We start from the raw sequence: 55,740 nt of genomic DNA, 5'->3' as shown, positions 1-55,740 counted from the left end.
TCCGGCCGCGACGAGGACGAGGGCGATGCCGGTCCACCGGAAGAACGAGCCGAGGTTGATCTGGACCGCGCCGCGGTAGATGAGCCAGCCGAGGACGATGGCGGCGCCGAGGCCGAGGAGCCAGCCGAGCAGCGGGGTGTTGTTGCCGGCGCCGGCGGCCTCGGTCGTGGCATAGAAGAAGATCGCGGTCTCGAGCCCCTCGCGCCCGACCCCGAGGAACCCGACGAGGGCGACGGCGAGCGGGCCGAGGTCGAGCGCCTTGTCGAGGCGGCCCTTGAGCTCGCCCGAGATCGTGCGGGCCGCCGACCTCATCCAGAAGACCATCGCGGTGACGAACCCGACCGCGAGGATGCTCGCGCTGCCGCCGATGAGCTCCTGGGTCTCGAAGCTCAGCTGGCGGGTGCCGAAGGTCAGGGCCGCGGCGAGACCGGCGCTGAGCACGACGGCGGTGACGACGCCGACCCAGACGTACCTCAGGGCCCAGCGTCGGTCGGTCTTGACGAGGAAGGCGACGAGGATGACGACGACGAGCGCGGCTTCGAGTCCCTCGCGGAGACCGATGAGGGCGTTGCTGACGAGCATGGGACCTGCGATTCACGGGGTGCGGAGGGACTTAGGTGAGGCTTACCTTGCAGAAGGTACGCCCCTCCCCTGTCCCCGCGTCAACTCGGTCCACCGTCGCCCGCGTCACACCTGTGCGGCAGCCGCGGCTCACCGGTCGAGCAGGCCCCGCAGGTCGTCGGCGGTGAGGGCGCTCGAGAGCAGGTTGCCGTCGTCGACGACCCGGGCGAAGAGGTCGCGCTTCTTGTCCTGGAGCGCGACGACCTTCTCCTCGATGGTCTCGCTCGACACGAGCCGGTAGACGTTGACCGAGCGGGTCTGGCCGATCCGGTGCGCGCGGTCGATGGCCTGGTTCTCGGCGGCCGGGTTCCACCACGGGTCGAGGACGAAGACGTAGTCGGCCTCGGTGAGCGTGAGCCCGAACCCGCCGGCCTTGAGCGAGATGAGGAAGACCGGCGCCGTCCCCTCGCGGAAACCCCGGACGACGTCGGCGCGGTCGCGGGTCGACCCGTCGAGGTAGGCGTGGGGGATGTCCTCGGCCTCGAGCCGTGCTCGGACGATCGCGAGGAAGCCGGTGAACTGGCTGAACACGAGCGCCCGGTGGCCCTCGGCCGCGAGCTCGGCGACCTGCTCGACGAGCGCCTCGACCTTGGCGCTCGGGGCGGCGCCGCCGTAGGCCTCGGCGTCGACGAGCGTCGGGTCGAGCGCCATCTGACGCAGCACCGTGAGGGCGCGCAGGATGGCGATCCGGTTGCCGTCGAGGTCGTCGATGAGCCCGAGCAGGCGCTGGCGCTCGCGTGCGAGGTGGCGGTCGTAGATCGCGCGGTGCTTGGGGTGCAGCGCGACGTGGAGGATCTGCTCCTGCTTGGGCGGCAGGTCGGCCGCGACGGCCTCCTTGGTGCGCCGCAGCATGAGCGGGCGGATCCGCCGGCGCAGCGTCGCGAGCGTCTCGGGGGCCGTGCCGTTCTCGATCGGCTTGGCCCACTGGTCGCGGAACACCTGCGGGCGCGGGTGCAGCCCCGGCGCGACGATCGACAGCAGCGACCAGAGGTCCATGAGCGAGTTCTCGAGCGGTGTGCCGGTGAGCGCGAAGGTGACCCGCGCAGGGAGGCGGCGCATCGCCGCATATGTCTTCGCCTGGTGGTTCTTGACGAACTGCGCCTCGTCGAGCACCGCAGCCGACCACCTCACCGACCGGAACGCCTCGGCGTCGATCCGGCCCACGGCATAGGTCGTCACGACGAGATCGGCGCCGGCGATCGCCCGGTCCATGGGCACCTTCGCCTTGCCGCGGGTGCGGTCGAGGACGGCGATGCTCAGGTCGGGCGCGAACTTCTCGACCTCGTCGACCCACGTGCCGAGCACCGAGGTCGGCGCGACGATGAGCATCGGGTCGACGAGCTCGCCGCGCTCCTTGGCGCGCAGCGCCGTCGCGATGACCTGGACGGTCTTGCCCAGCCCCATGTCGTCGGCGAGCACCCCACCGAGGCCGAGGTCCCACAGCAGCGACAGCCACCGGAACCCCTCCTCCTGGTAGGGACGAAGCGTCGCCTTGAGGGTCGTCGGGACCTCGGCCGGCGGCGGGGTGTGCTCGGCGTCGATGCCCAGCAGGGCGTCCACCGAGCGCTGCCACCGGCTCGACTGCTCCTCGACGACACCGATCTCGACGAGCTCGTCCCACAGCCCGGCGTGCAGCACCGACAGGCGCAGCGGGTCGGATGCCTTGTCCTGCAACGCCCGCGCCTCCTCGACGAGGGCGCGCAGCTTGTGCAGCTCGGGTGAGTCGAGCGTGAACCAAGCTCCGTCGGGCAGGAGCATCCGCTCCTCGTCGCGCGCGAGGGCGGTGACGAGGTCGGCGAGCGGGACCTCGTGGCTGCCGACGGTCACGGAGATCCTGAGGTCGAACCAGTCGTTGCCCTCGCTGGACTGCGTCGTCCCGACCGCGATCCGCGGAGCCTCCGTCACCTCGGCGTATGCCGTCCGCTCGCCGTGGACGTCGACCTCCACGTCGTCGTGGGCCTCGAGCAGCGGCAGCAGGTCGGTGAGGGTGACCGTGTCGAAGTCGCTCAGCGTGACCTCGTGGCGCAGCCGCCAGCCCAGCCGGGTGAGGTCCCACAGCGGCGGCAGGTCGTGGCGCCCGGGGGCGAGCTCGAGCAGCTCGGCCTCGCGGGTGGGGTCGCGGAACGCCTCGGGGTCGCGGAACGACACGTGCTCTCGCTCGATCGGCACCGCGACGGGGGCGTCGAGCGGCCCGTAGTGGAAGGACCAGGTGACGTGGGCGGTGTGCTTGCTGCCGAAGCGGACCGACAGGTGGAGGCGGGGCGGGGCCACCTCGGGCAGGGCCAGCCCCTCGTGGGTGCGGACCGTGGCCCGCCGGCGCAGGACCGGCAGCTTCTCGATGGCGAAGGTCGACCAGTCCTCGCGCGGAATCGTGAACGGCCCCCGCTCGACGACCCGGGCCGCCGCGACGTCGACGTCGGGCCCGAACCCGCCGAGGCGCAGGTCGGAGCCCTCCTGCCGGAACCACCCGCTCGGCGGGTCGCCGACGACCACGACGTCGCCCTCCCCCTCGGGGAGGTCGAGGCTGGGGACGGCCCGCACGGCGCCGTCGCCGGCCGGGGACAGGTCGAGGACGAAGTGGCCCTCGTCGGCGACGAGGTGGACCTCGCCGGCCTGGGTCGGGTGCGGGACGAGGACGACGCCCGCGTCACGGGCTCGTACGAGCAGGTCGACCCACCCGCGGCCGAGCTGGCCGAGGGGGATCGAGGCCGGCATACGCCCATAGGAGGCCATCCGGCTGGCGCGCCGGTGGGCGTCGGCGATCGCGGTGAGCGCGTCGAGGGGCGGTCCGTCGAGACGGAAGGCGTAGGACGAGTAGTAGCCACCGGCCACGGCCTCCCACGAGATGCCGGTCTTGATCCAGCGGCCGGGGACCGCGCCCGGGACGACCGGCCGGAGCTGGATCCGCGCGGTGTCGCCCTCGGGGTGCCACGGGTTGGGGCGACCGCGCGGGACCTCGACGTCGAGGAGCAGACCGACCGAGCCGGTCTCGGGCTCGGGCTCGACGACGTCGAGGAGCTCGTCGAGGGCGTCGCGCCACGACGTCGTCCGCGCGGCACCGTCGGAGCCGTCGTCGGAGCGCCAGGGTCGCTGGGTGCGCATCGCGATGACGAGGGCCGCGGCGTGCTTGCAGGCCACACCGACCGGGCAGGTGCAGTCGCTGTCGAGGAACGGGCCGTGCGTGTCACGGGCGAGCGAGACCTCGGTCCGGTAGATCGCCGGACCGCTGCCGATGACCCGTGCGGCCGCCCGGGTGCCGCCGTCGGCGACGACGATGCTCGTCACCCGCCCGGCGCGTGCGTAGTCGCCGGCCCGGACGAGGGTCATCGCGTCGAAGGCGCTCGCCAGCTCACGGTCGGTGACCTCGGCGAGGGTGTCTGCCTCTCGTTCCACAGCCGGGCCCACCTCCTTCTTCCGCGCAGGCCGACGTCCACCGTATGCCGTCCGTCCGACATCCAGAGACCGTCATCCACAGCCCCTGACCCCGGGGCACTGTCTGCGTCCGCACAGGTGGTCGGCACCGCGACCAGGTCTGCGGACGCAAGTGCTGGTGGGGACGGCGGGTGGTGGGCGGTGGGTGGGTGGGCGGGGCGCTGGGGCTGCGTGCGCTCACTCCTCGCCGGGGATGCGCCCGTCGGGGTAGGTCGTGCGCAGCTCGTCCCTGGTGGGGACGCGCTTCTCACGCGCCTCGGGTGGGAGCAGGTCGCTGATCGCGGCCATGATCCGCTTGGTGTCGGCGGCCGGTGAGCGGTAGGTGAGCTCGACCGGCGGACCGACCCGGATCCGCACGGTCGGCGGGTTCGAGAGGTTGAGCAGGTTCGGCAGCTTCGACGAGCGGGGCCAGACCTTCTCGGTGCCCCACATCCCCACCGGGATGACGGGCGCCCGGCTGGCGGCGGCGAGCCGGGCCGCACCGGTCTTGCCCTTGAGCACCGGGTCGAAGAACGCCTCGCCGCGCGGGATGGTCCCCTCCGGGAGAAGCCCGACCATCTCGCCGCCCTCGAGCGCGAGCGCCGCCATGTCGTAGGACACCGCTCCGCCCTCGGCCCGGTCGACCCTGATGCCACCGGCGGCTGCGATGAACGAGCCGAGCACGGGCACGTCGAAGAGCTCCTTCTTGCCGAGCACCCGGGCCGTGCGCCCTGAGCGGCGGACGACGTTGGCCATCGCCACGACGTCGAAGTAGCTGCGGTGGTTGCCGACGAGGATGACCGGACCGTGGCGCGGGATGTTCTCGATGCCCTCGATGTCGAAGCGGGCGCACGGGAAGAACGTCGAGCGCAGCCCCTCGAGGAGGAACCGCTGGAGCTCGATGCCGACGACCGGGATCTTGAGGACGCCCGGCGACACGTCGAAGTGCACGATCGGCCACCGGCGGGCCACGGCATACACCGTCAGTCGTGGGTCGGGGTTGACCGCGGCAGGTGACCCGACGGCCTCGAGGAGCGGCAGGTCGAAGATCGAGTCCGAGTAGGCGAAGCTCTCGGCGAGGTCGATGTCGTGCTCGGCGGCGAAGTGCCGCACCGCCGAGAGCTTGCCGGTCGACCAGACGAACGGACCGCGGATCGAGCCGTCGAAGCGGCCGTCCTCCTTGGTGCCGTAGCGGGTCGCGAGGACGTGGTCGAAGCCGAGGAGGTCGGCCAGCGGCTTGATGAGGTGCTCCGGCGTCGTCGTCGCCATGACGACCGGGCGGCCCTCCGCCTTGTGCTGCTCGATGAGCGCGAGCGCGAAGGGGTGGACGAGCTCGGCGATGACCTCGGCGGCGTTCTTGGCGGCGGCGTCGAAGCTCGTCGAGTCCTTGCCGCGCGCCACGAGCGTCGCCTGACGGGCCAGGAAGATCGACGGGAGGTTCTCGCCGACGAGGTCGAACGCCTTGAACAGCAGGCCCTGCCCGGGCAGCGACCGCGGCACGACCCCGAGGTCGACCATCGCCTGCGTGAGGTGCGGGCCGGTCCCGCCCTGGAGCAGGGTCCGGTCGAGGTCGAAGAACGCGGCGCCTGGCATGACCACAGCCTATGGCCGGGCCCGTCGGCTGCCGTGCGGTCGGCCACCGTCGGGGGTGCATAGGCTGCCGGTATGACGACGGCGTACGTGCTCGGCGGTGGCGGGGTGCTCGGCACGACCCAGGTCGGGATGCTGCGAGCGCTGGCCGAGCGGGGGGTGCGACCCGACCTCGTCGTCGGCACGAGCATCGGCGCGCTCAACGGAGCGTTCGTCGCCGCCGACCCCTCGGTCGACGGCATCCGCGCCCTCGCCGAGGCCTGGCGCGCCGTCGGCTCCAGCGGCATCTTCCTCGAGAACCCCATGCGCTCGGCGGCGCGGATCGCGCGCTTCCGCACGCACCTCCTGACGAGCGCACCGCTGCGCTCGATCGTCGACGACCACCTGCCGGTCGACACCTTCGAGGAGCTCGAGGTGCCCTTCCAGTGCGTCGCCGCGTGCATCGAGACGGCGGGCTCGACATGGTTCTCGTCGGGCGAGCTCGTCGACCCGGTCGTCGCCTCCTGCTCGGTGCCCGGGCTGTTCCCGGCGGTCGAGATCGACGGGCACCACTACCTCGACGGCGGGCTCGTCCACTCGATCCCCGTCGGCCGCGCGGTGAGCCTGGGCGCCGACCGGATCTTCGTCCTCCAGGTGGGCCGGGTCGAGCAGCCGCTCACTCCCCCGCGCCGGCCGTGGGAGGTGGGCGTCGTCGCGTTCGAGATCTCGCGCCGCCACCGCTACGTCCACGAGATGGAGTCGATCCCCGACGGCGTCGAGGTGCACGTCCTGCCCAGCGGCGCCCCCGAGTCACCGTCGGTCGCGCTGACCTACGGTCGGGCCTCGCGCCTCACTGAACGCGCCGAGCAGGCGTATGCCGCGTCGACGGCATACCTCTCCGAGCTCTGATCCCACGGCATACAGTCACGTCATGGGTCTTGCGGGAATCCCGAAGCCGCCGCGGTTCGCCCGTCGCGTGCTGCCCGTCGTGTGGCCGGTGGGAGCCGCCGCGGTCACCGGGCTGGCGACGCCGGTCATCGTCGCGGGGGCGTTCCACGCGTTCGTCGACAAGCGGGCCCGGTTGTTCCGGGTGAGCTGCCTCGGGGTCGGCCTCGTGTGGGTCGACGTCCGGATGCTGCTGGACTGCTGGCGGCTCAGGCTCAAGGACCGCGACGGCACGGGACCGACGTGGGAGGACGACCACGAGCAGGTGTTCCTCGCCGGGCTCAACCGGGCGATGATCCTCGGCAAGCGCTGGGTCGGCTTCGAGGTCCGCCTCGACGACCGCATGCACTTCGGCAACGAGGGTGCGCCGCTCGTCGCCTTCGCCCGCCACGCCGGCCCGGGCGACTCGATCGCCCTGGCCTGGCTGCTCGGCCACACCGCCGGCCGGATGCCCAAGATCGTTCTCGCAGAGGCACTTCGGTGGGACCCCATGGTCGACACCCTGCTCACCCAGATGCGTTCGTACTTCGTCCCGTCACGCACCGGCGCCGGCGACGACCGCGTCGAGGGGGTGCGCGAGCTGGCCCGTGGACTCAAGCACGACGACGTGCTCCTGCTCTTCCCCGAGGGGCAGAACTTCTCACCCGACCGCCGCCGACGGCTCATCTCCCGCCTGCGTGAGGCGGGTCAGGAGCTGCGGGCACGCCGCGCCGTCTCGCTCTGGAACACGTTGCCGCCCAAGACCAAGGGCGTCGTGGCGGTGCTCGACGAGCGACCCGACGCCGACGTCATGATCGTCGGGCACGCGGGCTTCGGCCACCTCTCGACGCCGCGCGAGATCTGGGACGCCATCCCGTTCACGGACCGTCCGTTCCTCGTGCGCACCCACACGTATGCCGCGGGCGACGTCCCCGACGACGCTCCCGCCATCGCGGAGTGGCTGGATGAGCGCTGGACCGAGATCGACGACTGGGTCACGGCCTACGAGGGATCGGGCACCGCCTGACCCTGCGCCTTCGTGGTCCTGAGCAGCGGGGCGTAGATCGCGATCTTGGCGCCGAGTGCGCCCGACGCGAGGATCAGCACGGTGACGGTGAGCCAGCCGAACCCCTCCGCGTGGAGCCGGCTGGTGGTGAACACGACGAAGAACACGCCGATCGCCACGTCGCGCAGAGCCGCGATCCCTTCACGCCTCGCGGGCCGCGGGGACTCGTCCGTCCGCGGCCGGAGGACGGGCTGCTGCGGGGGTGTGGTCGCCATGGCAGGAGGCTAGCGATTCGCCCGGCAGGGCGCGCGCTGGTCGACCTGCGGCGCGTCGACCGTGCCGGGTCGGGGGTGCGTCCCGGTGCGCGCCGCGTGAACGCGCGGCGCAGGGCCTGCCGAGCGGCGCAGTCATGGCTGCGCCGCTGACCACGATCTGCGCCGGTCGTGGCGGAGCGGCCAGCGCCGGGTCAGCTGCCGCGCAGCGAGCGGAGCCAGTCGCGGGCGCCGGCGAAGTCGGCGTCGGTCGTGAGGGGCGCGACGTCGACGGCGGCGCCGTCCTCGCGCGGGTAGGACCCGAGGAAGCGCACCTCGGCGCACACCCGCTTGAGCCCCATGAGCGCCTCGCCGACCCGCTCGTCGAGGACGTGGCCCTCGAAGTCGATCGAGAAGCAGTACGAGCCGAGCGAGCCCTTGGTCGGGCGCGACTCGAGCCGGGTCATGTTGATGCCGCGCACCGCGAACTGCTCGAGCAGCTCGAGGAGGCCACCGGCCCGGTTGTGCCGCTGGAAGAGCATGACCGTGGTCTTGTCGGCGCCGGTGCGCTCGGGGAGTGTGCCCGGCCGCGAGACGAGGACGAAGCGCGTCACGGCACCGGCGCGGTCGCCGATGTCGGAGGCGAGCACCTCGAGCCCGTGGTTCGACGCGGCGACCGGTGCACACACGGCGGCGTCGTAGGCCTGCTCGACCCCGCTCGACAGGCCGGCCGCGGCGGCCGCGGTCGACAGGGTCGGGACGTAGGCCGCGCCCGGGAGGTTCGCATCCATCCAGCCGCGGACCTGCGCCCAGGCGTGCGAGTGGGTGCCGACCGCGCGGACGTCGGCACGCGGCATACCGGCTCGGGCGGCCAGCACGAAGGTGATCGGGACGTTGACCTCGCCGATGACGACCAGCGGGTCGCCGCTGGCGAGGGCGTCGAGGGTCGCGGAGACGCCGCCCTCGACGGAGTTCTCGATCGGGACCATCGCGGCGTCGATCTCGCTGCGCCGCAACGCCTCCAGCGCGGAGTCCACCGAACCGAACGGCACGTGCTCGCCGTCGTGCGAGGCGGACCACGCGAGCAGCGCCATCTGCGTGAAGGTGCCCTCGGGGCCGAGGTAGCCGTAGCGCGTCACGTCGGCCATCAGTTCTTCCCCGTCCGGGCGGCGCTCAGCGCCTGCTGCTCCTCGGGGGTGAGCGTGGCGTCGGAGCCACCCCCGGTGATGCCCTTGGCATAGGTGCGGGACTCGCCGCGCGCGTGGATCGAGGACAGGACGACGCCGTCACCGCGGTCGTCGACGATGGCCGCGCTGAAGCTCAGCCGCCCGCCCATGTCGCCGAACGCGTCGTAGCGCACGACCGCCACGTGCCGCAGCGCCTGGCCGATGTCGGCGCGCAGGGCGGCGAGGTCACCGGCGCCCACGGGCCGCTGGCGCTCGAGGTGCTTCACCCGGGTCCGCAGCCGCAGGACGAGGACGACGAGCGCCACGAGTGCGGCGATCGGGAGCACGACGAGGACGAGAAGGACGACCACCTCGGCGACGCTGCTCGCGAACATGGGCGTCAGAGTATGCCGTCCGCTCACGCCCGCGCCGAGACGACCAGCAGTCGGCGGGGCGACCACCTAGGAGTGGTCGGCTCGGGAAGAACTGCTCGTCTCGAGCGGCCGCACCTCGCGCGGCGCTGGGGCCTCCGGCTCGTCGCTCTCGTCGCGGCCCACCCACCAGAGCAGCCAGAGGGCGACGAGGCCACCGGCGACGTCGGCGTTCTGGAGGATCCGACCCGGCAGCTCGGGCCACTGCGGGTGGTTGAGCCAGGAGATCCCCCACCACGGCATCCGCATGAGGAACCACGCCGCGACGACGAGCCCGGCGACGAGCCTGCGCGAGCGCCACCACGGCACCCCCGCCCCGCGACGCCGCCACGGCTGCGTGCCGAGGAGCGCGAAGACCACGACGACGACCCAGTGGAAGTGGTGGATCCACGCCACCGGCGAGAGCAGGCACGCGAGCAGCCCGACGACCGCCACCTCGCCGATCGAGTCGTCGCGCAGCCACATCCGCCGGGCCAGCCGGAACCCGAACACCCCGACGACCGCGACGAGCACGAGCCAGATCGCCGTCCCGGCCAGCCCCTCGGGCCCGACCCGCAGCAGGAACCCGCGCATCGACTGGTTCGAGGTGCCGAAGTTGGGACCGAGCCGGGCCGGGTCCTGCAGCGCGCCGCCCCAGAACGCGAACGACGCCTCGGGCAGCAGCACCCACGCGCCGAGGGTGACCCCGACCGCGGTCCCCACCGCGGTCGCGGCCTCGCGCCAGCGGCGGTTGACGAGGTAGTGGATGACGAAGACACCGGGGGTGAGCTTGATCGACATCGCCAGCCCGACGAGCACGCCGGGCGGCACGTGCCGCAGCAGACCGGGTCGCGGCCGGCGCAGGTCCATGAGGCAGGCGAGCACCATGAAGGCGTTGACCTGACCGAACCGGATCCCGTCCGAGACCGGGTGCAGCCAGAGCATCGGGGCGACGAGGGCCGCGAGCGCGAGGGGCACCCAGGGTCCGGCGCGGTGGATGAGGCGCCACCCGGCATACCAGACGATCGCGGTCGTGGCCGCGACCTGGGCGGCGGTCCAGAGCCATCCGGCCACACCGAACGGGACCCACGCCAGCGGGATCGCGAGGAGCGCGGCGAAGGGCGGGTAGGTGAACGGCAGCAGCTGCGGAGCCTCGGTCATCGCGGCATAGATGGGCCGTCCGGTGAGGATCGAGACCCCGGCGTCGCGGTAGACCTCGACGTCGACCTGCCACTGGTCCATCGGCCAGAAGACGAGGTAGCGGAGCACCACCGGGACGGCCGCGAGCGCGATGAGCGCCACCGCGAGGGGCCACTGCCAACGGGCGGGCAGGGGGCGCCGGGTGCGTGGCGTGGTCGGGGTCACGGGGCCATTGTGTCTTCACGCCGCCCTCACATGCTCACCACATGACGGCTGGTTGGCCGCACGTAGGATCGCTGCCGTGACTCGTCGAGCCCTGGCCGTTCTCATCGCCGCGCTGGTGGCCGTCCTCGGACTGGGCGGCGCCGCGCTGCTCACCACCCCTGCCAAGGCGGACTCGGGCACGGCCACGACCACGGCCGCACCGGAGCCCTACGGCGCCACGGTGCTCATCGGCACGGGCGGGATCACGTGGACCGACGTCAGCGAGAAGGCCACCCCGAACCTCTGGATGCTGCTGCGCGACGGCTCGAGCGCGGCGATGTCGATCCGCTCGGTCGAGACCAACACCTGCCCCGCCGACGGCTGGCTCGGCGTCTCCGCGGCCAACCGCGCCTCGGCCCCGCGTCCCGGCACGGGCCGGGTCCAGACGCGGCCGTGCACCCCGCTCGAGGAGCCCAGCGGTGGCGTCGTCCCCGACTGGGCGACCTACGAGCAGGCCGCCGCCTCCCGCAAGTTCGACAGCAAGCTGGGCCTGCTCGGCGAGGCCGCCGCGAAGTCCGACGTCTGCATCAAGCCGGTCGGCCCCGGTGCCGCCATCGCCGCCGCGATGCCCGAGGGCACCGCCGACCGCTACTCGCCGTACTCGCCCGACACCCTCCTCGTCGACATGAACACCTGCCCGCTGACGATCGTCGACGTGGGCAGCGTGCGCGACCCCGAGGACGTCGCCGAGGGCGAGCAGGCCGTCGAGGGCTCGCGCCAGGCCCAGATCGCCGCCATCGACAAGCGCATCGGCGAGGTCATCACCGCCGCTCCGGGCGGCGCCGACTTCATCGTGGCGAGCCTGTCCGACGCCGGTGTCACCGAGCGCCTGCGCCTCGTCGTCGCGCGCGGACCCAACTTCGGCCCCGGCCGCCTCAACACCCAGTCGACCCGCCAGCCCGGCCTCGTCCAGGCCCAGGACGTCCCCGTGACGGTCATGTCGCTCACCGGCGTCGCCGTGCCCGACGGCCTCGGCGGCACCCCGATGACGAGTGAGCAGGCGCCCGACAACTCCGAGCGCCGCGCCGCCGACCGCCTCCAGGGGCTCGTCGACTACGACCTCGCGAGCCACGAGGTGCACAGCCTCGTGCCGCCGTTCTTCAACGGGTTCGCCTACGGCCAGCTCGTCATCTACCTCCTCGTCCTCCTCGTGTGGAAGGGCAAGATCGGCACGCCCGACACCCGCCGCCGGGTCCTCGGCGTCGTCCGGGTCGTCGCGGTCGCGGCGGCCTCGGTGCCGGCGTCGACGTTCCTCGCCAACCTCCTGCCGTGGTGGCGCTTCCCGATCCCGATGATCTCGATCGTCGGTGCCGTCGGTCTCTTCGTCGCCCTCATCGCGTATGCCGCCCTGCGCGGCCCGTGGGGACGCGCGGCCCTCGGGCCGCTCGCCTTCGTCGCGGCCGTGACGATGGCGGTGCTCGCCGGAGACGTCATCACGGGGTCACGGCTCCAGCAGTCCTCGCTCATGGGGCTCCAGCCGGTCGTCGCCGGCCGCTTCTACGGCATGGGCAACGTGACCTTCGCGCTCTTCGCCACCTCGGCGATCCTGCTCGCGACGGCGGTGTCGAGCTATCTCGTGAGCCACGGGCGGCAGCGGATCGCTGCGATCGTCGTCCTGATCATCGGCGTCGCCGCCGTCATCATCGACGGCGCACCGTTCTGGGGCGCCGACGGTGGTGGCCCGCCCGCCCTCATCCCCGGCATCGCCTACCTCGTCCTGTCGATCCTCGGGCTGCGGATGACGTGGCAGCGGATCGGGCTCATCGGGCTCGGCTCGGTGGCCCTGTTCTTCGGGGTCGCGTTCCTCGACTGGCTCCGCGAGGCCGACAGCCGTAGCCACCTCGGCAACTTCATCCAGGCGATCATCGACGGCAACGCCATGGACATCGTCGTCCGCAAGGCCCAGCAGAACTGGAGCATCCTGCTCGGCAACGCCCCGCTGACCCTGCTCGTCCCGGCGGCACTGCTCTTCGTCATCTACGTCCTGGCCCGCCCGACCTCGTGGGGCTCGCGCGGTCTGGGCAAGGCGTCCGAGAAGGCTCCGACCCTGCGCGCCGGGCTCATCGCGCTCGTCATCATGCTGACCATCGGGTTCCTCATCAACGACTCGGGCACGGCCATCCCGGCGGTCGGCGCGACCGTCGCCGTGCCGCTCATCGTCAGCGTCGTGGTGCGGAGTCTCGAGGAGGACCTGCGGGCCGTCGCCGGGACCCGCCGCGCACGGCGCTCGTGACGAGCCAGACCCACGCGACGAGGAGCGCCACCGGCGCCACGCTCGTCCGGGCCGTCATCGTGACGTCCTCGACCCCGGGTGTCATGCCCAGGACCCGCCCCGGCGTGTAGGCCATCGACATGACCCACAGCCGCAGCAGCAGCACGAGGTCGGCGACGCCGGCGACGACGGCCGGCAGCGTGGCCCACACGACGACGTCGTACCAGGGCAGCGAGTAGGGCGCCGCGAGCGCGTAGGCGCCGGTGAGGACGGCGACCCCCGTGAGGGCGGTGGCGCCCAGACCCGCATGCGCCGGTCGCACGACCCGCCAGAGGCACAGCGCGAAGCCGACGGCGAGCAGCGCGGCGAGGCCGGAGACCGTTCTGCGTGCGTCGAGGTCGCCACCGAGGGTCTCGAACACCCACCGCCACGGCGTCGCGAGCGAGACCGCGCGCGCCGACCGGCCGAGCTGGTCGTAGACGTGCGGCCCGGCCCACAGGTGCAGCCCACCGGCGACGACGGCGGCCGCGGCGAGCAGCACCGCCGAGCGGGCGAGCCGGCGCGCGGGGAAGGCGACGACGAGCGCGAGGAGGACGACGGCATACGTGAACTTCGACGAGATCGCGAGGGCCGCGAGGGTGCCGGCGAGGGCGGCGCCGCCGAGGCCGGCATACCGGTGGGCGGCCCAGACGGCCCCGACCGCGAGGGCGGTCGCGAGCAGGTCGACGTGCGCACCGAGGACGCCGACCGAGAAGACGAGGGGGTTCGCGGTCCACAGGGCGTCGATCCGGCCCTCGCGACCCGGCAGGACGCGGCGCAGGCACCAGCGGACGGCGAGCCAGGACGCGATGACGACGAGCTGCCACAGCCACACCGTCTGGCGCAGGTTGTCGCCGCCGCCGAGCGAAGTGAGGCCCTGGACGATGGTCGCGAACGGCCCGTAGACGCTGGGCTCCTCGGTCCACGGTGCCTCGACGGCCGAGACGACGGGGTCGCTGCCACCGCGCCAGGTGACCGGCGACACGAGCCACGGGTTGTCGCCGAGCGCGAGGATCCGGCCGTAGGCGGCGTAGCTCACGTGGTCTCCCGACCCGAACGGCGCCGTGAGTGCCGCACCGACCGCGAGCGCCGCGACGAACGACCGGGGCAGCTCGGTGCCGCGCCCGAGGACCGCGAGCAGCACCCCCACGGCTCCCAGCACGTATGCCGTCCACATCGCTGCCGTGACCAGCGCCGGTGAGAGCGTGACCGGCAGGAGGGTGCCCGGCGCCCAGCCACGCGGGCCGAGGTCGGGGGCGGCGGCGTGCGGCAGGGCGAGCCCGACGACGAGCAGCAGCGCGAACGAGACGAGGAGGAGCCCGAGGCGGGCACGCTCACCGGTCGGCCCGAGGGCGAGACGGCTCAGCGGTCCGCCTCCGTCGGCGTCAGATGCGGTGTGCGACACCGGGTGCACGATCGGAGAGGGCGCGGCGCAGGCGCCGCCGGGTCAGCGCGCGCCAGACGTCGCGGTACTGCGCGGCGCGGTGCACCTGGCCGCGCCAGTCCTTGCCGGAGACGCGGTGCTGGAGCTCGCACGGGACCTCCTCGACCCGGAGCCCGGCACCGAGGACGTCGACGGTGAGCCCGACCTCGACACCCCAGCCGGGCGCGAGCGGGCTGGCCGCCTCGAACGCCTCGGCCGTGAGGCAGCGCATGCCCGACAGCGGCTGGACGGCGGTCCAGCCGGTGAGGTCCTCGATGCCCTCGCGGGCCAGGCGGACGACGAACCCCCGACCGCCGCCGGCGACCTTCTGGGCGGGCAGCGTCGCGACCGTCATGTCGGCGCGGCCCTCGAGCACGGGTGGCACGAGGACGTGGAGGTTGGTCGCGGAGTCCTCGAGGTCGCCGTCGACGAAGAGGAGGTGGCGCGGGGCGAGCGCCGACGCGCCGGCGCCCGGGCCGGTGCCCGTGCCGGCTCGTGCTGCGGCTGCCTCGAGCTCGCGCAGGTGCCGGACCCCGGTCTCGAGGGCCGCGGCCTTGCCGGCGTTGCGCGCGTGGACGATGACGTCGGCACCCGCGGCGTGCGCCACACCGGCCGTGTCGTCCGAGCTGCCGTCGTCGACGACGACGACCGTGTCGACCCCGTCGAGGGCCAGCACTGCCCGGACCGTCGCGGCGATCCGGTCGGCCTCGTCCTTGCACGGGATGATCGCGGCGACGGCGCGCGCACCGGGAGCCGACATCAGCGCAGCGTGACCTGGCGGCTCAGCAGTCCGGAACGAGCCCGGCGCTCGTCCGCGGTGAGGGCGGCCGTCGAGGCCAGCGCCGCGGCATACCGGGTGCCGAAGGCCGCGAGCGCGTCCTCGTGCTGCCCCGGGTCGCTGTCGGCAGGGACCTCGAAGACGGGCACGAGCAGGCCGCAGGCGCGGAACGCGCCGAGGAGCCGGGTGCCGTCGCCGAGGCCCGACTCGGCCGCGGCGTGCAGCCGGGCGAGGGCGTCGGTGGCGGTGTCCTCGTCGTCGGGCAGGACGAGGCGGATGTACGTGCGCTCGCCGATGCGGACCCAGTAGGCCGACGGGAGGGCGGACATGCGTCGGGTCGGGACGACCGACTCGTTGGCGCGGTCGAGCGAGGCCTGGCCCTCCTCGTCGAGGTCCTGGCCCTCGACCCAGAAGTCGAAGCCCTCGTGGACGACGAACTCGAACGGCTCGCTCGTGTCGAGGAGGTCCTGCAGGCGCGGGGTGTCGGCCGTCGCGGCGGACACGTGCTGGACGGCGCTGCCGGGCTCGGCGGCGGCACCGGCGAGGAGCTGGGCGGCGAGGTCACGGCTGGGGTCACCCGTCGTGGAGCCCGACTGCGTGCCGATGAGGACGGTGCCGTCGGAACGGTGCAGCGCCGGCCACGCCATCGGGAGCACGGTGGCGACCGCCGCCTCCCGCACCCCCGCGGGGCCTTGGCCCTCGGCGAACCGCACGGCCACCGTGGCCGCGGGCAGGATCTCGCGGATCGCCACCCACTCCGTCTCCTGCGGAAGGCCCTCGAAGGGCCGGTTCACGTAGGGGACGGCCGCGGTGCGCTGCCGCTTGGCGGGTGCGCCCTGGTCGTCGGTGGTCCTGCGTCGTCGCGAAGCCTTGCCCATGGGCGTCAGCGTAGTGGTGCGGCCGTCGTGCTCTCGTCAGGTGGCGCGGCGGCGGCTCGGACCGCCCATGGCGGCCCACACCGTCTGGCCACCCTTGTCCTCGGTGACACCCCACTCGTGGGCGAGCGAGCGGACGATCCGCAGACCACGACCGCTCGACAGCCAGACCTCGGCGGGCGCGGGGACGGGGATGCTCTCGCCGCCACCGTCGGTGACCTCGACCTCGACCACCTCGCCGCGCACCTTCCAGCGGACCCGGAGGCAGCCGTCGGCGAGCGGGCGCGCGTGGCGGATCGCGTTGGTCATGAGCTCGGAGGCGACGATCTCGGCCTCGTCGATGGTCTGCTCGGCGAGCTCGCGGGCCCGGAGGTCGGCGACCACGGCCTTGCGCACCTTGGGCACGGTCGACGGGCCCCACGGCGCGCGGATGGTGCGGACCTGGCCCTGACCGATGTTGCCACCGAACTCGTCGAGCTCTGGCGTGTTGGATGACGTCACGCGGGGACTCTAGCCGAGCAGGCCCATGACATCCCGTGGGCGATCGCTGATGATGACGTCGACCCCGAGGTCGGCACACCGTTTGACGTCGTCGGGCTCGTTGACCGTCCAGACGTAGACCTCGTGCCCCCGGCGCTGGTGCGCCCGCACCACGGAGGGCGCCCGCCGCAGGATCCGCACGTCCAGACCGATGATGTTGACCCCGCGCGGCAGCGAGCCGTCCCACGAGAAGCGCGGCGCCGCGGCGTCGACGAGGTAGACGAGGGGCACCAGCGGCGCGAGGCCCCGCATGCGCATGAGCGCGAGGATCGAGAACGACATGACCCGCACGTGCGGCAGCTGGGGCAGGTCACCGATGGTGAGGCCGAACTCGCGCAGCACCGTGACGAGCTGGCGCTCGACGAGCCCGCCGTAGCGCGTCGGGTGCTTGGTCTCGATGAGGGTGAGCAGCGCGTCGTTCTGGTCGACGAGCGAGTCGAGCAGCCGGCGCAGGGTGAGCAGGCGTCCACGCTCGGGGTCGCCGTCCGCGCCCTCGCCCGAGCTGCCGTCGTCGAGCTTCTTCCAGCTGGCCCAGTCGAGCTCCTCGAGCCGGGCCAGCTCGAGCGTGGAGATGACGCCGTTGCCGTTGCTCGTGCGGTCGGCGCGACGGTCGTGGACGCAGACGAGGTGGTGGTCGGCGGTGAGCCGGACGTCGCACTCGATCCCGTCGACGCCGAGCCCGAAGGCCGTCGTGTAGGCCCGCAGGGTGTGCTCGGCGTGCTCGGAGCTCGCGCCGCGGTGCGCCACCACACGTGGTCGCCCGCGGCTCCCCGGGTCGCCGGGGGTCCCCGCCGAACGCGCCTCCATCGGGCCATGGTCCCAGTGCGGCGCCCCGCGGGACGTCAGCGACTCACATCTTCGGACGGCATACCGTTCCATCATCGTGACGCTGCCGCCCTTCCAGAGCCTCGTCGACGCGCACTGGCGTGACGTCGGCCGGCTCGCCCACGCCCTCGCCGGGCCGAACCTCGGTGACGACGTGGCGCAGCAGGCGTGGGTGCAGGCGCTCGCGGCCTATCCGCGGGTCACCTCGGCCCGCAACCTGCGGGGCTGGCTGCTCACGATCACCCACCGGTGCGCGATGGACGCCCACCGATCGGCGCGGCGCACGGTCGCGCACGACGACCCGGCCTCGCTGGCGTCGGCGCCCGTCGTCGCCGGCCCAGCCGCGCCGGACGACGGGTTGTGGGCGCGGGTGGGCGCGCTGCCGGAGCGCCAGCGCGAGGCCGTCGTCCTCAAGTACGTCGCCGACCTCGACCACCGCACCGTCGCCACGGCCCTGGGCACCACCCCCGCGATGAGCCGCCGCCTCGTGTCGGACGCGCTCGCCACTCTCCGTGTCGACCTGGAGGACCTTCGATGACCGCCGACCCGTTCGCCGCGTTCGCTCCCGACGTGCGCCCGCCCGTGCTCCCGGAGACCGACGTCTCGTATGCCGTCGAGGACACCGCCGTGGGCCGGCTCCTGCTCGCGGTGCGTTCCGACGGCCGGCTCGTCACGAGCGCCTACGTCCCCACCACCGACGACGAGGGTGCGTGGCTGCAGCGCCTGGCAGACGTCGTGTCGCCGCGGGTGCTGCGCCACGCGAAGCCGCTCGACACCGCGCGACGCGAGCTCACGGCGTACCTCTCGGGGAAGGTCACCGGCTTCTCGGTCCCGGTCGACCTCGTCCTGGCGAACGACTTCCAGCGCGCGGTGCTCGCAGGTCTGGCGACCTACGTCGGCTACGGCTCGGCGACGACCTACGGCGAGCTGGCCACGACGATCGCTCGACCGGGTGCCTCGCGTGCCGTGGGCTCGGCGCTCGGCGCGAACCCGGTGTGCGTCTTCGTGCCGTGCCACCGGGTGCTCCCGGCCGGCGGCTCGGTCGGTGGCCGGGTCGGCGGGTATGCCGGCGGGCCGGCCGCCAAGGAGTACCTCCTCGCCCTCGAAGCCGGTCACACCGCGCACTGACGCGCCCGCGACGGCTCGTCGCGGTTGCGGCCGGCCCCGCGCGGCCTAATCTGGACAAACCATGTACACGATCAAGCGGGCTGCCGAGCTGACCGGCATCGGTCTGCCGACGCTGCGGGCGTGGGAGCGGCGCTACGGCGTCGTGTCCCCCGAGCGGTCGGAGGGGCGCTACCGGCTCTACTCCGACGGCGACCTCCGGGCCCTGGCGATCATGGCCTCGCTCGTCGAGGACGGATGGACCGCGAGCGAGGCCGCGGCCGAGACGCTGCGACGCCTCGACGCCGTCGACCGGGCCGCTCGTGCCCCCGGGGACCTCGACCTCGCCGCCCCCGACGGCGGGGAGCCCGAGGGGCTCGAGGAAGTCATGGCGGCGGCGCACGACCTCGACGGCTCCCGTCTGGGCGCCGTCCTCGACCGGGCCTTCGACGACGACGACTACCCGCGCATGGTCGGCGGCTGGCTCATGCCGGTCCTGTTGGCCGTCGGGAGCGCCTGGGCCGACGGACGGATCACCACCGCCGGCGAGCACCTCGTGAGCCACGCCGTGCACCGACGGCTGGCCGTCCTCTACGACGCCACGCCCAGGACGCGGACCGGACCGCTCATCGTCCTCGGACTGCCGGCGGGCTCACGCCACGAGCTCGGGCTGCTCGCCTTCGCGGTCGGGGCACGCCGGGCGGGGATGAGCACGGCCTATCTCGGTGCCGACCTCCCCGCCGACGACTGGGTGCACGCGGTGACGCGCCGTCGCGCCGGGGCCGCCGTGCTGGCCGTCCCCCGTCTCGCCGACGTCGTCGCCACCCAGACCGTCGTCGACCGGATCCGCGAGAACGCACCGGACGTCGTCGTCGCCGTGGGCGGCGGCCACCAGGAGCACGTCACCGGGGGCCTGCGGCTCGGTCACGACCTCGCTGCAGGCGTGGAGTCGCTCGGGCGGGCCCTGGCCGGGTCGCGAGCGGCGGGCTCGGACGCCTGAACCGAACGCCGCCCCCCACCCCTTCCCGGGGTGAGGGGCGGCGCGTACGGGCCCGATGTGGGAGTCGGGAAGGGGAGGCCGACACCACCACCGGACCTCGATCGCCACCTGTCGTCGTTTCCTCCAGAGTCCACCTGTCGGTGACCCACGTCAAGGGTTTGTGCAGGGTTCTCGGGGACCAGTCGGCGGACGATCAGCCGTCGGTCGCCGACCGGGCGTCGGGGAGGTCCGGGCCCTCGATGTCGTAGCCGCCGAGGAGCTTGGCCATCGCCAGGTGGGGCCTGGCCTCGTCGTGCCGGCTCTGGCGCTGGAGCGTGCGCCCGAGGAGCAGGAGCGCGTAGTGGTCGTCGCGGTGGTCGACGAGCATGGCGCGCAGGATCTCCTCGGCCCGGGCGAGCTGGGCCGAGTGGTAGTAGGAGCGCGCGAGGTAGAGCCGCAGCTCGGTCGTCCCGTGCAGCGGGGGCTCGAGGGCGCTGCGGTCCACGAGGTCGACGAAGAGCGTCGCGGCCTCGCGGTACTCCCCCGCCTCGAAGCTTGCCCGCGCGGTCTCGTAGTCGTCGGCGAACGTCTCGTCGCTCATGGGAACCTCCTCGATGCCTGCCGCTAGCGTCTTCTAGCGTCCTTCGTAGACTTCACTATCCGGCCGAATCGACCGCTGCCCCACGACGGCCCCGGTCAGCGGAACGCCGGGAGCCCCGTGAGTGCCTGGCCGACAACGAGCTGGTGCACCTCGGATGTTCCCTCGTAGGTGAGCACCGACTCGAGGTTGTTGGCGTGACGCATCGGCGAGTACTCGAGCGCGATGCCGTTGGCACCGAGCAGCGTGCGGCACTCACGGGCGATGGCGATGGCCTCGCGGCAGGAGTTGAGCTTGCCGAGGCTGACCTGCTCGGGTCGCAGCGTGCCGGCGTCCTTGAGCGCGCCCAGGTGCAGCGCGAGGAGCATGCCCTTGCCGAGCTCGAGGGTCATGTCGGCGAGCTTGGTCTGGGTGATCTGGTAGCCGGCGAGCGGCTTGTCGAAGATCTCGCGGTCCTGCGTGTAGGCGATCGTCACCTCGAGCGCGTCCCGGGCAGCCCCGAGGGCGCCGAAGACGATCCCGAACCGCGCCTCGGACAGGCACGACAGTGGCCCCGACAGCCCCCGCGCCTCGGGCAGCATCGCCGACGCGGGCAGCCGCACCCCCTCGAGGACGAGTTCGGCCGTCACCGAGGCGCGCAGCGAGAGCTTGCCGGTGATCTCGGGCGCCGAGAAGCCGGGGGTGTCCGTCGGCACGACGAAGCCGCGCACCGTGGACCCGTCGCTGTCGTCGGTGCGGGCCCAGACGACCGCGACGTCGGCGACCGAGCCGTTGGTGATCCACATCTTCGAGCCGTCGAGCACCCAGTCGTCGCCGTCGCGCCGCGCCCGGGTGCGCATGCCCGCGGGGTTCGACCCGAAGTCGGGCTCGGTGAGGCCGAAGCACCCGATGGCCTCGCCCGCGGCCATCCGCGGCAGCCACTCCTGCTTCTGCTCCTCGCTGCCGAAGTGGTGGATCGCGAACATTGCGAGCGAGCCCTGGACGGACACGAGCGAGCGGATCCCGGAGTCGACCGCCTCGAGCTCGGCGCAGGCGAGCCCGTATGCCGTGGCGCTCGTCCCGGCGCAGCCGTAGCCCTCGAGGTGCATCCCGAGCAGGCCGAGCTCGCCGAACCTCGGCGCCAGCTCGCGCACCGGCACCGACCCGGCCTCGAACCAGCCCGGGACGTGCGGTCGGACCTCGGCGTCGAGGAACGCGCGCACGGTGTCGCGCATGTCGCGGTCGTCGGCGGAGAGGAGCCCGTCGATCCCGAAGAGGTCCAGGGGGTGCTGAGCGTCGGCGGCCATGTCTTTCAACCTACCTGCGGCCGACCCGAGCCCGCCCGACGCGCAGGCCGGGCTCGTCGTCGCGGCTCGCTAGCGTGGCGGTATGGACCCCCGGGTGCGGACGCCGTGAAGAACCACTGGGCGAGGGAGGAGCCGTGGCCACCCGGTCGGCGACTGTGGGCCCTCTACGTGACGTGCGGCTCGACTCCGCCGCTCGTGGCCCACGCGACCGCATTCCAGGAGAGCCTCTCGGGGATGCGCGGCCTGGACCTCGTGGAACCCCGGTGGCTGCACATGACCGTCCTCGGTGTCGCCTTCGTCGACGAGGTCGACCAGAGGGGGATGACCCGGCTCCTGGACCGCGCGAGCACCCTCGTCGCCGCCGTGCCACCGATCGACATGGTCGCCGCCGCACCACGCGCGAGGACCGATGCGGTCTGGATGTCCGTCAGCACGACCCCGTCCATCGGCCCCCTGCGCGAGGACCTCGCGGAGACAGTCCGAACCTGCCTGGGTCGTGAGCCGCACGCACTCCCCCTGCCGCGGACCGGGTTCCAGCCGCACATCTCCATCGCCTACGCCAACGCCGACCCGCCCCGCGCCCAGGAGGTGGACGAGCGCCTGGGCGCGGTGGACCTCCCGCCCACCCCCTTCCGCGCGAGCCACCTCTCCCTGCTCCGGCTGAGGCGCGAGGACGCTCGCTGGTCGTGGGACGGGGAGGAGCGGATCCCGTTCGGCGGCAGCGCGATGCCCTGACGAACCACCACCCGCCGATGGCCCGCCGCGGGTCTCAGAGCTGCGTGTCGAGGTAGGCCTGCAGCTGCGTCACCGTCCGGGCGTTCCACGTCCGCGCGCCGTCCGTCGAGATGCCGAGGTAGCCCTGCAGGGCCCGCATGGACGCCGGGCCCCAGCGGCCGTCGGCCGTCGTGCCGACCCGGGTCTGCAACGCCCGGACCGTCGTCGTGCCGAGCGTGCCCGTGACGGGGACACCGAGCCAGCGCTGCAGCGCAGAGACGGTGCGCGGACCGAGGGACCCGTCGAGGGCCAGTCGTGCGCCGAGCAGCCCTTGGGCCGCCTTGGCGGTGAGCACCCTCATCACCGCTGCCGCGACCTTGGCGCGAAACACCGGGTCCGTGGCGGCGCGCGTCGTCACGGCCGCGACCATCGCCGGGATGGTGGCGGCGTCGACCGTGAGGACCTCGTCGCCCCCGGCGTCGAGGAAGCGCACGGCGCGCTCGCCCGGCGACCAGGCGGCCACGGCCCTGGCGTTGCCGAGGTCGTCGCTCATGACGACGCCGCGGAAGCCGAGGCCCGTCCGCAGGAGCCCGGTGACGACCGCAGGCGAGAACACCGCCGGCCGCGACCGGTCGATCCTCGCGTAGACCGCCGACGACATCATGACGACCGGGATGCCGTTCGCCACGGCCGACCTGAACGGCGCGAGCGACGCCGACGTCGTCGTCGTGACGGTGTCCGTCACCCCCGCGCTCGTGTCGGTGTTGCCCGTGACGTAGCCCAGCCCCGGGAAGTGCTTGGCCACCATCGCGAGGTCGGCGCCACGCTCGCCGGCGAGGAAGGCGCCGCCCTTGGCCGTCACGACGCTCGGCGTGTGCCCGAACTCCCTCTGCCAGCGCCCGATCGGCTGGTTGGTCGACGCGGTCGCGGCAGGCACGGTGTCGAGCACCGGGGCGAGGTTCATGTCCACGCCCGAGCGGCGGAGCTGCAGACCCCACGTCCGCGCCGACGACGTCAGGGTGGTCGTCGACCACGTCCCCATGGTGAGCGCGGTGGGCATGCGCGACAGTCCGGTTCCCTGCAACGCCTGGACGTAGCCGCCCTCCTGGTCCGTGGCGACCCACAGCGGGACACCAGCCGTCGCGGACCCCGTCGCCAGCCGGTCGAGACGAGCCGTGAGCGCCCGGACCGGTGCGGCGCCGGCCGTCGAGCGACCCGTGAGGATGACGTTGCCGACGTGGGAGGTCGTGATCGCCCTCGCGGCGGCCGACGACAGGCCGGTGGCGGGCGTGCCGACCATGAACAGCTGACCGATGCGCTGGGCGGTGCTCATCCGGGCGTAGGCCGCCGAGGCGAGCTGCGCCGCGGTGGCCGCCTCCGCCCGGGGAGCCGCCGGGGTGCCGACCGAGACCGCCACCACCGCAGCACCGATGACGAGGCCACGGGTCACACGGGAACGGGTCCGCACGAGGACCACCACCTCACGCTCTGCAGGACAGAACAAACGCTACGCCGCCGACCGGGGCCCCGGAACGGGAAACCGGGGTGACGGGACGGCATACGGGCAGGGAGACTCGACTCTCGTGGCACATCTCGAGGTCAACCAGGTCGGGTTCACGCTCCCCGACGGCCGCCCCCTGCTCGACGGCGTCCAGTTCCGCGTCGGCGAGGGGCAGCGGGTCGCGCTCATCGGCCCCAACGGCACCGGCAAGACGACGCTGACCCGGATCGTCTCCGGCGACCTCACCGCGCACGAGGGAGCGGTCACGCTGAGCGGCACGCTCGCGGTGATGAACCAGTTCGTCGGCAAGGTCCGCGACGAGTCGACCGTGCGCGACCTGCTCGTCAGCGTCGCGCCCGAGCGCATCCGCACGACCGCCATGGCCGTCGACGCCGCCGAGCTGCGGATCATGGAGGTCGACGACGAGCCGGCTCAGATGGCCTACGCGCAGGCGCTCGCCGACTGGGGCGACGCGGGTGGCTACGAGTTCGAGACGACCGTGTGGGACACCGTGACGACCCAGGCCCTCGGTATGCCGTTCGAGCGGGCGCAGTGGCGCGCCGTCACCTCCCTGTCGGGAGGCGAGCAGAAGCGGGTCGTGCTCGAGGCGCTGCTGGGCGGCCCGGCGGACCTCCTGCTCCTCGACGAGCCCGACAACTACCTCGACGTACCCGCCAAGCGCTGGCTCGAGGACCGGCTCATCGCCTCGGACAAGACGGTGCTCTTCATCAGCCACGACCGTGAGCTGCTGTCGCGCGTCGCCACGGCCGTCGTGACGCTCGAGCCCGGCGTCAACGGCGCGACCGCCTGGACCCACCCGGGGTCGTTCGCGACGTGGCACGACGCCAGGGTCGAGCGCAACAACAAGCTCGAGGAGCTGCTGCGGCGGTGGGACGAGGAGCACGCCAAGCTCAAGGCGCTCGTCCTCATGTATCGCACCAAGGCCGCCTTCAACGACGGCCTCGCCTCGCGGCTCCACGCCGCCGAGACGCGGCTCGCGAAGTTCGAGAAGGCCGGTCCGCCCGAGAAGGTCGCCATCGCCCAGAACGTCACGATGCGGCTCCAGGGTGGGCGCACCGCCAAGCGGGCCGTCGTGTGCACGGGGGTCGAGCTCCTCGCCCCGGGCGGCCCGGACAGCCCGGGCGGCTCGGACGGCCCGGACGGCCCGGACGCGACGTCGGGTGACGTCGACCCCCTGATGAAGCCGTTCGACCTCGAGGTCTGGTTCGGCGAGCGCGTCGCCGTGCTCGGGTCCAACGGGTCGGGCAAGTCGCACTTCCTCCGGCTCCTCGCTGCGGGCGGCAGCGACCCCGACGTCGAGCACCGTCCCGTGAGTGACGTCGCCGTGGAGGCGGTGCGGCACAACGGTTCGGTGCGGCTGGGCTCACGCGTGCGGCCGGGCTGGTTCGCCCAGACGCACGACTCACCACACCTGCGTGGCCGGACGCTGCTCGAGATCCTGCACCGGGGCGACGAGCACCGGGCCGGGCGGGGACGCGAGGAGGCCAGCCGCGTCCTCGACCGCTACGAGCTGGCGCGACAGGGCGAGCAGACCTTCGACTCACTCTCCGGCGGGCAGCAGGCGCGCTTCCAGATCCTCCTGCTCGAGCTGTCGGGCGCGACGCTGCTGCTGCTCGACGAGCCGACCGACAACCTCGACCTGCACTCGGCCGAGGCGCTGGAGCACGCGCTCACGGCGTTCGAGGGCACGGTGCTCGCCGTGACCCACGACCGGTGGTTCGCCCGTGGCTTCGACCGGTTCCTCGTCTTCGCCAGCGACGGACGGGTGGTCGAGACGCCCGAGCCGGTGTGGGACGAGGCCCGGGTCAGTCGCGCCCGCTGAAGTCGTCGGTCGGCGCCGGCTTCATGAGCGAGAACTCCTCGCCGTCGGGGCCGTGCACGGTGGCGATCCGCCCGAACTCGAAGTCCCACGGCGGGTTCGGCGCGGACCCGCCGTGCTCGAGCACCCGCTGGCGGGCCGAGTCGACGTCGTCGACCTCGAACGTCACGCACCACCGCGGACCGAGGACGTCACCGTCCTGCTGGTCACCCATGCCACCCGCCGGCCACTCGGAGCCCGGCGGCGTGAACGTCGCGTAGCCGATGCCGGCGACCGACAGGTCGTCGTAGGTGAGGCCGAAGGTGGTGGCGTAGAACGCCTTCGCCGCGTCGAGGTCGGACGTCACGAGGTCGACCCAGCACACTGCGCCGTGCTCGTTGTGGGCGTCGTAGCCCGTGTGCGCCCGCGCCTCCCACGCCCCGAACGCCGCCCCGCCGCTGTCGACCCACAGCCCGATCCGGCCGAACGCCGCGACGTCCATCGGCTCCATGACCGTCTGCGCCCCGGCGGCGGCCGCCGCCTCGGCCGTGGCCTCGAGGTCGTCGGTGGCGAGGTAGGTCGTCCACACCTTGGGCCAGTCCTCGCCGCCCTCGATCGGCGGGGAGATGCCGGCCACCCGCCGCCCACCGACGAGCGCGTTGACGTAGTGGCCGTACTCGGGGCCGCTGTCCTCGAACTCCCAGCCGAGCACCGCCGCATAGAACTCCTGGCTGCGCGCGAGGTCGCCCACCGTGATCTCGAACCAGCAGGGCGTCCCAGCAGGCCACCTCTCCGTGTGCGTCGCCATGACGGGACCGTATGCCGTGCGCGCCACTCGCGCACACGGCATACGGACGTCTGTCACTCCCTGGCGGAGGCGAGCTCCCCCTCGACGGGTTCGAAGTCCTCGTGGGAGACCGCGACCGAGAGCCCACCCCGGTCGGCGGCCTTCTCGAGACCGCGGACGTCGAGGTCGACCCACCCGTCCCCGTCCGTGACGAGCTCGACGACCGACCGGCCGGCCGAGACCCGCACGGAGGCGCCCGGCACCGGGGCGAGCCCGTCGACGGTCGTGACCCGCAGCCGGGTGAGGTCCTGGACGATGTCGAACCGCAGCGGCCTGCGCGCCTGCCGGCGCACCCGCAGCTCCGGGTCGCCCAGGAGGTTGAGGGTGAGGACCGGCCAGCGCCAGTAGGCGTTGGGCGAGCTCGCCGCCGCCACCGAGACCCGGGTGTCGTTGAGCAGCCCGAGGTGACGGGTCGTCGTCAGCCGCGAGAAGAACGCGCGCTGGAAGTCGTCACCGATCCCGATCCACGAGAACCGGCTGTTGCCGACGTAGCCGACCGCCCCCCCGTCGGGGTTGGCGAGCAGCGCCTCCCCGAACGCGTCGTCCGAGTCGAACTCCGAGGTGAGGCAGGAGTCGGCATAGCCCACGAAGCACAACGGCCCGTTGGTGAGCGAGCGCGCGAGCCCGACGGAGCCGCCGCAGCAGCCGTCACCGTTGCCGTGCCCCGACAACGAGACGAGGGCGGGGCTGCGCTCCAGCTCGTCACGCAGCACCGCCGAGGTGAGGTAGCGCACCGGACCGCCGAAGAACCGCTCCCACCACGAGAGGTCCTGCTCGTCCTCGTAGGCCCGCCGGAAGCTCGTGATGCCCGGGATGCCGACGTCCACCTGCCGGCGCAGCGTCTCCTGGTCGGCCATCGACCCGTCCTGACCGGTCCAGTCCACCTGGAAGGCCTGCGGTCGCCGCTCGACCTGCGACCCGTGCACGACGATCCAGCTCGTGCGGTAGGGCAGCGTGAAGAAGAAGAGGTCGACCTCCGCCCGGCTGAGGTCGGTCTCGGAGCGGGCGTAGTACCAGCCGCGGGTGGCGGGGTTCGTCGACGACTTCATCGGCAGGACCCGGCGGTCGGTGTCGCTCACGTGCGAGACGAGCTCGAAGTCCCACGAGGTCGGGACCGTGCCCACCCGCACGAGGCTGTGGTCGGCCCGCGACGAGTACTGCCCGCCCGCGGGCACGGGGTTGGGCGTCGGCCAGATCCACTGCGGACCTCCCCAGCTCGACGACGCGAGGAGCATCGAGCCCGAGAACTGGTCGACGAGCGGGCCCCACGGCGAGTCGAGCGACTCGTAGGCCGCGACCTTGGCGACGTAGCCGCGGGCCTCGTCGGCGGTGTCGACCGGGATCCGCCCGACGCTGAGCTCGGTGGAGAGGTGCACCCCGTCGAGGTCCTGCCCGCCGACGGTGCACTGGCCGTAGACGCCGTTGTCGCGCACGTCCCAGTCGTGGTCCGGCTCGTAGACCCACGGCACGACGAACGAGAACCACCCGACGTCGATCCGGCGCGTGCCCCAGTACCAGCCCTGCAGGCTGGCGTAGTAGAAGTCCGTCGGCAGCTGGTTCCAGTGGTAGTGCCACTGGAGCTGGGCGTTGACGAGCGCCGCCGGGCCGTTGACCCGGACGTACTGGCTGGGCGTGGTCTGCCGCATCGTGTACGAGGAGTTGGTGAAGAACCAGCCCGGGCTCGCTGCGCTCGACGTCCCCGCCGGGTCGTAGGGGATGAGCTGGCCGGTGTCGGGGCGCGTGAGGATGTTGGCAGTGCTCGCGCCCCACCACTCCCCGGGCCCGGTGACGTTCATCCGCAGGTGGCCGCCGGTCCAGAACGACCGGTTGTCCTCCGGGGGGTTGGTCGCGGTGGTGTCGATCGTGCCGCGGCAGCCACCGGTGACGGTGCGCGTCGGCACGGTCTCGATGTCGCCGCCGAGGACGAGCCAGCGCACTCCCCAGCGCTCGCGGTGGACCTTGAGGAACCGGCGGATGACCTCCTGCAGGTCGCGTGAGCCGTGCCGGAAGTCCCCGTGGACCCCGTCGACGATGTCGGTGATGGTGACCACCCGGGCGGAGATGCCTCGGGCCCGCTTGAGCCGGGCCAGCTCCTGGAACGCCTCGACGAGGCCGGGCCGGTCGCCGACGGGCTCGATCCGCGCGGCGTCCCACGTGCGGTCGTCGGTGATGACGAGGTACTCGCTCGGAAGCTGCCTGAGGATGACCTCGATGGTGTCGAAGATGTCGGGGTTGACGACGCGCGAGCGGGCCAGCTCGAGGTCGGTCGCGGAGAGCTCACGCGGCCCGTCGGGGAGCAGCACGAGGCGCTCGGGGTCGATGTCGCGGCCGAGCTCCTCGGCGAGGAGCTTGGCGGACTCGTCGCGGTCGGCGATCGTCGGCTCGCCGGAGAACGCGACCGACACCCGGAAGCTCGTGCAGAGCTCGATGGTGCCGTCCTTGGTCTGGCGCACCGGTGACAGCTCGACGCTCGCGGCCCGCAGGCCGGGCAGCGGCTCGACGCCGGCAGCGGACCCGACGGGCGGCGGCTCCTCGACGGCGCGCCGGTAGGCCTCGGGGTCGGGCACGGTCGGCGTCGGCGGGTCGAACCCCTCGACGAGCGGGCCCTCGCCCTCACCACCGGGCCGGTGGCCGGAGCGGCAGTCGCAGTCGGGTGAGCAGTGCACCGACCCCGGTCGGTGCGGGTCCCCCTTGCCGCGGCCCTTGGGCGGCAGCCCGGCCTGCGGCTGCGAGACCGGGACGACGACGCCCTTGGCGACCGTCACCCACTCGCCCTCCTCGACCTCGAGGGAGGTGGGCCAGCTGTCCGGCGGCACCCCCACGGCGATCCGGGTGCGCGGCAGCGCGGGGGCGCCGGGCTGGCCGGCGGCGGACAGCTCGGGGACGTCCACGACGGCCCCGAACGGGGTCTCGCGGACGCTGACCTCCTCGGGGGAGATCTCGACGGTCGTGACGATCCGGTCGTCACGACGCTCGCTGGTGACCTTCATGGTGGGCTCCTTCGGCAGCAGTGGGTTCCTCAGAAGAAGGAGCCGCGGGAGCCGCGTGAGATACGTCCACAATGTCCTCGTGACAGAGCACCCCATCCGCGACGCCACCGCCGCCGACGCAGCGGCCTGTGCCGCGATCTACGCCCACTACGTCGAGCACACGACCGCGACGTTCGAGGAGGTCGCACCATCGGCGCAGGACATGGAGCGGCGGATCGCCACGGCCCAGGAGCGGCACGCCTGGCTCGTCGCCGAGCGTGACGGGGTCGTCGTCGGCTACGCCTACGCCGGTCCGTTCAAGGCACGGTCGGCCTACCGCTGGTCGTGCGAGGTGAGCGTCTACCTCGACCCGTCAGCGCGTGGCTCCGGTCTGGGACGGACCCTGTATGCCGTCCTGCTGGCTCGGCTGGAGTCGCTCGGCATGCGCATGGCGTGCGGGGGCGTCACCCTGCCCAACGACCCGAGCGAGGCCCTGCACCGGGCGCTCGGGTTCGAGCCGGTCGGCACCTACCGCCGGATCGGCTGGAAGCACGACGCCTGGCGCGATGTCAGGTGGTTCCAGAAGCCGCTCGGCGGGGACGGCCCGCCACCCGCCTGAGAGCCACTGGGCTCAGGGCGCGACCTCGCCGTCGGGTGCGCCGTAGACGAGCGGGACGTACTCGCGGTGCCGGGCGATCCAGCCCTTGATGAACGGGCACAGCGGCATGACCTTGCGGGCACCCGCCTCGCGCACGTCGTCGAGGGCGAACCGGGCCAGCGCCGAGCCGATGCCCTTGCCCTCGAACTTCGGCTCGACCTCCGTGTGCGTGAAGACGATGAGCTCGTCGGTGAGCTGGTAGGCGGCGAAGCCCGCCAGCTCTCCCCCGAGTCGTGCCTCGTAGCGGTTCTCACCCTGGTTGTTCGTCACGACGACGTCATCAGCCATGCTGGTCATCAGACCACACGAGGAGGACCCCATGTCCGACGTCCACGTCCTCACGCCGCGCGAGGTGCCGCTCGGCGGTCCTCGCGCCATGACCGTGCGCCGCACCCTCCCCCACCGCGACCGCTCCTTCGTCGGCGCGTGGTGCTTCGTGGACCACTACGGTCCTGACGAGGTCGACAGCACCGGCGGCATGGACGTCCCGCCCCACCCGCACACCGGGCTCCAGACGGTGAGCTGGCTCTTCGAGGGCGAGGTCGAGCACCGTGACAGCGGGGGCATCCACGCGATGGTCCGCCCGGGCGAGGTCAACCTCATGACGAGCGGCCACGGCATCGCCCACTCCGAGGTGTCGACGCCCGGGACGCGCACCCTGCACGGGGTCCAGCTCTGGGTGGTGCTGCCCGAGGCCGACCGCGACCTCCAGCGCGAGTTCCAGCACCACGCGGCGCCGGTCGTCCCCCTCGGCGAGGGTGTCGAGGGCCGCGTCTTCGTCGGGTCGCTGGCCGGGCACTCGTCGCCGATCACCACCCGCACCCCGCTGCTCGGTGCCGAGGTGACCCTCGCGGCAGGTGCGACGTGGACGGTCCCGGTCGAGACGGCATACGAGCACGGCGTCCTCGTCGACACCGGGAGGGTCACGCTCGACGGCACGACGCTCGAGCGGGGCGACCTCGGCATCGTCGACGCCGGGTCCGACGAGCTCACCCTCGAGGCTCTCGAGCCGACGCGCATCGTGCTGCTCGGCGGCACGCCCTACGACGAGTCGATCGTCATGTGGTGGAACTTCATCGGCCGCGACCACGACGAGATCGTCGCCTTCCGCGATGCGTGGCAGGCGCGCGCGGAGCGCTTCGGCGAGGTCGACGGGTATGCCGGCCGGCTCACCTGGCTGCCCGCGCCCGCGCTCCCGGGTGGTCGCCTCCGCAGCCGGACCCGACACGGTCGCGAGGACTGAGGCAGCACCCCCTCTGGTGCTGGATACCCCAGGGGGGTAGAGTATCCAGCATGACGGAGCACGAGGGCCACCAGCACGCCTACATCGAGAGCGGCCACAAGGACGACTACCTCAAGCGGCTGCGCCGCATCGAGGGCCAGGCGCGTGGGCTGCAGCGGATGGTCGAGGAGGAGAAGTACTGCATCGACATCCTCACGCAGGTCTCCGCGATGACGAAGGCGCTGCAGTCGGTCGCCCTCGGCCTGCTCGACGAGCACATGAGCCACTGCGTCGCCGACGCCGCGCGCAAGGGCGGCCCCGAGGCCGACGCCAAGCTCAAGGAGGCGAGCGAGGCCATCGCGCGCCTCGTGAAGTCCTGACCCCCACCTCCACCACCGCACCCGAGGAGCACCCCATGAGCACCCAGACCTTCACCGTCACCGGCATGACCTGCGGCCACTGCGTCGCCTCCGTCACCGAGGAGGTCAGCGAGATCGACGGCGTCGAGGACGTCGCGGTCGACCTCGAGACCGGGTCCGTCAAGGTCACGAGCACCACGCCGCTCGAGGACGACGCCGTGCGCGCCGCCGTCGAGGAAGCCGGCTACCAGCTGGCATGAGCACCCGGGTGAGGGTCGCCGGCTTCGTCGCCGCCCTGGTCGCCGTCCTCGGCATCACGCTCGGCGCGGGGCGCCTCGTCGGGCCCGTCGGGCCGTTCGGGCCCGTCGACGAGGTGGCGGGCATGGCCGGGCACGGCGAGGGCACCGCGGACGCCACGAGCGGCGGCCACGGTGAGGCCGGTGCGGGGGGAGCGCGCGGCGCGGCCGGTCACGCCGCCGACCTGCCCGGCGGGCTCCAGACCTCGCAGGACGGCTACTCGCTGCGCCTCGACCCCGACCAGTACGCCGCCGGGCCCACGGGCCCGCTGACCTTCGTCGTCGAGGGACCGGACGGCAGGGCCGTCACGGCATACGACGTCGAGCACGAGAAGGAGCTCCACCTCATCGTCGTGCGCCGCGACTTCGGTGGCTACCACCACGTCCACCCGACCCGCGCCGCCGACGGGACGTGGAGCGTGCCGCTCGGGCTCGCGCCCGGCGCGTGGCGCGTCCTCGCGGACTTCAGCCCCAAGGGCGGCTCGCCGATGACGCTCGGCGCGGACCTGTTCGTGCCTGGCAGCGACGTCGCGGCGCAGTCCCCGCGCGACGACCTCCGCACGGCGACGGTCGACGGCTACACCGTCACGCTCCGGGGCGACCTCACCCCCGGCAGCGACTCCGCCCTCACCCTCTCGGTGAGCCGCGGCGGCGCCCCGGTGACCGACCTCGACCCCTACCTCGGTGCCTACGGCCACCTCGTCGCGCTGCGCACCGGCGACCTCGCCTACCTGCACGTCCATCCCGAGGGCCACCCCGGCGACGGCACGACCCGCCCGGGACCGGACGTGACCTTCGGCGCCGAGGTGCCCACGAGCGGCACCTACCGCCTCTTCCTCGACTTCAAGCACGCCGGCGTCGTCCGCACCGCCGCCTTCACGCTCACGGCGGGCACGCCCCTGCAACCCTGGAAGGAGGACGCGCTCCCATGACCTCCACCGTCGACCTCGACATCACCGGCATGACCTGCGCGTCGTGCGCCAACCGGATCGAGCGCAAGCTCAACAAGCTCGAGGGGGTCACCGCCACCGTCAACTACGCCACCGAGAAGGCCCGCGTCGAGTTCCCCGAGACCGTGTCGCCCGAGCAGCTCCTCGAGACCGTCGAGCAGGCCGGGTATGCCGCGACCCTGCCGCCCGCTCCCGACGCACCTGCCGTGCCGGCCGAGGGCACGACCGACCCGACGCGGGCCCTGCGCGACCGGCTGCTCATCTCCACCGTCCTCTCCGTGCCGGTCGTGGCGATGGCGATGGTGCCCGCGCTCCAGTTCACCTTCTGGCAGTGGCTCTCGCTCGTCCTCTCCGCACCCGTCGTCGTGTGGGGCGGCTGGCCGTTCCACCGGGCGGCCTGGGTCAACCTGCGCCACGGCGCCACGACGATGGACACGCTCATCTCGGTCGGCACCCTCGCCGCCTTCGGGTGGTCGCTGTATGCCCTCTTTCTCGGCACCGCCGGGACACCGGGCATGACGCACCCGTTCGAGCTCACCATCGAGCGCAGCGACGGTGCCGGCAACATCTACCTCGAGGCCGCCGCGGGCGTGACGACGTTCCTCCTCGCCGGGCGCTATGCCGAGGCCCGGGCCAAGCGCCGGTCCGGCGCCGCCCTGCGCGCGCTGCTCGAGATGGGCGCCAAGGACGTGGCGGTCCTGCGTGACGGTCGTGAGCAGCGCATCCCCGTCGAGCAGCTCGCGGTGGGCGACGAGTTCGTCGTCCGCCCCGGCGAGAAGGTCGCCACCGACGGCGTCGTCACCTCGGGCTCGTCCGCGGTCGACGCCTCGATGCTCACCGGTGAGTCCGTGCCCGTCGAGGTCGGGGTCGGCGACGCCGTCGTCGGCGCCACCGTGAACTCGGGCGGACGCCTCGTCCTGCGCGCCACCCGGGTCGGCAGCGACACGCAGCTGGCCCAGATGGCCCGTCTCGTCGAGGACGCGCAGAACGGCAAGGCCGAGGTCCAGCGTCTCGCCGACAGGATCTCGGGCATCTTCGTCCCGATCGTCATCGCCCTCGCCGTCGGAACGCTGGGCTTCTGGCTCGGCACCGGCTCGGGCTGCACGGCCGCGCTCACCGCGGCGATCTCGGTGCTCATCATCGCCTGCCCCTGCGCCCTCGGGCTGGCGACGCCGACCGCCCTCATGGTCGGCACCGGCCGCGGCGCCCAGCTCGGCATCCTCATCAAGGGCCCGGAGGTCCTCGAGTCGACCCGACGCGTCGACACCGTCGTCCTCGACAAGACCGGCACGGTGACCACCGGCCAGATGTCGCTGCACGAGGTGGTGGCCGCCCCCGGCGAGGACGCCGACGAGGTGCTGCGGATCGCGGCCCTGCTCGAGGACGGGTCCGACCACCCCGTCGCCAGGGCCATCGTGGCCGGCGCTCGCGACCGGGGCGTCGACCTCGCCGACCTCGCCTCGGTCGAGGGGTTCACGAGCATCGACGGTCTGGGCGTCCAGGGCGTCGTCACGGTGCCGGGCGAGGACTCGCACGCCGCCGTCATCGGCCGCCCGCAACTCTTGACCAATTGGTCGATCGTTGTCGGGCCCGAGCTCGAGGACGCGCTCGCCGGAGCACGGTCGACCGGCGCCACGGCGGTGGCGATCGGCTGGGACGGCGAGGCGCGCGGCATCCTCACCGTCTCGGACAGCGTGAAACCGTCCTCGGCACAGGCGATCTCGCGACTGCGCGAGCTCGGCCTCACGCCCTGGCTGCTCACCGGTGACAACGTCGACGCCGCGCGCACGATCGCCGGCGAGGTCGGCATCGACGCCGACAACGTCATCGCGGACGTCATGCCGCAGGACAAGGTCGACGTCGTCCGCCGCCTCCAGGACGAGGGCAGGGTCGTGGCCATGGTCGGCGACGGGGTCAACGACGCCGCCGCCCTCGCCACGGCGGACCTCGGCATGGCCATGGGCACCGGCACCGACGTCGCCATCGAGGCGAGCGACCTCACCCTCGTGCGTGGCGACCTGCGCGTCGCCCCCGACGCCATCCGGCTCGCCCGCCGCACCCTGACGACGATCAAGGGCAACCTCTTCTGGGCGTTCGGCTACAACGTCGCGGCCATCCCGCTCGCCGCGGCCGGTCTGCTCAACCCGATGCTCGCGGGTGCGGCAATGGCGCTCTCGTCGGTCTTCGTCGTCACCAACAGCCTGCGCCTCAGGGGTTTTCGCGCCGAGGGCTGACCACGTGCCCTTCGACTGATTGCGCTGCCGGGACACTCGTCGCTGCGCTCCTCATGTCCCAGCAGCGCAATCAGTCGGGAAGAGTTGGCTCAGGCGAGCGACTCGGCGAGCGCGGCCAGCCGGTCGAGCGACGCGCGGAGCTGCGCCTCCCCCGTCGCGCGGGCACGCGGCACACGCCTCTCGTCCGCGAGCTCGGTCCAGTCGTACGTGTGCGTCACGCGCGACGTGCCGTCCTCGAGCGGTTCGGCCTCCCAGCGCCACTCGTGACCGGCAGGAGCCCCACCCTCGTCGCCCGGTCGCCACGCGATGCGCCGACCCTCCTCGAAGTCCGTGACGAGGTTGTCGCGGTGGTTGCCCTTGGTCGTCCGCATCGCGAAGACCTCACCGACGGCCCGGATCCGGTCGCCCCTGATGATCTCGACGAGGTTGTCGTTGCCGTCCCACTCCGGCTGGCGACGCGGGTCCGCGATGAGCTCGAAGATCGTCTCGGCGGGAGCGGCGATGGTCGTGCTGGCGCTGACGACGCGGTTCTCGGTCTCCATGTGCTCATCGAAGCACGCCGACGCCCTCGAGGCATCCCTCGCCGGGAGCGCCGGCGGCTGATGACACCTGAGTCGGTCCGACTCCGCGGTTTCGTGGGGTCACAGCGTGCGCGGGATCCGCGATCCTCGGAGACGCACCGGCCATCCGGGGCCGGTCAGGACCACGGGGAGACCACTCATGCGCACTCGACTTCTCGGCGCCGCCGCCGCTGCCGCCCTCACCGCGGGGGTCGGCATCGCCTCCGCCGCCCCGGCCCACGCGGCCGGCTTCTACACGATCAAGTCCGCCTCGGTCGGCAAGTACCTCTCCTACACCTCCTTCACCGACTTCACGAGCTTCAAGCCTGCACCCGGGGTGACCTACCGCTACTGCGTCGTCGGCAGTGGCAACACCACGGCGAACCTCCAGCCCCAGGCCTACGGCACCATCGTGGGCTTCAACAGCTCGTCGCTCGTCACCCGCTGCACGAAGAGCTGGAAGACCCCGTCCAACTACGGCTCGACGATGTGGCTCGCCGGCGCGAAGAACACCAAGAGCGGCAGCGTCTACATCTCGAAGGTCTACGTCCAGCGCTACACGACCGGCCCCGTCCCCGTCTGAGGTGACACGATCGGGGCATGACCTCGATCCTCTGGCTGCGCCGTGACCTGCGACGGAGCGACCACCCCGCCCTGCTCGCCGCGCGTGAGGCGGCCGGTGACGGTGACCTCGTCGTGGCCTTCGTCATCGACCCCGCGCTGTGGGAGGGCGCGGGACCGGCGCGGCGGGCCTGGCTGGCCGCGACGCTCGAGGCCACCAACGAGGAGTACGACGACGCCCTGACCCTGCTCTGGGGCGACCCGCTCGAGGTGCTGCCCGCCCTCGCCGAGCGGGTCGGGGCGTCGTCGGTCCACGTGACCCGCGAGACGACGCCGTTCGGCCACCGACGGGATCAGGCCGTCGCCGAGGCGCTCTCGGCCGCCGGCGTGGACTGGGTCGAGACGGGGACCCCGTATGCCGTGGGGCCCGGTCTCGTCGTCAACGGGAGCGGGACGGCATACAAGGTCTTCACACCGTTCGCGAAGGCGTGGCGGTCGCACGGCTGGCCCGACCCGGCTCCCCGCCCGTCGAGCCTGCCCCTACGCAGGGCGCGCAACGACGCCGAGGCGACCCGGGCGGTGAGCGAGGCGCTGGCGGCGCCCGACCTGCCCGAGCTGCCGGGCGCGGGTGAGAAGGCGGCCGCGGCGCGGTGGCGCGGGTTCCTCGAGGACGCGCTCCCGGCATACAAGGGCGATCGGGACCTGCCGGGCACCGACGGGACGTCACGGATGTCGCCCTACCTCAAGCTCGGGGTGGTGCACCCGCGCACGCTGCTGGCCGATCTCGCGAACCGTCGCGGCGAGGGCAAGGAAACCTACGTGACCGAGCTCGCATGGCGCGAGTTCTATGCGGATGTCCTGTGGCACAACCCTTCCAGCGCGTGGAAGGACCTGCGCGATGCGCTCGACGGGATGGCCTACGACGACGAGTCCGACGCGGTCGAGGCGTGGCGCACCGGGACGACGGGCTACCCGATCGTCGACGCCGGCATGCGCCAGCTGCTCGCCGAGGGGTGGATGCACAACCGGGTCCGGATGATCACCGCGAGCTTCCTCACCAAGGACCTGCACGTGTGGTGGCCGGTCGGGGCGAGGCACTTCCTCCACCACCTCGTCGACGGAGACATCGCCTCCAACAACCACGGCTGGCAGTGGGTCGCGGGGACGGGCACGGATGCCTCGCCGTACTTCCGGGTGTTCAACCCCGTGACGCAGGGCGAGAAGTTCGACCCCGACGGCGAGTACGTGCGCCGCTGGGTGCCCGAGCTCGCGCACCTGCGGGGCAGGGCCGCGCACCAGCCGTGGGAGCACGACGACGGCTACGACCACGACTACCCGAAGCGGATCGTCGACCACGCCGAGGAGCGGCGCGAGGCCCTGCGCCGGCTCGAGGCCACCAAGGGCTGACCGCGAGCGGTCAGGCGACGGCGCGCAGGAAGGCCTCGAGCAGCGGTCCGGCCGTCGTGGCGCCGCCCTCGCCCTCACCGACGAACACGGCGACGGCCAGGTCCCCCTGGATGCCGATCATCCAGGCGTGCTCCTTGAGCTTGCCGGCCTCGCCGAACTCCGCGGTCCCCGACTTGGCGAGCACGGGCGCGCCGGGCACGTCCTGGAGGAAGGTCCCGCTGCCCGACTCGACGACACCGCGCATGAGGGTCTTGAGCTGCGCGGCCTCGGCGGCGGTGACGGGCTCGGCGGGGGGCGCGGGTGCGGCGGACGCGGCGGAGGTGTCGCTCGCGTCGGGCGACGCGGACGCCGACGCGCTGGGCGACGCGGTGCCGGACGGGCTCCCGGACGCCCCACGGCCGACGACGAGGGTCGGGGTCACCGGCTTGCCCGCCGCGATCGAGGCCGCCACGGTTGCCATGCCGAGCGGGGAGGCGAGCACCTTCGACTGGCCGATCATCGAGGCCGCCTCATCGGTGCCGGGCTTGGGCTCGGGCACCGAGCCGAGGAAGCCGGGGATGCCGAGGTCCGGCTCGGCGGTGAGCCCGAGACCGGCGGCGGCCTCGGGCAGCGCGGCCGGCTCGAGGTCCCTGCCGAGCCCGATGAAGGCCGTGTTGCACGAGTTCGCGAAGGCCGTGCTGAACGGCACCGAGCCCAGCGCCGAGGCCGGGAAGCCGTCGACGTTCTTGAAGGTGCGGCCGTCGACGGTGATGGTCGGGGTGCACGCGACGGAGGTCCTCGGGGTCAGCCCCGAGCGCAGGAGCGCCAGCGTCGAGACGGTCTTGAACGTCGAGCCCGGGGCGTAGCGGCCCTGGGTCGCGGTCGAGACGCCCTTGCTGCCGGGGCCGCTCGCCGCCGCGAGGACGTGGCCCGTCGACGGCTGGATCGCGACGACGGCCGAGGCCGAGGGGACCTTGGCGAGGACGGTCTCGGCCGCGGTCTGGGTGGCGATGTCGAGGGTGAGGGTGACCGGTGCGCCCGGGGTCGCCTCGGTGGTGAACAGGGTGCGCTCCTCGGGACCGCCGGTGGCGACGACGGTGTAGCCGGGAGTGCCCGCGAGCTGCGCGTCGTACGCGCCCTGCACGCCACCGACGCCGACCCGGTCGCCCGCGACGACGCGGCCGTCGGACTTCTCGACGATCTCGGCGGTGGCGTCACCGACGACGCCGAGGATCGGCCGCGCGAACGTCGACGTCGGAGCGAGCGGGAGCGTGGCGCTGACGAGGAGCCGCCCGGCGGTGTCGAGCTCGGCCGCGGCCTGCGCCTCGGCGCTGCCAGCGCGGGCCGTGAGGGCCTCGACGAAGGCGCGCTCGCCGGCCTTCTGGACCGACGCCACGTAGGTGTCCACGTTGATGCCGACCGCCGTGGCGAGCCGGCGTGCCGAGGCGAGGGCCTCGGCACCGCTCACCTGGGTCTTGTCGATACCGATGCGGACGACGTCACGCTGCTCGACGATCGGCTGGTCGCCGGCGCCGAGCACCTCGGCTCGGTCGGGCTGCTGGCGCTTGGTGCGCAGCGTCTCGCCGTCGGCCAGGTCGGGGGCGACCACGGCGGGGTCCCACACCCCGGCCCACGTGCCGTCGGTCTGCTCGAGCTCGAGCGGGGTCTCGTAGGTCCACGGTGTGTCGGCGCCGGGCAGCGTCCACGTGTGGGCGAGCGTCGCGCGGGCCGCGCCGCCGTCCGGCTCGGTCATCGACGAGACGGTGACGGTGTGGGTGGCCGAGCCCATCCCCTTGACGATCGGTGCGAGGTCGGGCGCCTTGCCCGATGCGTCGCGCACAGCGGCCGTGTCGCCGAAGTCGCCCCGCGCGAGACCCGTGGCGACCGCCTCGGCGGCGGCCCGAGCGGCCTTGCCCTCGTCACCGCGCCACCACACGAAGCCGCCCACCCCTGCGGCGACGAGCGCCAGCACGACGACGACCACACCGATCCGGAATCCCCACCCACGCGAACGCACTGCACAACCCCTCGAAATCGACGACATGTCACGCCGCCCGGGCCCTCCCGTGGGCCGGCGACCCACGTCACTCTGTCATCAGGGGCATCGCCGGGTCGCGTCGATCCGGCCGCGCGGCGCCGATCTCCACCCGATCTTCACATCGGGCCCTCAGCTGTCGGCGAGGCAGCGGACCGCCCAGGGCCGCACCTCGAGGCGCTCCTCACCGATGGGCCTGCCGCAGACCTCGCACGTGCCGTAGGTGCCGTCCTCGACCTTGGCCAGCGCCAGCCGGACCTGCGCCAAGGTAGCGAGCAGGCCCTCCTGCACCGTGACGGACGTCAGCCGGTCGACGGCGAGCGAGGTCCCCTCACCGATCCGCTTGCCGAACGAGATCGACCCGGCATCCCCCTGCGGCCGGGTCACCGCGGCGAGCTCGTCGACGAGCGACTGCTCCTTGTCGCGCAGCAGGTCAGCGGCCCCGGTGGTGTCCATCGACCGACCATACGGCCGAAAGCTCCGTGCCGGTCACCGGCGCCGACGAAGGGATCAGCCGACGAGCAGGCAGAACGTGTGCCCGGCGGGGTCGGCGAGGACGTAGAGCGGCTCCTCGTCGTCGCTGCGGTCGAGCCGCAGCTCGGCGCCGAGGCCCAGCGCGACGTCCTTGTGCCGCTCGAGCTCCTCGACGCTGCCGACGAGGTAGTCGACGTGCAGCTGCTGCGGCACCGTGTGGTCGGGCCAGGTCGTGGCGCGGTGCTCGGGCTCCTCCTGGATGGCGAGCTGCCGCGTGCCGTCAGGGCGGGTGAGCACGAGCCAGTCGGCGTCGTCGGGGCTCCCGTCGGTCGGCGGCTCGTCGCCGGGGCGGTAGAACAGCCCGAGAAGCTGCCGGTAGAACTCGGCGAGCTCTCGTGGCCGTCGACAGTCCAGGACCGTGTGCAGGTATGCCGGGTACGTCCCCATTGCTGCTCCCTCACCTCGCGCCTGCCGGCCGGCCGTCCCACGACCGACACACCGCCATCGTGGCACTCATCCTGCGGCGGCGAGCAGCCTCTCACCGAGGGCCCGCACCGCGTCCCTGACCTCGTCGCCCCGCTCGACGCGGAAGGCGCCGGGCAGGGTGGCGAGGTCCGCGGCATACGAGCGCGGGTTGCTCGTGCTCCCGACGAGGCGACACGTCTCGTCGGTGACGGGCTCGACGCGGCCCATCGTCGTCGGGATGCACTGGGTCACCCGCTCGGCCGACGCGTCGACGACGACCTCGACGGGGAAGTCCCAGCCCTCGCCGAGGTGGCGCACGAGCGCGGCGACGGGGTCGAGGTCGGGTGGCGGGGTGAAGGTGCCCGCGAGGAGCGAGACGTGGCGGATCCGGTCGATCCGGTAGGCGCGGGTCGCGTCCGAGGTGAGCGAGTGACACAGGAGGTACCACCGGCTGTGGCGCACGACGACCGCCCACGGCTGGACCTCGAGCAGGAGCTCACGCCCGGCCTCGGTGCGGTAGTCGATGCGGACCTCGCGCCCGTCGGCGCAGGCGCGCACGAGGGTCGCGGTCGACTCCGGGGCAGGTCGGGCATCCGGGCTGTCGGGCACCGGGGCGGCGACGCGTCGGACCGTCTCGGCCTGTGCCGCAACGGACTCGGGGAGGGTGCGCAGGATCTTGCCGATCCCGCTGCCGACCGGGTCGTCGGCGTCGTCGGGGTCGTGGTGCCCGTCGAGGACGGCCATGACGAGGCCCAGCGCCTCCGCGGGGGTGAAGACGACGGGCGGGGGTCGCAGACCGCGCCCGGGCCGGTAGCCGCCGGCCGGTCCGCTCACCGAGGCGATCGGTATGCCGGCCTCCCGCAGCGTCGCGACGTAGCGCCGGGCCGCGCGTGGGGTCACACCGAGGCGGTCGCCGAGCCGGTCCGCGGTGATGCCGGGCTGTCCCTGGATGAGCTCGAGCGCCCGCAGCGCCCGGGCGGTCGGGCTGGCGTCGACGAGGGCGGCATCGAGGGTCATGCGAGGAAGTTTTTCGCAGATCCGACCATTGCGGAAGGCTTCCGTCCGCAATGTTTCCTAGGTTGGCCCCATGACCGAGATCGTGCTCTTCCACCACATCCAGGGCCTCACCTCCGGCGTCACGGCGTTCGCCGACACGCTGCGCGGGGCGGGCCACACCGTCCACACCCCCGACCTCTTCGAGGGCCGGACCTTCGGCTCGATCGACGAGGGCGCGGAGTACTGCAAGGAGGTGGGCTTCGGGGAGGTGCGCGCGCGAGGCGTGCGTTCCGTGGACGACCTCCCGAACGCCCTCGTGTATGCCGGGTTCTCCCTGGGCGTGATGCCGGCGCAGCAGCTGCTCCAGACCCGGCCGGGTGCGCTCGGGGGGCTCTTCTACCACTCGTTCGTCGACCCCAAGGAGTTCGGAGAGTGGCCGTCCGGCGTCCCGGTGCAGGTCCACTCGATGGACGCCGACCCGTTCTTCGTCGACGAGGGCGACCTCGAGGCGGCGCGCCCGTTCATCGACTCGCACCCCGAGGCCGCGCTCTTCCTCTATCCCGGCGACGGGCACCTGTTCGCCGACAGCTCGCTCTCGGACTACGACGAGGGTGCGACCCGACTCGTGCTCGAGCGGTCGATCGAGTGGCTGCGGACGCTGTGAGCACCGAGGGCCCACCGAGCGAGGGCGGCGAGGACGGCGACGCACGCGAGGCCGGTGGGGCCCGCGGGGTCGCCATGCCCCGCGAGTTCCGCGACGAGCAGCTGTTGGGAGCGACGTTCGACCACGTCGACCTCACCGGTTCGCACTGGGACCGGGTCGACCTCACCGGCGCGACGCTCACCTCGGTGGACCTCGCCGACGCGGACATCCGCAATGTCGCGTTCACCCGGACCCGGGTGCGCGGGGCCTACCTCTCCGATGTCGAGATCTGGGGCGAGGTCGAGGGGCTCACGGTCAACGGCGTCGACGTCGGGCCGCTCGTCGAGGCCGAGCTGGACCGTCGCCACCCCGAGCGGGCCGCCCTGCACCCGGCGGACGCCGAGGGGTTCCGGGCGGCGTGGGAGGTCATCGACCGCCTGTGGGCCGGCACCGTCGAGCGCGCCCGGCGGCTGGAGGCCGTCGATCCCGAGCTCCTGCACGAGAGCGTCGAGGGCGAGTGGTCGTTCATCCAGACCCTGCGTCACCTTCCCTTCGCGACGAGCTCGTGGTTGCTGCGCGGCATCCAGGGCGACCCGTCACCGTGGCACCCGCTCGAGCTGCCCTGGGACGAGATGAGCCCGACGCCGGGGGTGCCGCAGGACCGCGGGGCCAGGCCCTCGCTCGACGAGGCGCTGGAGCTGCGGCGGGACCGCTTCGAGCGGGTGCGCGACCACCTCGCCACGCTCACCGACGAGGCGCTCGCCGGTCGGACGGCCCCTGTCGAGGGCGTGGGGTGGCCACCGGCAGGCGAGTCGTTCCCGGTGCAGGAGTGCCTCGCCACCCTCATCAACGAGGAGTGGTGGCACAGGCAGTTCGCCGAGCGCGACCTCGCGGTGCTCGAGGCTCGCATCGACACGGCGACGGACGAGCGGGACGCGGGCACACGGCATACGCAGATGGAGGAGTCATGACGGATCCGGTGCACGGCAGCGACGACACCCCGTGGGAGCCACCCCTGGCGGGCAGCGAGGCCGAGCAGGTGCTCGGCGCGCTGGACCGACTGCGGTGGACGTTCCGGTTCAAGACCGACGGCCTCGACGCGGCGGGGCTGAACCAGCGCATCGGCGCCTCGACACTGACCCTCGGACGGCTGCTCAAGCACCTCGCGGCGGTCGAGGACGACTGGTTCCACCGCAAGCTGGCCGGCGACCCCATGCCGGCGGTGTGGGAGGGCAACGGCTGGGACGACGATGACGACTGGGAGCTGACCTCGGCGGACGGCGACGAGCCGGCGGCGCTCTACGCGTTGTGGGACGGCGCCGTCGCGCGCTCACGTGCGCGGGTCGCGGCGGCCCTGGAGGTGGGCGGGCTCGACCAGGATGTCTCCGCGGGGAGCGCGGACCAGCGGGCGAACCTGCGGCGGCTGCTGCTGGACACGATCGAGGAGTACGGCCGCCACACGGGTCACGCCGACCTGCTGCGCGAGGCCGTCGACGGCCGGGTGGGTGAGGACCCGCCTGCCGGGTGGCGCCCGGGACCTCGGTCCGCCGGCTACTGACTCCACCATTGGGTGTCGGGGATCCGGGCGCACCGGTGTGGGTGTGGGCCCGGATCCCCGACACCCGATGTCACTCCCGGGCGCCCCGCAGTGCTGCCGGGTCGAGCGAGCTGTCGTCGGGTCGCGACAGCGTGATGATGGCGTCCACGACGAGCTCCTGCTCGGTCACCGCGTCGGACAGCTCGTGCAGCCGCGTCGCCACCTGCCGCTCGGTGTCGTCGCCGACGAGGTCGACGGCGGCGACGAGGAGCATCCGCCCCGGCCCGACGAACTCCAGGTGCAGGTAGGTGACCCGCTCGACGCCCGACTGGGCGAGGAGGTGCTCGAGCGCCCCGAGCCGAAGGTCCGCCGACCCGGCCTGACCGACGAGGAAGTCGCGGTTGCGCCCGATGAGGAAGATCGCGAGGGCCCCGAGCAGGAGGCCGACCGCGATGGACCCCACGGCATCCCAGCGGGCGTCACCGGTGAGCTCGTGCATCCCGATGCCGGCCGCGGCGATGACGATGCCGAGCAGCGCCGCGGCGTCCTCGAAGAACACCGCGCGCAGCGTCGGGTTCGACGTGCGGATGATGAACGGCAGGGTCGAGAGGCCGAAGCGGCGAGCCGTCGCCCGGGTCTGCCGGCGGGCCTGGAGGAACGACACACCTTCGAGGACGAACGCAATCGCGAGGACGGCATACGCCCAGACGTAGTCGGCCTCCTCCTCCGCGCCGGACCGCAGGCTGTCGACGCCGTGCCAGATCGAGACGATCGCCCCGGCGGTGAAGAGGCCGAAGGCGGCGAACATCGACCAGACGTAGGCCTCGCGACCGTGGCCCCACGGGTGGTTCGCGTCGGCCGGGCGCGCGGCGCGGCGCTCGGCGATGACGAGGAACACCTCGTTGCCGGCGTCCGCCCACGAGTGCGCGGCCTCGGCGACCATGGACGCGGACCCGGTGATCGCGCCGACGACCGACTTGGCGATCGCGATGAGCACGTTCATGCCCAGCGCCACCAGCACCGTGAAGAGGCTCTCGCCCCCGCCCTGCTCCTGGGAGTCGTCGGAGTGCTCGGAGTGCTCGGTCACGCACTCACTGTCGCACCTCGACGGCGCCCGCAGTGGCCGGAGCGAGGCCGTCCGGGGCCGACGCGGTCAGAAGGGGATGACGTCCGGGTGCGGCTCGCGTGGTGGCGGGTCGAAGGCGAGGTCGGTCCAGTGCCGGTCGACGCGAGGGGGTGGGCGCAGGCCGTCATCGGCTCGGTGCCGGTGAGGTCGCGTGCGGGCGTGCAGGGTGAGGAGCTCGGCGAGCTGGTCGTCGAGCGGGCTGAGGTCGAGGTGGTGCGTGCGTGCGGCCGCTGATGACGCGTCCCCGGATCCGGCGCCCGACGCGGGCGCGGTGGCACCCAGGTGCAGGTGGTCGACGGCGGAGGTCGTGGAGCGCGCACCGGTCGGGTCGGTCCAGTCGACGGTCCCGTCGGGGTGGAGGCGCGGGGTCCAGCCGTCGCGCTGCTTGATGCGGTGGTGACGGCGGCAGAGGGCGATGAGGTTGGCCGGGGAGGTCGGTCCTGCGGGCCAGGGGCGGACGTGGTCGAGGTCGCACTGGCGCGCCGGTGTCGAGCAGCCCGGGAAGCGGCAGCCTCCGTCGCGCAGCCGGACGAACCGAGCCATGACAGCGGGGATCCGGTAGGTCTCGCTGGTCGTGGTGGACGTGCCCGTGAGGTCGCGCCCGGTGGCGAGGCCGGCGGGGACGTCCCCGCCGGTGAGGGCTCCGGTGACCGGGTGGCACGTGAGGCCGGGTGCCGCCGTCGAGGTGGCCGCGGCCAGCCAGCGGGCGGGGACGAACGTCGTGCCCGGTGCCCCGAGGCCACCGATCTCGCACCAGCCGTCGTCGGGTCCGGCGCCGGGCACCGCCTGCGCGTCCGACGGCGTGGACCCGGACTCGGGCACAGACGCGGGCTCAGGGACCGACCCGGTCGTGACGTCGGCCCGGGTCGCATGGAGCACGACCGAGACGTCACTGTGCTCGAGGATGAGCTGGGCCATGGCGTCGGCGCGGGCCTGGGTGAGGTTGTCCGCCTTGCCGTCGCGCACGAGCTGGCGGGCGAGCTCGGTGACGGCGGTCCAGGCGAGGCGCGACTGCTCGACGAGGAGGTCGGCGCGCCACTGGTCGACGCCGTGCTCGCCCGTGACGCGGGTCAGGACGCGGCGGTCACGGGCCCGCTCGGCCTCGTCGGCGAGGGCGTCGGGGAACAGTCGGCCGACGGTGCGGGCGACGAACCGCCGCAGCGGTCCGGTGGTGAGCCTCTCCCAGTGCGGGCGCACTGCGTCGACGACTGTCGCGGCGTCCTCGGCATCGAGGATGTCGGTCTCCTCGGTGACGACGGCGGCGCGGCGCTCGTCGAGCTCGCCGGCGGTCATCGCGTCGACCACGGCGGGGGTGCGGGTCATCTGGTGGATGGCGTCGGTGACCCGGTTCGCAGCGACGTGGACCGAGACGCCCATCCGCGGCGCAGCAAGCTCGGGTGCGTCGAGACGCTGGTGGCCCAGACCGTGGTGGACCTCGACCTCGGTGCCGTCCTCCTGCCGCGTCGGCTCGATCGCCGACAGGTGGGCCAGGGCGACGGCCTGCCTCGCGCAGGCCGCGTCCTTGTCGCGCTGGGCCTCCTCGATGACGTCGAGGAGCTGCTCGGTGGTGAGGGTGCGCGCGGACTCCAGCAGCACGGCATACCGGCCCTGACGGGCGTCGGTCGCGGTGCGGGGATCCATGACCGCACGATACCCGAACACCAGTTCGATGACAACCTTTTTGGGCGCCAATTCCGTTCTGCTGCAGGCGAACACGCGACAACGACACTCCCTCGACCGAAGACGGCAGGCGCTCGACCACACGCGGCCCTACAGTGACCCCCGTGCCTGCCGACGTGACGCCCCTCGAGGTCCTCGGCGGCCTCGTTCCCCTCGTCGGTGCCGCCCTCACCCTCCTGTGGTTCCGGTGGCGCCGTCGTGACGAGGTGTTCACCCAGGTCACTCCGGGAGAGGTGCCCCGCCTCGGCTCGGGTGACGGCTCGGCGCGAGTGCGTCGAGGTGTCGAGTGGAAGGGCTCGGTCGCTCCGCGCTTCCACGTGCCCGACGAGTCGACTCCAGCGCTGTCCGGCACCGTCATCGACGGTGTCGTCCACGGTCGCGACCTCACCGCCACCCTCGTCGACCTCGCCCTGCGCGGCATCGTCAGCCTCGAGCGGGAGGGCGACGACTGGCGGGTGAGTCGGACTGGGATCGACGAGACGTCGATGGCCGCCCACGAGCGCGTCCTCCTCGACGCCGTCCTCGGCGGGTCGCCGTCGGTGCGGCTGGGCGAGCTGCGCAAGGCCGAGGTCGCCCACCGGTGGCGCGAGGCCGAGATCGCCGTCTATCGCGCCGTCGTCGACCGAGGGTGGTACGCCAAGCACCCCCGCTCCCGCAACGGCTGGCTCGCGGCGCTCGGGCTGGTCCTCGTCCTGGGCGCGGCCGTCGCCGGCGTCGCCTCGGGCGTGGCGGACGACCACTGGCGCTGGGTGCCACTCGGCGTCGGGCTGGGTGTGGGCGGTGCGCTCCTCGTGCGCCTCGGACGGGGCCGCACCCCGCGGACGGCCCTGGGCTCGGCGGCCAGGATCCAGGCCCTCGGCTACGAGAAGTACCTCGCCACCGCGGAGGCCCACCAGCTCCGACGCGAAGAGCTTGCCGGAGAGGTCAGGTCGATGCTCCCGTATGCCGTCGCCTTCGGCGTGGCTGCGCACGTCGCCTCCGTCCTGGGAGACGCCCTGCGAGCCGCCCGCATCGCGGAGGGCACCGAGACTGCCCTGGCCATGGCCGTCGACGGCGCGCTCGACCCCGGCGTCTTCCAGCTGATGTCGGGGCTCGTCGACCTCGGTGGTGACCTCGACGTCCCGGACCTGGGCGCACTCGGGGACCTCGTCCCCGACGACGCGTTCACCGCACTGGTCGACGGCTTCGAGGGCCTGGGCTCGGCGCTGTCGAGCTTCGCCGGGAGCATTGGCGACGTCATCCCCGACGGGGACGTCCTCGACGGCTGCGACGGGTGTGGCGGGTGCATCGACTTCTGAGGGCGGCGGTCTTCGCCCGGCCACGTCCGGCGCAACGTCTGCCACGATGACGGCATGTCTCTCGAGGACTCCGACCTGACCCACCTGCGCCGCTGCGTCGAGCTGGCGCGCGAGGCCCTGGACGCGGGGGACGAGCCGTTCGGCTCGGTGCTCGTCGACGCCCACGGCACCGTCCTGCACGAGGACCGCAACCGCACCAAGGACGGCGACCAGACGCGTCACCCCGAGTTCGAGCTGGCGCGCTGGGCCGCGTCCCACACCGACCCCGCGGACCGTGCCGGCTGCACGGTCTACACGTCAGGCGAGCACTGCGCGATGTGCTCCGCCGCCCACGCGTGGGTCGGGCTGGGACGCATCGCGTATGCCGTGTCCACCGAGCAGCTCATCGGCTGGCTTCGCGACTGGGGCGTCGCGCCGGCGCCCGTCCTGCCGCTCTCCGTGCAGCAGGTCGCGCCGGGGATCGTCGTCGACGGCCCCGCACCCGAGCTCGAGGACGAGGTCCGGTCCCTCCACGCCCGCCTGCACGGCATACGGAGCGAGGCGAACTGACGCACACCCGTGCCAGACTCGCGGGCGTGAGCACCTCGGGGGACTTCGAGCTGACGACCGACGAGCTGCGGGAGGTCGTCCGGTATGCCGTGACGTGCGCCGAGCCGGTCCTCGTCCTCTTCGAGCGGGCCAGTCCGCTGGACTCCCGGCCCGCAGCGGCGCTCGAGGCCGCGCGCATCTTCGTCGACGGGGCTCCGCGCTCACGCCTGCAGCGCACCACCGCGACCGAGGCGCACCGGGCGGCGAAGGACGCGCCCGACGACGCCGCAGGGCACGCGGCGACGGCCGCGGGCGATGCTGCTGCCGCGGCATACCTGCATCCGCTTGCGAAGGCGACCCAGCTGCGACACATCCTCGGAGCGGCGGCCCACGCGGCACGTGCTGCCGAGATCGCGCGGGGCGAGGACAAGGTCGTCGCCGAGTACGTCATCACGGCCGCCGCGAGACGGGCGACGCCCGAGCTGCTCGACGTCCTGTCGCGCTACCCGCGAGCACCGAAGGGGCGCAACCGGATCAGCGTCCTCATGGCCCAGCTCGACAGCCTGCTGCGCGACCCCGCACCGACCCCACGCGTCGTCGACGACCAAGGTCCGTTCTTCCACGGCACGCGCGCCGACCTCGCCCCGGGCGACCTGCTCACACCCGGCTGGGGGACGAACTACGGCTCCGGCAAGCGGTCCAACCACATCTACCTCACCGCCTCGCGCGACGGCGCGCCGCTCGCTGCCGCCCTGGCCCGCGGCGACGGTCCGCCGCGCGTCTACCGCGTCGAGCCGGTCGGCACGATCGTCGACGACCCCAACGTCACCGACAAGCGGTTCCCCGGCAACCCGACCCGCTCCTACCGCACGACCGAGCCGCTGCGCGTCCTCGAGGAGGTCACCGGGCTCACCTTCCCGAGCGACGAGACGGTGCAGCAGATGCGCGCCCGGGTCGCCGAGCTGTCCGAGCTCGGCATCGAGGCGATGGACGACTGAGGCGTCCGCGGGCTGCGCCTGTCCCGGCAGGACGCGTCAGCTGACGTTCTCGGCCAGGGCGACGATGATCCCGTCGGGCCCGCGCACATAGGTCATCCGCCAGGCGCCCTGCCACTCGCCGATCCCTCCGACGAGCCCGTAGCCGGACCGCCCGAGCCGCTCAACGATCTCGTGCAGGTCCTCGACCTCGAAGCAGAGGTTGCGGATCCCGATCTCGGTCGACATCGGTGCAGCCGTGCCCGTCGTGTGCTCGGGGTGGACGAAGCACGAGAGCTCGATGCTCGTCCCGCCTCCCGGCAGCCGCAGCGTGAGGATCTCGCTGCGGGAGCCGGGGATGCCGATGACCGTGTCGACGAACTCGCCCTCCATCGCCATGCGGTTCTCGCGCTCGAAACCGAGGCTCTCGAAGAAGGTGGCAGCCGCGTCGAGGTCGGAGACCGTGATCCCGACGTGGTCGAACAGTCGAATCCGTCCCATGGGTGCCATCCTCCGTCAGTGTCGTGGTGCCGGCACCTCGAGGACGGAGCCGATGACGCGTTCTCGACGCGCGCGAGCGGCTCATCCCTACGATGGGGACGTGGACCGCGCAGGGATCGAGCCCGTCTCGTCGACGGCTCCGGAGCTGGTCGGTTCGGTGATGATGACCCAGCAGTGGAGAGACCTGACGTTCCTGCACTGGGCGGTCGATCCGGACCTGGTCGCGCAGCGGATGCCACCAGGGGTCCGCCCGGACACGATCGACGGCGTCACCTACGTCGGGCTCATCCCCTTCCGGATGGTGGGAGCCGGAATTGCCCGCGGGCCGGGCGTGCCGTGGCTCGGCTCGTTCCTCGAGACCAACGTCCGGCTCTACTCGGTGGACGAGACCGGCCGCCGCGGGATCGTGTTCCTCAGCCTCGACGCCGACCGGGCGGCGGTCGTGGTCGGCGCGCGGGCGGCGTTCGCGCTGCCCTACCGCTGGGCTCGCATGCGGCACGGGCGCAGCGGCGACGTCCACTCCTACGACGCGCGGCTGCGGGCCCCCGGGTCACGCGCGCGCAGCCACATCGTGGTGCGTGCCGGCGCCCCCCGCCAGCCCACCACTCTCGACGAGTTCGTGAGCGCCCGGTGGGGCCTGCACGTCTCGGCCTGGGGCCGGACGCGGTACGTCCCCAACCACCACGAGCCCTGGCCGCTGCGCGAAGCGGAGGTGCTGGCGCTCGACGACGAGCTCATGGCCTCGGTGGGCCTTCCGGACCTCGCTTCGCGTGCTCCGGACCACGTGGCGTTCAGTCCCGGGGTGAGGACGCAGTTCGGCTTCCCCGGCGATGCGACTCGTCCGCGCCATCCCTGACGTCCCGGTGCGGCAACGCCGCCCTGCGGTGAGAGCCCTCGGTCAGGCGGTCTGCTCGCGCAGGTAGCGACCGAAGTGCGGCACGGTGAACGCGATCCGACCGCGCTCGCCCGAGTAGATGAGCCCCTTCTTGAGCAGGGCGTCCCGCGCCGGCGACAGCGACTGGGGCTTGCGGCCGAGCTGTGACGCCACATCGGCCGTGGGGACCGACTCGATGTCGTCGAGCTCCTCGACCCCACCCTCGGCGATGGCGACCGCGACGTCGGCCATCGCCCGGAGGTACTCGCGCTCCCCCGGCGTCGCCCGCTCGAACCGCGACCCGAAGAACCCGACGGCGAGCTCCGCCTCCGCCTCGGGGGCGGCGACCCGCACGTCGTCGGCGGTCACCGGCGACGCAGGGGCACGGTCCCAAGCCGCCTTGCCGTAGGCCTGGATGAAGTACGGGTAGCCGCCGGTCGCGGCATACATCGCGTCGAGGGCGTCCTTCTCGTAGGCCGCACCCTCCTCCTCGGCGGGCACGACCAGCGCCGCGTCCGCCGCCGCACGCGGGAGCCGGTCGATGCGCGAGTAGCGAAAGAGCCTCTCCGAGTACGACTTCGACGCCGAGAGCACCGCCGGAAGGTGCGGCAGGCCGGCCCCGACGACGATGACCGGCAAGCCCGACTGCGAGATCTCGTGGCAGGCCGCACACAGCGCCGACACGTCGTCGGGCCCCAGGTCCTGCATCTCGTCGATGAACACCGCGATCCCGCGACCGGTGTCGGCGGCGAGCCCGCCGATGTCGGTGAGCAGCTCGACGAGGTCGATCTCGATGTCGCCGGAGTCGGCACGTCCCGAGGCGGCCGGTGCGTCGATGCCCGGGTTCCAGCGCTCGCGCAGCTTGGCCCCCGACGGAGCGTCGCGCTGGGCGAAGGCCTTGATAACGCCGAGGACGTGCTGGACCTCGTGGTCGCTGGGGTGGCCGAGCTCGCGCACCGCCTGGTGCAGCGCCGACGACAGGGGACGGCGCAGCGACTGGTCGGGTCGCGCCTCGAGCTTGCCGGTCCCCCACTTGGCGCGAACAGCGGCTGACCGCAGCGCGTTGAGCAGCACCGTCTTGCCGACGCCGCGCAGTCCGGTGAGCACGATCGAGCGTTCGGGGCGACCCCGCCGCACGCGTTCGAGGACGACCTCGAAGGCGTCGAGCTGCTCGTCGCGACCGGCGAGCTCGGGCGGGCGCTGGCCGGCGCCGGGGGCGTAGGGGTTACGGATCGGGTCCACGATCGCACCGTATCCGCATCTCTAGGGCGGACGGCATACATCCAGATAACGTCGTATGCCGTGTCGCGCCCGGTGCCGTCGTCGCACGTCCGCACGACGCTGGGCGGTGCGCCGCGCCGCCCCCTCAACGCGCGGCGCACCGCCCTTCGAGGCGAAGAGTCGGCGACACCGCTGCGATTTCGCTGCGAATCCGCTGCGGTTTCCGGACCGGCCCGGATGTCAGTCGCTGGACGCCCGAGCCCGAGGACGACCGGTCACCGCAGCCAAGCGACCGGTCGGGTCACAAAACCCGCCCTTGGTCGACGTCGGCGGACCCGGTCGGTGACTACCCGGACGTAACCCAGAAAGGTCAGATCGGTCAGCACGTCGTCGTCTGATCGGAGTAGTCCATGGTTCGCCCAGAAGGTTCCGGAGCACAGGTCGACCGGCGCAAGTTCGTCGCCGGCGTCGGCGGGGTCGCGGGGCTCGCCGCCCTCGCCACCACCGCGGGCTCACAGCTGGGGACCGGCCCTGCCGCCGCCTCGCGACGCGGCGCCAGGTCGGCCGCGGCACCGGCCGACCCCCTCGCCCTGCTCAAGAAGATGCTCTCGTTCGACACCCAGAACTTCGGCAAGGGTGGCAACACTCGGCCGCACGCGGAGTGGCTCAAGTCGGTGTGGGACGCGGCCGGGGTGCCCGCCGAGATCATCGCGACACCGCAGCCCGACAACGTCCACCTCATCGCGCGGATCCCGGGGAAGGCCGGCTCGAAGGAGAAGCCGCTGCTCCTGCTCGGCCACTCCGACGTCGTGCCGGTCGAGCGGGAGAACTGGAGCGTCGACCCGTTCACGGGCACCGTCAAGGACGGCGAGATCTACGGCCGTGGCGCCCTCGACATGAAGGGCGCGAACGCCGCCTCGGTCTCCGCCCTGCTCCGTCACCTCTCCCAGGGCGCCGAGTTCGACCGCGACATCATCGTCCTCACCGACTGCGACGAGGAGGCCGGGAGCTACGGCTCGGGCTGGCTCGCGAAGGAGCACTGGGACAAGCTCGACTGCGGGATGGTGCTCACCGAGGGCGGGTGGTTCCTCGCCCAGTCCGACGGCACGACACCGATGCTCATCACCGTCACCCGCCAGGACAAGGTCTACTTCAACCTCGACCTGCGCGCCCGCGGCACCGCGACCCACTCGAGCAAGCCGATGCCGGACTCGGCGATCGTCGGCCTCTCCCGAGCGGTGTCCGAGCTCGGCGACCACAAGGCGCCCGTGGCGCTCACCGACGTCACGCGCGCCTACTTCGAGGCGCTCGCCCGCGCCACCGACGACCGCAAGCTCAGGAGCGCGCTGCGCCTCATGCTCAAGGCCCGCAGCCAGCGGTCCCTCGAGCGCGCCGCCGCCCTGGTCGTCAGGCTCTCCGACTACCCCTACCTCCACTCGGCGCTGCTGCGCACGACGATGGCCTTCGTCATCGAGGACGCTGGCTACAAGGAGAACGTCATCCCGTCCGAGGCCCACGTCCGGGTCAACTGCCGCGGGATCCCCGGCGGGCAGAAGCCGCGTGACTTCCTCGCGTCGATCCGCAGGCTCATGGACGAGCGCGACATCGAGGTGACCCTCGCGGGTGCCGAGGGCGAGACCGAGGAGCAGACGCTCGCCGCGCTCGACAAGCGGTGGGCCACCCCACCGGCCGACGTCAAGACCCCTCTGTTCAGCGGGATCTCACAGGCCGCGGTCAAGACCTACCCGGAGGCGGTCTTCACCCCGGCGCTCTTCGAGGCGGGCACGAGCCTTGGCCCGTGGCGCGAGAAGGGCATCCCGGGCTACGGCGTCTACCCCTACGTCATCGACAACGACCAGCTCATCGGGATGCACGGCAACGACGAGCGCATCTTCGTCGAGGCCCTCGCGACGGGCACCGACTTCATGTACGAGGTGTTCTCGCGCTTCCGGGTGTGACCGGAGAAGGAGCAGGTATGCCGTGGGGCACCGTTCGCGTGAACGGTGCCCCACGGCATACCCGGCTGTTGAGAGCGGGCGGCTCAGGGGACCTGCGGGTCGCTGCCGTCGGAGGTCTGCATCTCCTTGCCGGCGGCGTGCCAGGCGCGCATGCCACCGTCGAGGTTCGCGACCTCGTAGCCCTGCTGCTCGAGCCACGGCAGGGTGCGCGCCACCCGACCGCCGCTGCGGCAGGTGACGACGACGGTCTCGTCGCGCTCGAGGAACGGCGCGAGCTCGTCGACGCGGGCCGGCAGCTCGCTCATCGGGATGTGCACGGCTCCCGGGGCGTGGCCGCGGTCCCACTCGTCCTGCTCGCGGATGTCGAGGAGGACGGCGTCGTCGGCGAGGTCGGACGGCTGGACCTGGGGGAACTGGCTCATGCCTCCGACGGTACTTGAGGTGCACGCCCGAGCGCCTGTCGCATCAGTCGGCGTGCGTCTCGGCGGCGATGGTGTCGGCGACCTTCTGCTCGTCGGTGCGCGACGAGCGCAGCTGCCGTTGCGGCGCAGCCTGCTCCTGCTGGAGCCCCCGCACGCCGTCCTCGAGGACGAAGGTCGCCCGGGTGAACACGTCGGCGCCGGGCGTCGTCACCTGGGGCACGCACCGGAACCGGGCGGTCATCTCGGTCGGGGTGATCGTCGTCGAGACGTAGCCGCGCAGGTTGGTCCAGAACCGCAGGTTCGGGTTCCACGCCGCCCACGGGTGGGCGCCGTCGGCCTCGTCGTAGCCGTTGCCGCCCGACGTGATCGACGAGGTGATGAGCTCGGACCCGACCGGCTTGGCGCTGGCGGCCTCGTCGTAGTCGAGGTAGAGGTCGCTGGCCCAGTGGGCGTGGACGTCACCGGTGAGGACGACGGGGTTGCGGACGTCGGCGTCGACCCAGCCCTGGGTGATGCGCTGGCGCGAGGCGCGGTAGCCGTCCCACGCGTCCATCGACACGGTCGTCGCGGCGGTCGGGTCGTTGTCGCGCCGCCCGAAGAACACCTGCTGGCCGAGGATGTCCCAGCGGGCACTCGAGTCGCGGAACCCGTCGAGCAACCACTTCTCCTGCTCGAGCCCGGGAAGCGAGCGCGCCGGGTCGTCGGCGGCCGGGCAGTCCTTGTAGCCGTCGCCGCATGCCTGGTCGGACCGGTACTGGCGGGTGTCCATCATGTGCAGCGTCGCGAGGTCGCCCCACGCGCTGCGGCGGTAGAGGTCGAGGTCGGGGCCCGCGGGGACCGAGCGTCGTCGCAGCGGCATGTTCTCGTAGTACGCCCGGTATGCCGCGGCGCGCCTCTCGAGGAACCCGGGCTGCTCGACGGGGCGGTCGGCGAGGTCGTCGGCGTAGTTGTTGTCGACCTCGTGGTCGTCCCACACGACGAGCCACGGCGCGGCGGCGTGCGCCTCCTGGAGGTCGAGGTCGGTCTTGTACTGCGCGTGGCGCTGCCGGTAGCCGGCCAGGGTCTTGGTCTCCGGGCCGGCGTGGGTGCGGCCGATGCCGGTGCCGCCGCCCTCGTACTGGTAGTCGCCGAGGTGAAGGATGAGGTCGGGGCGCTCCTCGGCGAGGTGGCGGTAGGCCGTGAACCACCCCGCGGGGAGGTTCGAGCAGGACGCGAACGCCATGAGCAGCGACGACGGCGACGAGCCGGGGGCCGGTGTCGTGAGGGCGCGCCCCGACCGTGAGAGGTGCGGGCCGAGGCGGAAGCGGTACCAGTACTCGCGCGCCGGCCGGAGCCCACGCACCTCGACGTGCGCCGAGTGGGCCCACGCAGGGTCGGCCGTCACGGACCCGGCCTTCACGACGTTCGCGAACCGCTCGTCCGTCGCGACCTGCCAGTTGAGCTGGAAGCGCGAGGACGGCATACCTCCCAGCCCGTCTGCCGCGAGCGGGTCGAGCGCGAGACGGGTCCAG

At 72.9% G+C, this 55,740-nt stretch carries 53 protein-coding genes and 1 pseudogene (2 of these 54 running past the window's edge); 25 read left to right on the top strand and 29 right to left on the bottom strand.

Annotated features, from left to right (window positions below; genetic code table 11):
• From efeU to KLO01_RS07410, 3 genes are all read right to left on the bottom strand, one after another.
• Positions 1 to 582 carry the 5' portion of an iron uptake transporter permease EfeU gene (gene efeU / locus KLO01_RS07420; RefSeq protein WP_147063675.1) on the bottom strand. The gene continues 276 nt to the left of window position 1, outside the view, so only the first 582 of its 858 coding nucleotides appear in the window; it begins with the start codon at positions 580 to 582; its stop codon lies beyond the left edge, outside the window.
• Positions 583 to 711: 129 nt separating this feature from the next.
• Entirely contained in the window at positions 712 to 4,014 is a 3,303-nt protein-coding gene (locus KLO01_RS07415; RefSeq protein WP_147063673.1) for a DEAD/DEAH box helicase, read from the bottom strand.
• Between the two features lie 216 nt (positions 4,015 to 4,230).
• A complete protein-coding gene (locus tag KLO01_RS07410; protein ID WP_147063671.1) occupies positions 4,231 to 5,625 on the bottom strand; it encodes an HAD-IB family hydrolase in 1,395 nt (464 codons plus the stop codon).
• Positions 5,626 to 5,697: 72 nt separating this feature from the next.
• On the opposite strand from KLO01_RS07410, the gene KLO01_RS07405 reads away from it, so the two are divergent.
• Positions 5,698 to 6,510, top strand: coding sequence for a patatin-like phospholipase family protein (locus tag KLO01_RS07405; protein WP_147063669.1), 813 nt, complete (start codon positions 5,698 to 5,700; stop codon positions 6,508 to 6,510).
• A gap of 22 nt (positions 6,511 to 6,532) precedes the next feature.
• Complete coding sequence (locus tag KLO01_RS07400) at positions 6,533 to 7,552, top strand: 1-acyl-sn-glycerol-3-phosphate acyltransferase (RefSeq protein WP_186827956.1); 1,020 nt, start codon at positions 6,533 to 6,535, stop codon at positions 7,550 to 7,552.
• Here the strand turns inward: KLO01_RS07400 and KLO01_RS07395 are convergent.
• From KLO01_RS07395 to KLO01_RS07380, 4 genes are all read right to left on the bottom strand, one after another.
• Positions 7,528 to 7,806: a hypothetical protein gene (locus tag KLO01_RS07395; protein WP_147063664.1), complete on the bottom strand. Its 279-nt coding sequence runs from the start codon at positions 7,804 to 7,806 to the stop codon at positions 7,528 to 7,530. The genes KLO01_RS07400 and KLO01_RS07395 overlap by 25 nt on opposite strands.
• A 191-nt stretch (positions 7,807 to 7,997) precedes the next feature.
• Positions 7,998 to 8,930 (bottom strand): prephenate dehydratase, encoded by a 933-nt coding sequence (gene pheA / locus KLO01_RS07390; protein WP_147063662.1) that lies wholly within the window; start codon positions 8,928 to 8,930, stop codon positions 7,998 to 8,000.
• Positions 8,930 to 9,343: a DUF4446 family protein gene (locus KLO01_RS07385; protein WP_147063661.1), complete on the bottom strand. Its 414-nt coding sequence runs from the start codon at positions 9,341 to 9,343 to the stop codon at positions 8,930 to 8,932. Before KLO01_RS07385 ends, pheA begins: the two co-directional genes overlap by 1 nt.
• A 66-nt stretch (positions 9,344 to 9,409) precedes the next feature.
• A complete protein-coding gene (locus KLO01_RS07380) occupies positions 9,410 to 10,723 on the bottom strand; it encodes a glycosyltransferase 87 family protein (protein ID WP_246136103.1) in 1,314 nt (437 codons plus the stop codon).
• 76 nt (positions 10,724 to 10,799) lie between these two features.
• Between KLO01_RS07380 and KLO01_RS07375 the strand changes: the two genes are divergently transcribed.
• Complete coding sequence (locus KLO01_RS07375; RefSeq protein WP_147063659.1) at positions 10,800 to 12,995, top strand: hypothetical protein; 2,196 nt, start codon at positions 10,800 to 10,802, stop codon at positions 12,993 to 12,995.
• Here KLO01_RS07375 and KLO01_RS07370 read toward each other — a convergent pair.
• The 5 genes from KLO01_RS07370 to KLO01_RS07350 are packed head-to-tail and all read right to left on the bottom strand — an operon-like array spanning position 12,922 to position 17,436.
• Positions 12,922 to 14,418 carry an MptA/MptB family glycosyltransferase gene (locus KLO01_RS07370; RefSeq protein ID WP_147063657.1) on the bottom strand — a complete coding sequence of 499 codons (1,497 nt, stop codon included), beginning with the start codon at positions 14,416 to 14,418 and terminating at the stop codon, positions 12,922 to 12,924. The two genes, KLO01_RS07375 and KLO01_RS07370, sit on opposite strands and share 74 nt — an antisense overlap.
• A complete protein-coding gene (locus KLO01_RS07365) occupies positions 14,399 to 15,196 on the bottom strand; it encodes a glycosyltransferase (protein WP_147063655.1) in 798 nt (265 codons plus the stop codon). The genes KLO01_RS07370 and KLO01_RS07365 overlap by 20 nt, the downstream gene beginning before the upstream one ends.
• Entirely contained in the window at positions 15,196 to 16,092 is an 897-nt protein-coding gene (locus KLO01_RS07360; protein WP_186827955.1) for a DUF5926 family protein, read from the bottom strand. Before KLO01_RS07360 ends, KLO01_RS07365 begins: the two co-directional genes overlap by 1 nt.
• Positions 16,093 to 16,128: 36 nt before the next feature.
• Positions 16,129 to 16,590, bottom strand: a complete 462-nt coding sequence (locus KLO01_RS07355) for an ATP-binding protein (protein WP_147063653.1) — start codon at positions 16,588 to 16,590, stop codon at positions 16,129 to 16,131.
• Between the two features lie 9 nt (positions 16,591 to 16,599).
• Positions 16,600 to 17,436 (bottom strand): glycerophosphodiester phosphodiesterase family protein, encoded by an 837-nt coding sequence (locus tag KLO01_RS07350; RefSeq protein ID WP_147063651.1) that lies wholly within the window; start codon positions 17,434 to 17,436, stop codon positions 16,600 to 16,602.
• A gap of 76 nt (positions 17,437 to 17,512) precedes the next feature.
• On the opposite strand from KLO01_RS07350, the gene KLO01_RS07345 reads away from it, so the two are divergent.
• The 3 genes from KLO01_RS07345 to KLO01_RS07335 all read left to right on the top strand — a co-directional run bounded on the left by KLO01_RS07345 (position 17,513) and on the right by KLO01_RS07335 (position 19,558).
• A complete protein-coding gene (locus KLO01_RS07345) occupies positions 17,513 to 17,992 on the top strand; it encodes an RNA polymerase sigma factor (RefSeq protein ID WP_147063649.1) in 480 nt (159 codons plus the stop codon).
• Positions 17,989 to 18,582, top strand: coding sequence for a methylated-DNA--[protein]-cysteine S-methyltransferase (locus KLO01_RS07340; RefSeq protein WP_186827954.1), 594 nt, complete (start codon positions 17,989 to 17,991; stop codon positions 18,580 to 18,582). The genes KLO01_RS07345 and KLO01_RS07340 overlap by 4 nt, the downstream gene beginning before the upstream one ends.
• 61 nt (positions 18,583 to 18,643) lie before the next feature.
• Positions 18,644 to 19,558 (top strand): MerR family transcriptional regulator, encoded by a 915-nt coding sequence (locus tag KLO01_RS07335; protein ID WP_147063648.1) that lies wholly within the window; start codon positions 18,644 to 18,646, stop codon positions 19,556 to 19,558.
• A gap of 193 nt (positions 19,559 to 19,751) precedes the next feature.
• Here the strand turns inward: KLO01_RS07335 and KLO01_RS07330 are convergent, their stop codons facing one another.
• Both KLO01_RS07330 and KLO01_RS07325 read right to left on the bottom strand, forming a co-directional pair.
• Positions 19,752 to 20,138, bottom strand: a complete 387-nt coding sequence (locus KLO01_RS07330) for a tetratricopeptide repeat protein (RefSeq protein ID WP_147063646.1) — start codon at positions 20,136 to 20,138, stop codon at positions 19,752 to 19,754.
• A 95-nt stretch (positions 20,139 to 20,233) separates the two neighbouring features.
• Entirely contained in the window at positions 20,234 to 21,421 is a 1,188-nt protein-coding gene (locus KLO01_RS07325) for an acyl-CoA dehydrogenase family protein (RefSeq protein ID WP_147063644.1), read from the bottom strand.
• 234 nt (positions 21,422 to 21,655) lie between these two features.
• Between KLO01_RS07325 and KLO01_RS07320 the strand changes: the two genes are divergently transcribed.
• On the top strand, positions 21,656 to 22,156 hold the full coding sequence (locus KLO01_RS07320) for a 2'-5' RNA ligase family protein (RefSeq protein ID WP_147063642.1): 501 nt from the start codon (positions 21,656 to 21,658) through the stop codon (positions 22,154 to 22,156).
• A gap of 34 nt (positions 22,157 to 22,190) precedes the next feature.
• Here the strand turns inward: KLO01_RS07320 and KLO01_RS07315 are convergent, their stop codons facing one another.
• Positions 22,191 to 23,603: a glycoside hydrolase family 3 N-terminal domain-containing protein gene (locus KLO01_RS07315; RefSeq protein WP_222611943.1), complete on the bottom strand. Its 1,413-nt coding sequence runs from the start codon at positions 23,601 to 23,603 to the stop codon at positions 22,191 to 22,193.
• 115 nt (positions 23,604 to 23,718) lie between these two features.
• Between KLO01_RS07315 and KLO01_RS07310 the strand changes: the two genes are divergently transcribed.
• Positions 23,719 to 25,479, top strand: coding sequence for an ABC-F family ATP-binding cassette domain-containing protein (locus KLO01_RS07310; RefSeq protein ID WP_147063638.1), 1,761 nt, complete (start codon positions 23,719 to 23,721; stop codon positions 25,477 to 25,479).
• On the opposite strand, the gene KLO01_RS07305 is transcribed toward KLO01_RS07310, so the two are convergent.
• Both KLO01_RS07305 and KLO01_RS07300 read right to left on the bottom strand, forming a co-directional pair.
• The gene (locus tag KLO01_RS07305) at positions 25,463 to 26,263 is read right to left on the bottom strand and encodes a VOC family protein (protein WP_147063636.1); all 801 of its coding nucleotides are present in this window, start codon (positions 26,261 to 26,263) and stop codon (positions 25,463 to 25,465) included. The two genes, KLO01_RS07310 and KLO01_RS07305, sit on opposite strands and share 17 nt — an antisense overlap.
• 53 nt (positions 26,264 to 26,316) lie before the next feature.
• Positions 26,317 to 29,292 (bottom strand): C25 family cysteine peptidase, encoded by a 2,976-nt coding sequence (locus tag KLO01_RS07300; protein ID WP_147063635.1) that lies wholly within the window; start codon positions 29,290 to 29,292, stop codon positions 26,317 to 26,319.
• 79 nt (positions 29,293 to 29,371) lie between these two features.
• Between KLO01_RS07300 and KLO01_RS07295 the strand changes: the two genes are divergently transcribed.
• Positions 29,372 to 29,890: a GNAT family N-acetyltransferase gene (locus KLO01_RS07295; protein WP_246136102.1), complete on the top strand. Its 519-nt coding sequence runs from the start codon at positions 29,372 to 29,374 to the stop codon at positions 29,888 to 29,890.
• A gap of 12 nt (positions 29,891 to 29,902) precedes the next feature.
• Here the strand turns inward: KLO01_RS07295 and KLO01_RS07290 are convergent, their stop codons facing one another.
• Positions 29,903 to 30,217 (bottom strand): GNAT family N-acetyltransferase, encoded by a 315-nt coding sequence (locus KLO01_RS07290; RefSeq protein ID WP_147063633.1) that lies wholly within the window; start codon positions 30,215 to 30,217, stop codon positions 29,903 to 29,905.
• Between the two features lie 31 nt (positions 30,218 to 30,248).
• Between KLO01_RS07290 and KLO01_RS07285 the strand changes: the two genes are divergently transcribed.
• From KLO01_RS07285 to KLO01_RS07265, 5 genes are read left to right on the top strand one after another with little or no spacing between them, the layout of a single operon-like run.
• Positions 30,249 to 31,172, top strand: coding sequence for a pirin family protein (locus KLO01_RS07285; RefSeq protein WP_222611942.1), 924 nt, complete (start codon positions 30,249 to 30,251; stop codon positions 31,170 to 31,172).
• Positions 31,173 to 31,222: 50 nt separating this feature from the next.
• Positions 31,223 to 31,531 (top strand): metal-sensitive transcriptional regulator, encoded by a 309-nt coding sequence (locus tag KLO01_RS07280; protein ID WP_147063629.1) that lies wholly within the window; start codon positions 31,223 to 31,225, stop codon positions 31,529 to 31,531.
• A gap of 35 nt (positions 31,532 to 31,566) precedes the next feature.
• Positions 31,567 to 31,770, top strand: coding sequence for a heavy-metal-associated domain-containing protein (locus KLO01_RS07275; RefSeq protein WP_147063627.1), 204 nt, complete (start codon positions 31,567 to 31,569; stop codon positions 31,768 to 31,770).
• Complete coding sequence (locus KLO01_RS07270; protein ID WP_147063625.1) at positions 31,767 to 32,738, top strand: DUF8832 domain-containing protein; 972 nt, start codon at positions 31,767 to 31,769, stop codon at positions 32,736 to 32,738. The genes KLO01_RS07275 and KLO01_RS07270 overlap by 4 nt, the downstream gene beginning before the upstream one ends.
• A complete protein-coding gene (locus KLO01_RS07265) occupies positions 32,735 to 34,990 on the top strand; it encodes a heavy metal translocating P-type ATPase (RefSeq protein WP_147063623.1) in 2,256 nt (751 codons plus the stop codon). The genes KLO01_RS07270 and KLO01_RS07265 overlap by 4 nt, the downstream gene beginning before the upstream one ends.
• Before the next feature lie 89 nt (positions 34,991 to 35,079).
• Here the strand turns inward: KLO01_RS07265 and KLO01_RS07260 are convergent, their stop codons facing one another.
• On the bottom strand, positions 35,080 to 35,532 hold the full coding sequence (locus KLO01_RS07260; RefSeq protein WP_147063621.1) for an SRPBCC family protein: 453 nt from the start codon (positions 35,530 to 35,532) through the stop codon (positions 35,080 to 35,082).
• A gap of 178 nt (positions 35,533 to 35,710) precedes the next feature.
• Between KLO01_RS07260 and KLO01_RS07255 the strand changes: the two genes are divergently transcribed.
• Together KLO01_RS07255 and KLO01_RS07250 are read left to right on the top strand one after the other, a co-directional pair.
• A complete protein-coding gene (locus KLO01_RS07255) occupies positions 35,711 to 36,133 on the top strand; it encodes a hypothetical protein (protein ID WP_147063619.1) in 423 nt (140 codons plus the stop codon).
• A 17-nt stretch (positions 36,134 to 36,150) separates the two neighbouring features.
• Positions 36,151 to 37,518, top strand: a complete 1,368-nt coding sequence (locus KLO01_RS07250) for a cryptochrome/photolyase family protein (RefSeq protein ID WP_147063618.1) — start codon at positions 36,151 to 36,153, stop codon at positions 37,516 to 37,518.
• A gap of 10 nt (positions 37,519 to 37,528) precedes the next feature.
• On the opposite strand, the gene KLO01_RS07245 is transcribed toward KLO01_RS07250, so the two are convergent.
• The 4 genes from KLO01_RS07245 to KLO01_RS07230 form a co-directional block, all read right to left on the bottom strand.
• The gene (locus KLO01_RS07245) at positions 37,529 to 39,514 is read right to left on the bottom strand and encodes a penicillin-binding transpeptidase domain-containing protein (RefSeq protein WP_186827953.1); all 1,986 of its coding nucleotides are present in this window, start codon (positions 39,512 to 39,514) and stop codon (positions 37,529 to 37,531) included.
• 150 nt (positions 39,515 to 39,664) lie between these two features.
• The gene (locus KLO01_RS07240) at positions 39,665 to 39,988 is read right to left on the bottom strand and encodes a TraR/DksA family transcriptional regulator (protein ID WP_147063615.1); all 324 of its coding nucleotides are present in this window, start codon (positions 39,986 to 39,988) and stop codon (positions 39,665 to 39,667) included.
• 54 nt (positions 39,989 to 40,042) lie between these two features.
• On the bottom strand, positions 40,043 to 40,453 hold the full coding sequence (locus tag KLO01_RS07235; protein WP_147063613.1) for a VOC family protein: 411 nt from the start codon (positions 40,451 to 40,453) through the stop codon (positions 40,043 to 40,045).
• 66 nt (positions 40,454 to 40,519) lie between these two features.
• Positions 40,520 to 41,488, bottom strand: a complete 969-nt coding sequence (locus tag KLO01_RS07230; RefSeq protein ID WP_147063611.1) for a helix-turn-helix transcriptional regulator — start codon at positions 41,486 to 41,488, stop codon at positions 40,520 to 40,522.
• 70 nt (positions 41,489 to 41,558) lie between these two features.
• Between KLO01_RS07230 and KLO01_RS07225 the strand changes: the two genes are divergently transcribed.
• Genes KLO01_RS07225 through KLO01_RS07215 form a run of 3 tightly spaced genes read left to right on the top strand, consistent with a single transcriptional unit; the run spans position 41,559 to position 43,668 of the window.
• Positions 41,559 to 42,131: a dienelactone hydrolase family protein gene (locus tag KLO01_RS07225; protein WP_147063609.1), complete on the top strand. Its 573-nt coding sequence runs from the start codon at positions 41,559 to 41,561 to the stop codon at positions 42,129 to 42,131.
• Positions 42,113 to 43,081 carry a DinB family protein gene (locus KLO01_RS07220; RefSeq protein ID WP_246136101.1) on the top strand — a complete coding sequence of 323 codons (969 nt, stop codon included), beginning with the start codon at positions 42,113 to 42,115 and terminating at the stop codon, positions 43,079 to 43,081. Before KLO01_RS07225 ends, KLO01_RS07220 begins: the two co-directional genes overlap by 19 nt.
• Entirely contained in the window at positions 43,078 to 43,668 is a 591-nt protein-coding gene (locus KLO01_RS07215; RefSeq protein WP_147063607.1) for a mycothiol transferase, read from the top strand. Before KLO01_RS07220 ends, KLO01_RS07215 begins: the two co-directional genes overlap by 4 nt.
• A gap of 70 nt (positions 43,669 to 43,738) precedes the next feature.
• Here the strand turns inward: KLO01_RS07215 and KLO01_RS07210 are convergent, their stop codons facing one another.
• Both KLO01_RS07210 and KLO01_RS07205 read right to left on the bottom strand, forming a co-directional pair.
• Entirely contained in the window at positions 43,739 to 44,734 is a 996-nt protein-coding gene (locus tag KLO01_RS07210; protein WP_246136100.1) for a cation diffusion facilitator family transporter, read from the bottom strand.
• Positions 44,735 to 44,800: 66 nt separating this feature from the next.
• Positions 44,801 to 46,414: an HNH endonuclease signature motif containing protein gene (locus KLO01_RS07205; RefSeq protein ID WP_147063605.1), complete on the bottom strand. Its 1,614-nt coding sequence runs from the start codon at positions 46,412 to 46,414 to the stop codon at positions 44,801 to 44,803.
• 143 nt (positions 46,415 to 46,557) lie between these two features.
• Here KLO01_RS07205 and KLO01_RS07200 point away from each other — a divergent pair, with 143 nt between their 5' ends.
• From KLO01_RS07200 to arr, 4 genes and pseudogenes are all read left to right on the top strand, one after another.
• The gene (locus tag KLO01_RS07200; RefSeq protein WP_186827952.1) at positions 46,558 to 47,751 is read left to right on the top strand and encodes a DUF2207 family protein; all 1,194 of its coding nucleotides are present in this window, start codon (positions 46,558 to 46,560) and stop codon (positions 47,749 to 47,751) included.
• Positions 47,752 to 47,805: 54 nt separating this feature from the next.
• Positions 47,806 to 48,300: a nucleoside deaminase gene (locus KLO01_RS07195; protein WP_147063602.1), complete on the top strand. Its 495-nt coding sequence runs from the start codon at positions 47,806 to 47,808 to the stop codon at positions 48,298 to 48,300.
• Between the two features lie 26 nt (positions 48,301 to 48,326).
• A pseudogene (locus KLO01_RS17575) lies at positions 48,327 to 48,710 on the top strand (putative immunity protein); the annotation flags it as partial.
• A 114-nt stretch (positions 48,711 to 48,824) separates the two neighbouring features.
• On the top strand, positions 48,825 to 49,277 hold the full coding sequence (gene arr / locus KLO01_RS17570; protein WP_222611949.1) for an NAD(+)--rifampin ADP-ribosyltransferase: 453 nt from the start codon (positions 48,825 to 48,827) through the stop codon (positions 49,275 to 49,277).
• A 36-nt stretch (positions 49,278 to 49,313) separates the two neighbouring features.
• Here arr and KLO01_RS07185 read toward each other — a convergent pair whose 3' ends face one another.
• Positions 49,314 to 49,754 carry a VOC family protein gene (locus KLO01_RS07185; RefSeq protein WP_147063600.1) on the bottom strand — a complete coding sequence of 147 codons (441 nt, stop codon included), beginning with the start codon at positions 49,752 to 49,754 and terminating at the stop codon, positions 49,314 to 49,316.
• A 100-nt stretch (positions 49,755 to 49,854) separates the two neighbouring features.
• Between KLO01_RS07185 and KLO01_RS07180 the strand changes: the two genes are divergently transcribed.
• The gene (locus KLO01_RS07180) at positions 49,855 to 50,610 is read left to right on the top strand and encodes a YqjF family protein (protein WP_307725657.1); all 756 of its coding nucleotides are present in this window, start codon (positions 49,855 to 49,857) and stop codon (positions 50,608 to 50,610) included.
• 42 nt (positions 50,611 to 50,652) lie between these two features.
• Here KLO01_RS07180 and KLO01_RS07175 read toward each other — a convergent pair whose 3' ends face one another.
• The gene (locus tag KLO01_RS07175; RefSeq protein ID WP_147063598.1) at positions 50,653 to 51,870 is read right to left on the bottom strand and encodes an ATP-binding protein; all 1,218 of its coding nucleotides are present in this window, start codon (positions 51,868 to 51,870) and stop codon (positions 50,653 to 50,655) included.
• A 389-nt stretch (positions 51,871 to 52,259) separates the two neighbouring features.
• Between KLO01_RS07175 and KLO01_RS07170 the strand changes: the two genes are divergently transcribed.
• On the top strand, positions 52,260 to 53,807 hold the full coding sequence (locus KLO01_RS07170; protein ID WP_147063596.1) for a M20/M25/M40 family metallo-hydrolase: 1,548 nt from the start codon (positions 52,260 to 52,262) through the stop codon (positions 53,805 to 53,807).
• An 83-nt stretch (positions 53,808 to 53,890) separates the two neighbouring features.
• Here KLO01_RS07170 and KLO01_RS07165 read toward each other — a convergent pair whose 3' ends face one another.
• Positions 53,891 to 54,229 carry a rhodanese-like domain-containing protein gene (locus tag KLO01_RS07165; RefSeq protein WP_147063594.1) on the bottom strand — a complete coding sequence of 113 codons (339 nt, stop codon included), beginning with the start codon at positions 54,227 to 54,229 and terminating at the stop codon, positions 53,891 to 53,893.
• 43 nt (positions 54,230 to 54,272) lie between these two features.
• Positions 54,273 to 55,740 carry the 3' portion of an alkaline phosphatase D family protein gene (locus tag KLO01_RS07160; RefSeq protein ID WP_147063593.1) on the bottom strand. Its footprint extends 197 nt past the window's final position, so only the last 1,468 of its 1,665 coding nucleotides appear in the window; its start codon lies off the right edge, out of view; it ends in the stop codon at positions 54,273 to 54,275.

It is taken from the genome of Knoellia locipacati (genome assembly GCF_007992835.1).
Taxonomy (GTDB): domain Bacteria; phylum Actinomycetota; class Actinomycetes; order Actinomycetales; family Dermatophilaceae; genus Knoellia; species Knoellia locipacati.
This window is presented reverse-complemented; position numbering and strand designations above follow the sequence as displayed.

Coding starts and splice junctions, on each gene's coding strand:
- pheA (WP_147063662.1), bottom strand. CDS start 8,930: ATGGCCGACGTGACGCGCTACGGCTACCTCGGCCCCGAGGGCACCTTC.
- KLO01_RS07320 (WP_147063642.1), top strand. CDS start 21,656: ATGCGCGGCCTGGACCTCGTGGAACCCCGGTGGCTGCACATGACCGTC.
- KLO01_RS07350 (WP_147063651.1), bottom strand. CDS start 17,436: ATGGAGGCGCGTTCGGCGGGGACCCCCGGCGACCCGGGGAGCCGCGGG.
- KLO01_RS07255 (WP_147063619.1), top strand. CDS start 35,711: ATGCGCACTCGACTTCTCGGCGCCGCCGCCGCTGCCGCCCTCACCGCG.
- KLO01_RS07365 (WP_147063655.1), bottom strand. CDS start 15,196: ATGTCGGCTCCCGGTGCGCGCGCCGTCGCCGCGATCATCCCGTGCAAG.
- KLO01_RS07250 (WP_147063618.1), top strand. CDS start 36,151: ATGACCTCGATCCTCTGGCTGCGCCGTGACCTGCGACGGAGCGACCAC.
- KLO01_RS07325 (WP_147063644.1), bottom strand. CDS start 21,421: ATGGCCGCCGACGCTCAGCACCCCCTGGACCTCTTCGGGATCGACGGG.
- KLO01_RS07225 (WP_147063609.1), top strand. CDS start 41,559: ATGACCGAGATCGTGCTCTTCCACCACATCCAGGGCCTCACCTCCGGC.
- KLO01_RS07290 (WP_147063633.1), bottom strand. CDS start 30,217: ATGGCTGATGACGTCGTCGTGACGAACAACCAGGGTGAGAACCGCTAC.
- KLO01_RS07360 (WP_186827955.1), bottom strand. CDS start 16,092: ATGGGCAAGGCTTCGCGACGACGCAGGACCACCGACGACCAGGGCGCA.
- arr (WP_222611949.1), top strand. CDS start 48,825: ATGGCCCAGCTCGACAGCCTGCTGCGCGACCCCGCACCGACCCCACGC.
- KLO01_RS07205 (WP_147063605.1), bottom strand. CDS start 46,414: ATGGATCCCCGCACCGCGACCGACGCCCGTCAGGGCCGGTATGCCGTG.
- KLO01_RS07400 (WP_186827956.1), top strand. CDS start 6,533: ATGGGTCTTGCGGGAATCCCGAAGCCGCCGCGGTTCGCCCGTCGCGTG.
- KLO01_RS07300 (WP_147063635.1), bottom strand. CDS start 29,292: ATGAAGGTCACCAGCGAGCGTCGTGACGACCGGATCGTCACGACCGTC.
- KLO01_RS07185 (WP_147063600.1), bottom strand. CDS start 49,754: ATGGGACGGATTCGACTGTTCGACCACGTCGGGATCACGGTCTCCGAC.
- KLO01_RS07240 (WP_147063615.1), bottom strand. CDS start 39,988: ATGGACACCACCGGGGCCGCTGACCTGCTGCGCGACAAGGAGCAGTCG.
- KLO01_RS07265 (WP_147063623.1), top strand. CDS start 32,735: ATGACCTCCACCGTCGACCTCGACATCACCGGCATGACCTGCGCGTCG.
- KLO01_RS07275 (WP_147063627.1), top strand. CDS start 31,567: ATGAGCACCCAGACCTTCACCGTCACCGGCATGACCTGCGGCCACTGC.
- KLO01_RS07170 (WP_147063596.1), top strand. CDS start 52,260: ATGGTTCGCCCAGAAGGTTCCGGAGCACAGGTCGACCGGCGCAAGTTC.
- KLO01_RS07270 (WP_147063625.1), top strand. CDS start 31,767: ATGAGCACCCGGGTGAGGGTCGCCGGCTTCGTCGCCGCCCTGGTCGCC.
- KLO01_RS07335 (WP_147063648.1), top strand. CDS start 18,644: ATGTACACGATCAAGCGGGCTGCCGAGCTGACCGGCATCGGTCTGCCG.
- KLO01_RS07165 (WP_147063594.1), bottom strand. CDS start 54,229: ATGAGCCAGTTCCCCCAGGTCCAGCCGTCCGACCTCGCCGACGACGCC.
- KLO01_RS07330 (WP_147063646.1), bottom strand. CDS start 20,138: ATGAGCGACGAGACGTTCGCCGACGACTACGAGACCGCGCGGGCAAGC.
- KLO01_RS07410 (WP_147063671.1), bottom strand. CDS start 5,625: ATGCCAGGCGCCGCGTTCTTCGACCTCGACCGGACCCTGCTCCAGGGC.
- KLO01_RS07340 (WP_186827954.1), top strand. CDS start 17,989: ATGACCGCCGACCCGTTCGCCGCGTTCGCTCCCGACGTGCGCCCGCCC.
- KLO01_RS07235 (WP_147063613.1), bottom strand. CDS start 40,453: ATGGGGACGTACCCGGCATACCTGCACACGGTCCTGGACTGTCGACGG.
- KLO01_RS07385 (WP_147063661.1), bottom strand. CDS start 9,343: ATGTTCGCGAGCAGCGTCGCCGAGGTGGTCGTCCTTCTCGTCCTCGTC.
- KLO01_RS07395 (WP_147063664.1), bottom strand. CDS start 7,806: ATGGCGACCACACCCCCGCAGCAGCCCGTCCTCCGGCCGCGGACGGAC.
- KLO01_RS07305 (WP_147063636.1), bottom strand. CDS start 26,263: ATGGCGACGCACACGGAGAGGTGGCCTGCTGGGACGCCCTGCTGGTTC.
- KLO01_RS07215 (WP_147063607.1), top strand. CDS start 43,078: ATGACGGATCCGGTGCACGGCAGCGACGACACCCCGTGGGAGCCACCC.
- KLO01_RS07405 (WP_147063669.1), top strand. CDS start 5,698: ATGACGACGGCGTACGTGCTCGGCGGTGGCGGGGTGCTCGGCACGACC.
- KLO01_RS07280 (WP_147063629.1), top strand. CDS start 31,223: ATGACGGAGCACGAGGGCCACCAGCACGCCTACATCGAGAGCGGCCAC.
- KLO01_RS07260 (WP_147063621.1), bottom strand. CDS start 35,532: ATGGAGACCGAGAACCGCGTCGTCAGCGCCAGCACGACCATCGCCGCT.
- KLO01_RS07195 (WP_147063602.1), top strand. CDS start 47,806: ATGTCTCTCGAGGACTCCGACCTGACCCACCTGCGCCGCTGCGTCGAG.
- KLO01_RS07285 (WP_222611942.1), top strand. CDS start 30,249: ATGTCCGACGTCCACGTCCTCACGCCGCGCGAGGTGCCGCTCGGCGGT.
- KLO01_RS07230 (WP_147063611.1), bottom strand. CDS start 41,488: ATGACCCTCGATGCCGCCCTCGTCGACGCCAGCCCGACCGCCCGGGCG.